This window comes from Thioalkalivibrio sp. ALMg9, from assembly GCF_000380625.1.
Taxonomy (GTDB): domain Bacteria; phylum Pseudomonadota; class Gammaproteobacteria; order Ectothiorhodospirales; family Ectothiorhodospiraceae; genus Thioalkalivibrio; species Thioalkalivibrio versutus.
Genome location: NZ_AQYC01000009.1, coordinates 112018 through 167603 on the forward strand (window position 1 = coordinate 112018; position 55586 = coordinate 167603).

The 55586-nt window shown below is 67.2% G+C and carries 56 protein-coding genes and 1 pseudogene (2 of these 57 only partly in view); 32 read left to right on the forward strand and 25 right to left on the reverse strand.

Annotated elements, in window-relative coordinates; translation table 11 throughout:
* The 4 genes in view from F792_RS0109690 to kdsB are tightly spaced (at most 8 nt apart) and all read left to right on the forward strand, a layout consistent with a single transcriptional unit that may run on beyond the window.
* A protein-coding gene (locus tag F792_RS0109690; protein ID WP_018169422.1) for a glycosyltransferase N-terminal domain-containing protein crosses the window boundary here: on the forward strand, nt 1-1059 show its 3' portion. The gene continues 78 nt to the left of window position 1, outside the view; 1059 of the gene's 1137 nt are visible here — the last part of the coding sequence; its start codon lies off the left edge, out of view; it ends in the stop codon at nt 1057-1059.
* 2 nt (nt 1060-1061) lie between these two features.
* Nucleotides 1062-2084 carry a tetraacyldisaccharide 4'-kinase gene (lpxK, locus tag F792_RS0109695; RefSeq protein WP_018146079.1) on the forward strand — a complete coding sequence of 341 codons (1023 nt, stop codon included), beginning with the start codon at nt 1062-1064 and terminating at the stop codon, nt 2082-2084.
* Nucleotides 2085-2087: 3 nt separating this feature from the next.
* Complete coding sequence (locus tag F792_RS0109700) at nt 2088-2282, forward strand: Trm112 family protein (protein ID WP_018169424.1); 195 nt, start codon at nt 2088-2090, stop codon at nt 2280-2282.
* Nucleotides 2283-2290: 8 nt separating this feature from the next.
* Nucleotides 2291-3109 carry a 3-deoxy-manno-octulosonate cytidylyltransferase gene (kdsB, locus tag F792_RS0109705; protein WP_018169425.1) on the forward strand — a complete coding sequence of 273 codons (819 nt, stop codon included), beginning with the start codon at nt 2291-2293 and terminating at the stop codon, nt 3107-3109.
* 63 nt (nt 3110-3172) lie between these two features.
* On the opposite strand, the gene F792_RS0109710 is transcribed toward kdsB, so the two are convergent.
* The 4 genes from F792_RS0109710 to F792_RS0109730 form a co-directional block, all read right to left on the reverse strand.
* Nucleotides 3173-4033, reverse strand: coding sequence for a PA4780 family RIO1-like protein kinase (locus F792_RS0109710; protein ID WP_018169426.1), 861 nt, complete (start codon nt 4031-4033; stop codon nt 3173-3175).
* Between the two features lie 476 nt (nt 4034-4509).
* On the reverse strand, nt 4510-7962 hold the full coding sequence (locus F792_RS0109720; RefSeq protein ID WP_018169427.1) for an AAA family ATPase: 3453 nt from the start codon (nt 7960-7962) through the stop codon (nt 4510-4512).
* A gap of 7 nt (nt 7963-7969) precedes the next feature.
* On the reverse strand, nt 7970-9250 hold the full coding sequence (locus tag F792_RS0109725) for a metallophosphoesterase (protein WP_018169428.1): 1281 nt from the start codon (nt 9248-9250) through the stop codon (nt 7970-7972).
* 84 nt (nt 9251-9334) lie between these two features.
* Nucleotides 9335-10081, reverse strand: a complete 747-nt coding sequence (locus F792_RS0109730) for an HAD family hydrolase (protein WP_018169429.1) — start codon at nt 10079-10081, stop codon at nt 9335-9337.
* A 127-nt stretch (nt 10082-10208) separates the two neighbouring features.
* Between F792_RS0109730 and F792_RS0109735 the strand changes: the two genes are divergently transcribed.
* On the forward strand, nt 10209-10793 hold the full coding sequence (locus F792_RS0109735; RefSeq protein ID WP_018169430.1) for a cytochrome b: 585 nt from the start codon (nt 10209-10211) through the stop codon (nt 10791-10793).
* A gap of 13 nt (nt 10794-10806) precedes the next feature.
* Entirely contained in the window at nt 10807-12402 is a 1596-nt protein-coding gene (locus tag F792_RS0109740) for a hypothetical protein (protein WP_018169431.1), read from the forward strand.
* Nucleotides 12403-12638: 236 nt separating this feature from the next.
* On the opposite strand, the pseudogene F792_RS15110 reads toward F792_RS0109740, so the two are convergent.
* The 3 genes and pseudogenes from F792_RS15110 to F792_RS0109755 form a co-directional block, all read right to left on the reverse strand.
* Nucleotides 12639-12844, reverse strand: a pseudogene (locus tag F792_RS15110) (hypothetical protein).
* 446 nt (nt 12845-13290) lie between these two features.
* Nucleotides 13291-13803 carry a 3-hydroxyacyl-[acyl-carrier-protein] dehydratase FabA gene (gene fabA, locus F792_RS0109750; RefSeq protein WP_018146069.1) on the reverse strand — a complete coding sequence of 171 codons (513 nt, stop codon included), beginning with the start codon at nt 13801-13803 and terminating at the stop codon, nt 13291-13293.
* Between the two features lie 92 nt (nt 13804-13895).
* Complete coding sequence (locus tag F792_RS0109755; RefSeq protein WP_018146068.1) at nt 13896-14210, reverse strand: hypothetical protein; 315 nt, start codon at nt 14208-14210, stop codon at nt 13896-13898.
* A 200-nt stretch (nt 14211-14410) separates the two neighbouring features.
* Here F792_RS0109755 and F792_RS0109760 point away from each other — a divergent pair, with 200 nt between their 5' ends.
* From F792_RS0109760 to mnhG, 9 genes are all read left to right on the forward strand, one after another.
* A complete protein-coding gene (locus F792_RS0109760; protein ID WP_018169433.1) occupies nt 14411-15745 on the forward strand; it encodes a hypothetical protein in 1335 nt (444 codons plus the stop codon).
* Nucleotides 15746-15855: 110 nt separating this feature from the next.
* Nucleotides 15856-16557, forward strand: a complete 702-nt coding sequence (locus tag F792_RS0109765) for a TIGR04211 family SH3 domain-containing protein (RefSeq protein WP_018169434.1) — start codon at nt 15856-15858, stop codon at nt 16555-16557.
* Nucleotides 16558-16812: 255 nt separating this feature from the next.
* Complete coding sequence (locus F792_RS0109770; protein WP_018169435.1) at nt 16813-19113, forward strand: putative monovalent cation/H+ antiporter subunit A; 2301 nt, start codon at nt 16813-16815, stop codon at nt 19111-19113.
* Nucleotides 19110-19535: a Na+/H+ antiporter subunit B gene (locus F792_RS0109775; protein WP_018146064.1), complete on the forward strand. Its 426-nt coding sequence runs from the start codon at nt 19110-19112 to the stop codon at nt 19533-19535. The genes F792_RS0109770 and F792_RS0109775 overlap by 4 nt, the downstream gene beginning before the upstream one ends.
* Complete coding sequence (locus F792_RS0109780) at nt 19535-19882, forward strand: Na+/H+ antiporter subunit C (RefSeq protein WP_018146063.1); 348 nt, start codon at nt 19535-19537, stop codon at nt 19880-19882. The genes F792_RS0109775 and F792_RS0109780 overlap by 1 nt, the downstream gene beginning before the upstream one ends.
* Nucleotides 19879-21384, forward strand: a complete 1506-nt coding sequence (locus tag F792_RS0109785) for a Na+/H+ antiporter subunit D (RefSeq protein ID WP_018146062.1) — start codon at nt 19879-19881, stop codon at nt 21382-21384. Before F792_RS0109780 ends, F792_RS0109785 begins: the two co-directional genes overlap by 4 nt.
* Nucleotides 21381-21854, forward strand: a complete 474-nt coding sequence (locus tag F792_RS0109790; protein ID WP_018169436.1) for a Na+/H+ antiporter subunit E — start codon at nt 21381-21383, stop codon at nt 21852-21854. The genes F792_RS0109785 and F792_RS0109790 overlap by 4 nt, the downstream gene beginning before the upstream one ends.
* Before the next feature lie 281 nt (nt 21855-22135).
* Entirely contained in the window at nt 22136-22411 is a 276-nt protein-coding gene (locus F792_RS0109795) for a cation:proton antiporter (protein WP_018146060.1), read from the forward strand.
* Nucleotides 22404-22802 carry a monovalent cation/H(+) antiporter subunit G gene (mnhG, locus tag F792_RS0109800; protein WP_018169437.1) on the forward strand — a complete coding sequence of 133 codons (399 nt, stop codon included), beginning with the start codon at nt 22404-22406 and terminating at the stop codon, nt 22800-22802. Before F792_RS0109795 ends, mnhG begins: the two co-directional genes overlap by 8 nt.
* Before the next feature lie 139 nt (nt 22803-22941).
* On the opposite strand, the gene F792_RS0109805 is transcribed toward mnhG, so the two are convergent.
* A complete protein-coding gene (locus F792_RS0109805) occupies nt 22942-23391 on the reverse strand; it encodes a hypothetical protein (RefSeq protein ID WP_018146058.1) in 450 nt (149 codons plus the stop codon).
* A 252-nt stretch (nt 23392-23643) separates the two neighbouring features.
* Between F792_RS0109805 and F792_RS0109810 the strand changes: the two genes are divergently transcribed.
* Genes F792_RS0109810 through F792_RS0109820 form a run of 3 tightly spaced genes read left to right on the forward strand, consistent with a single transcriptional unit; the run spans nt 23644 to nt 26442 of the window.
* The gene (locus tag F792_RS0109810) at nt 23644-24327 is read left to right on the forward strand and encodes a metalloregulator ArsR/SmtB family transcription factor (RefSeq protein ID WP_018146057.1); all 684 of its coding nucleotides are present in this window, start codon (nt 23644-23646) and stop codon (nt 24325-24327) included.
* A gap of 38 nt (nt 24328-24365) precedes the next feature.
* Nucleotides 24366-25100 carry an MBL fold metallo-hydrolase gene (locus tag F792_RS0109815; protein ID WP_018169438.1) on the forward strand — a complete coding sequence of 245 codons (735 nt, stop codon included), beginning with the start codon at nt 24366-24368 and terminating at the stop codon, nt 25098-25100.
* 22 nt (nt 25101-25122) lie between these two features.
* Nucleotides 25123-26442, forward strand: coding sequence for an MFS transporter (locus tag F792_RS0109820; protein ID WP_018169439.1), 1320 nt, complete (start codon nt 25123-25125; stop codon nt 26440-26442).
* Nucleotides 26443-26471: 29 nt separating this feature from the next.
* Here F792_RS0109820 and F792_RS0109825 read toward each other — a convergent pair whose 3' ends face one another.
* The gene (locus F792_RS0109825) at nt 26472-26930 is read right to left on the reverse strand and encodes a DUF6231 family protein (protein ID WP_018169440.1); all 459 of its coding nucleotides are present in this window, start codon (nt 26928-26930) and stop codon (nt 26472-26474) included.
* Nucleotides 26931-27035: 105 nt separating this feature from the next.
* Here F792_RS0109825 and F792_RS0109830 point away from each other — a divergent pair, with 105 nt between their 5' ends.
* From F792_RS0109830 to F792_RS0109850, 5 genes are all read left to right on the forward strand, one after another.
* The gene (locus tag F792_RS0109830) at nt 27036-27518 is read left to right on the forward strand and encodes a Crp/Fnr family transcriptional regulator (RefSeq protein ID WP_018146053.1); all 483 of its coding nucleotides are present in this window, start codon (nt 27036-27038) and stop codon (nt 27516-27518) included.
* Between the two features lie 24 nt (nt 27519-27542).
* On the forward strand, nt 27543-28334 hold the full coding sequence (locus tag F792_RS0109835) for a YdcF family protein (RefSeq protein ID WP_018169441.1): 792 nt from the start codon (nt 27543-27545) through the stop codon (nt 28332-28334).
* A complete protein-coding gene (locus tag F792_RS0109840) occupies nt 28334-30412 on the forward strand; it encodes a hypothetical protein (protein ID WP_018169442.1) in 2079 nt (692 codons plus the stop codon). The genes F792_RS0109835 and F792_RS0109840 overlap by 1 nt, the downstream gene beginning before the upstream one ends.
* Before the next feature lie 88 nt (nt 30413-30500).
* Nucleotides 30501-31130 carry a YdbL family protein gene (locus F792_RS0109845; RefSeq protein WP_038084712.1) on the forward strand — a complete coding sequence of 210 codons (630 nt, stop codon included), beginning with the start codon at nt 30501-30503 and terminating at the stop codon, nt 31128-31130.
* 38 nt (nt 31131-31168) lie between these two features.
* Entirely contained in the window at nt 31169-32536 is a 1368-nt protein-coding gene (locus tag F792_RS0109850) for a YihY/virulence factor BrkB family protein (protein WP_018169444.1), read from the forward strand.
* A 19-nt stretch (nt 32537-32555) separates the two neighbouring features.
* Here F792_RS0109850 and F792_RS0109855 read toward each other — a convergent pair whose 3' ends face one another.
* Nucleotides 32556-32987 carry an SRPBCC family protein gene (locus F792_RS0109855; RefSeq protein WP_018169445.1) on the reverse strand — a complete coding sequence of 144 codons (432 nt, stop codon included), beginning with the start codon at nt 32985-32987 and terminating at the stop codon, nt 32556-32558.
* A gap of 157 nt (nt 32988-33144) precedes the next feature.
* On the opposite strand from F792_RS0109855, the gene F792_RS0109860 reads away from it, so the two are divergent.
* The 3 genes from F792_RS0109860 to F792_RS0109870 are packed head-to-tail and all read left to right on the forward strand — an operon-like array spanning nt 33145 to nt 37949.
* Nucleotides 33145-33603 carry a hypothetical protein gene (locus F792_RS0109860; RefSeq protein ID WP_018169446.1) on the forward strand — a complete coding sequence of 153 codons (459 nt, stop codon included), beginning with the start codon at nt 33145-33147 and terminating at the stop codon, nt 33601-33603.
* 54 nt (nt 33604-33657) lie between these two features.
* A complete protein-coding gene (locus tag F792_RS0109865) occupies nt 33658-34785 on the forward strand; it encodes an efflux RND transporter periplasmic adaptor subunit (RefSeq protein ID WP_018169447.1) in 1128 nt (375 codons plus the stop codon).
* A complete protein-coding gene (locus tag F792_RS0109870) occupies nt 34782-37949 on the forward strand; it encodes an efflux RND transporter permease subunit (RefSeq protein WP_018169448.1) in 3168 nt (1055 codons plus the stop codon). Before F792_RS0109865 ends, F792_RS0109870 begins: the two co-directional genes overlap by 4 nt.
* On the opposite strand, the gene F792_RS0109875 is transcribed toward F792_RS0109870, so the two are convergent.
* From F792_RS0109875 to metG, 12 genes are all read right to left on the reverse strand, one after another.
* On the reverse strand, nt 37927-38352 hold the full coding sequence (locus F792_RS0109875; RefSeq protein ID WP_018169449.1) for a DUF1841 family protein: 426 nt from the start codon (nt 38350-38352) through the stop codon (nt 37927-37929). The two genes, F792_RS0109870 and F792_RS0109875, sit on opposite strands and share 23 nt — an antisense overlap.
* Nucleotides 38353-38379: 27 nt before the next feature.
* Nucleotides 38380-39030 carry an endonuclease III gene (gene nth, locus F792_RS0109880; protein WP_018169450.1) on the reverse strand — a complete coding sequence of 217 codons (651 nt, stop codon included), beginning with the start codon at nt 39028-39030 and terminating at the stop codon, nt 38380-38382.
* A 66-nt stretch (nt 39031-39096) separates the two neighbouring features.
* Nucleotides 39097-39534 carry a hypothetical protein gene (locus F792_RS0109885; RefSeq protein WP_018169451.1) on the reverse strand — a complete coding sequence of 146 codons (438 nt, stop codon included), beginning with the start codon at nt 39532-39534 and terminating at the stop codon, nt 39097-39099.
* 107 nt (nt 39535-39641) lie between these two features.
* Nucleotides 39642-40343 (reverse strand): electron transport complex subunit E, encoded by a 702-nt coding sequence (locus F792_RS0109890; RefSeq protein WP_018146041.1) that lies wholly within the window; start codon nt 40341-40343, stop codon nt 39642-39644.
* Nucleotides 40340-41035: an electron transport complex subunit RsxG gene (gene rsxG / locus F792_RS0109895; RefSeq protein ID WP_018169452.1), complete on the reverse strand. Its 696-nt coding sequence runs from the start codon at nt 41033-41035 to the stop codon at nt 40340-40342. The genes F792_RS0109890 and rsxG overlap by 4 nt, the downstream gene beginning before the upstream one ends.
* Nucleotides 41028-42089, reverse strand: coding sequence for an electron transport complex subunit RsxD (rsxD, locus tag F792_RS0109900; RefSeq protein ID WP_018169453.1), 1062 nt, complete (start codon nt 42087-42089; stop codon nt 41028-41030). The genes rsxG and rsxD overlap by 8 nt, the downstream gene beginning before the upstream one ends.
* Nucleotides 42089-43759 (reverse strand): electron transport complex subunit RsxC, encoded by a 1671-nt coding sequence (rsxC, locus tag F792_RS0109905; RefSeq protein WP_018169454.1) that lies wholly within the window; start codon nt 43757-43759, stop codon nt 42089-42091. The genes rsxD and rsxC overlap by 1 nt, the downstream gene beginning before the upstream one ends.
* Before the next feature lie 32 nt (nt 43760-43791).
* Entirely contained in the window at nt 43792-44376 is a 585-nt protein-coding gene (gene rsxB, locus F792_RS0109910; protein ID WP_018169455.1) for an electron transport complex subunit RsxB, read from the reverse strand.
* Entirely contained in the window at nt 44373-44951 is a 579-nt protein-coding gene (gene rsxA / locus F792_RS0109915) for an electron transport complex subunit RsxA (protein ID WP_018146036.1), read from the reverse strand. Before rsxA ends, rsxB begins: the two co-directional genes overlap by 4 nt.
* A gap of 165 nt (nt 44952-45116) precedes the next feature.
* A complete protein-coding gene (locus F792_RS0109920) occupies nt 45117-45824 on the reverse strand; it encodes a hypothetical protein (protein ID WP_018169456.1) in 708 nt (235 codons plus the stop codon).
* Nucleotides 45824-46444, reverse strand: a complete 621-nt coding sequence (mtnB, locus tag F792_RS0109925; RefSeq protein WP_018169457.1) for a methylthioribulose 1-phosphate dehydratase — start codon at nt 46442-46444, stop codon at nt 45824-45826. Before mtnB ends, F792_RS0109920 begins: the two co-directional genes overlap by 1 nt.
* Nucleotides 46445-46545: 101 nt before the next feature.
* Nucleotides 46546-48585 carry a methionine--tRNA ligase gene (metG, locus tag F792_RS0109930; RefSeq protein ID WP_018169458.1) on the reverse strand — a complete coding sequence of 680 codons (2040 nt, stop codon included), beginning with the start codon at nt 48583-48585 and terminating at the stop codon, nt 46546-46548.
* A gap of 454 nt (nt 48586-49039) precedes the next feature.
* On the opposite strand from metG, the gene apbC reads away from it, so the two are divergent.
* From apbC to F792_RS0109950, 4 genes are all read left to right on the forward strand, one after another.
* Nucleotides 49040-50131, forward strand: a complete 1092-nt coding sequence (gene apbC / locus F792_RS0109935) for an iron-sulfur cluster carrier protein ApbC (RefSeq protein ID WP_018146032.1) — start codon at nt 49040-49042, stop codon at nt 50129-50131.
* A gap of 27 nt (nt 50132-50158) precedes the next feature.
* Entirely contained in the window at nt 50159-50725 is a 567-nt protein-coding gene (gene dcd / locus F792_RS0109940) for a dCTP deaminase (RefSeq protein ID WP_018169459.1), read from the forward strand.
* 31 nt (nt 50726-50756) lie between these two features.
* Complete coding sequence (locus F792_RS0109945) at nt 50757-51662, forward strand: carbamate kinase (protein ID WP_018169460.1); 906 nt, start codon at nt 50757-50759, stop codon at nt 51660-51662.
* Nucleotides 51663-51757: 95 nt separating this feature from the next.
* Complete coding sequence (locus F792_RS0109950; protein WP_026287977.1) at nt 51758-51976, forward strand: hypothetical protein; 219 nt, start codon at nt 51758-51760, stop codon at nt 51974-51976.
* A 32-nt stretch (nt 51977-52008) separates the two neighbouring features.
* Here the strand turns inward: F792_RS0109950 and F792_RS0109955 are convergent, their stop codons facing one another.
* From F792_RS0109955 to fnr, 3 genes are all read right to left on the reverse strand, one after another.
* Nucleotides 52009-52578 carry a DUF2058 domain-containing protein gene (locus F792_RS0109955; RefSeq protein WP_018169462.1) on the reverse strand — a complete coding sequence of 190 codons (570 nt, stop codon included), beginning with the start codon at nt 52576-52578 and terminating at the stop codon, nt 52009-52011.
* Between the two features lie 72 nt (nt 52579-52650).
* Nucleotides 52651-53148 (reverse strand): DUF2390 domain-containing protein, encoded by a 498-nt coding sequence (locus tag F792_RS0109960; RefSeq protein ID WP_018169463.1) that lies wholly within the window; start codon nt 53146-53148, stop codon nt 52651-52653.
* Entirely contained in the window at nt 53141-53872 is a 732-nt protein-coding gene (fnr, locus tag F792_RS0109965; RefSeq protein ID WP_026313073.1) for a fumarate/nitrate reduction transcriptional regulator Fnr, read from the reverse strand. The genes F792_RS0109960 and fnr overlap by 8 nt, the downstream gene beginning before the upstream one ends.
* A gap of 291 nt (nt 53873-54163) precedes the next feature.
* Here fnr and F792_RS0109970 point away from each other — a divergent pair, with 291 nt between their 5' ends.
* Nucleotides 54164-55402: a cyclopropane-fatty-acyl-phospholipid synthase family protein gene (locus tag F792_RS0109970; RefSeq protein ID WP_018169465.1), complete on the forward strand. Its 1239-nt coding sequence runs from the start codon at nt 54164-54166 to the stop codon at nt 55400-55402.
* 137 nt (nt 55403-55539) lie between these two features.
* On the forward strand, nt 55540-55586 hold the beginning of the coding sequence (locus F792_RS0109975) for a hypothetical protein (protein WP_018169466.1). 1852 nt of this gene lie beyond the right edge of the window; only the first 47 of its 1899 coding nucleotides appear in the window; the start codon lies at nt 55540-55542; its stop codon lies beyond the right edge, outside the window.

A 55586-nucleotide genomic window follows, 5' to 3' on the forward strand; every position in this document is an offset into this window, starting at 1 on the left:
GAGGGGAACCGTGCGCGGGCCCGTCGGGGCTTCCTGACGCCACCCGACGAGCGGGGGCGGCTGGTCTGGATCAAGGCCGGCGGCACGCCCGAGGAGGTGCGCCTGGGGATCGAACTGCTCGGCGCGGTGCGCGACAAGCGCCAGGATGTACGCATCGTCCTGACCTTCGAGCAGGACTACCCGGAACTCTTTGAACGACACATGCAGCCGTTTCGCAAGGTGGGCGTGGGCTATGGCCCCTGTGACCGTCCGCGGGTGGTGCGCCGGGTGCTCGATCGTTTTCAGCCCCACGGCATCCTGCTGGCCGGCGGTCAGGCCCCGGTGAACCTCCTGCAGGCGGCCGAGGTCCCGGTGATCGCGGTCAATACCGAGCCGCCCGCCCGGGCAGTGCCTCCGGTCGTGCGCCACTGGCCGGTTGATCCGGCCGGGGCGGAGGCGTGGCCGGAGGCCGCGTTCGAAGCGGCCCTGGCGCCCGCCGACCCGCAGGCGCGATTTGTCGAGGCCCAGGCCGATGTGGTCCTGCGCGCATTGGTCGGGGGGAACGTGGAGCGCCTGTGGTGGTGGCACGGCACGTCGGAGCAGTGGCCCGCCTGGCGCACGGCCTGGCAGGCCTCTGGCCGGGGCCAGAGCGATATCCTGCTGGCGAGCCTGCGCGGGGATGCGACCGAGGCCGGGCTGCCCGGCGCGGATCTGGCGGTCTCGGCCTGGGATCGTTCGACGTTGGCGCCAGGGACTATCCTGCATCTGGATGACCGACGCTGGTTTGCCGCTGCGGCCAGTGCCGCCCATGCGGTGCATCTCGCGGCCTCGGATCGCCAGGCCTTGTGGCAGGGCCTGGCCGGCGGGGCGGCGGTGAGCCTGGGCGAGGCCCCGGCGGCGGCGTTGCCCTGCCCGGTTCTGGGCGAACCCACCGCGGTACTGGAGGCCTGGCAGCGGTTGAGCGCCGACCCGGCCGCGCGGCGTCAGCAGGGGGATGCGGCGCGGCGGCGCTTCTGGGACGAGCGGCGCCAGGTGGATGCCAATTTCGATGCTGTTCTGCAGCAGGTCTGGGACTGGTAGTCATGGGGTCGTTTCAGGCGTGGCTGAGCGCCCGGTTGTGGGATCAGTGGAGCCAGCGCGGGCCGTTCGCCGCGGCGATGTTCCCGTTGTCGTTGGCCTACGCCGGGCTTGCCGAGTGGAACCGTCAGCGGCAGGAGCAGGCGCGGCGCGATATCTCCATCCCGGCGCGCGCGGTGATCGTGGTGGGCAATCTGACCCTGGGTGGCAGCGGGAAGACACCGATGACGGTGTGGCTGGCCAAGCGCCTGCGCGCCGCTGGCTATCACCCCGGCATTGTCAGTCGCGGCTATGGCGGGCGTGGGGATGTGGCCGGGATCGCGGTGACGGCCGATTCCGATCCGGTGGTGGTGGGTGACGAGCCGTTGCTGATCGCCCGGCGCACGGGCGTCCCGGTGCAGGTGGATCGCGACCGGGTGCGCGGGGCGCGGGCGCTGACCGATCAGGGTGTGGACGTGGTGATCGCCGACGACGGCATGCAGCACCACCGCCTGCCGCGCGATATCACTATCCTGATGGTCGACGGGAGACGCCGCTTCGGCAATGGGCTTTGTCTGCCGGCGGGGCCGTTGCGGGAGCCGAAGCGGGCCCGAGAACGGGCCGATTTCGTGATCGTGACCGGTGGCGAGCCGGGTCCCGGCGAGATCCCGATGGAACTGGTCCCGTCCAGTCGGTTGCAGCGGGTGGACGGGGCGGAGGAGGCGCGCAAGCCCCACCGCTTTGCGCGGCGCGATGCCCACGCCATCGCCGGGATCGCGGATCCGGAGCGCTTCTTCCGCACCCTGGAAGCGGCGAAGATCGGTATCATCCGGCATCCGTTTCCGGATCACCATCGTTTCCTGCCGCATCAGATCCGCTTCGATGACGAATTGCCGGTTCTGATGACGGAGAAGGATGCCGTAAAATGCCGGTCGTTTGCGCAGGATAATCACTGGTACTGGCCGATCGCGGCCCGGTTGCCAACCACTTTCGAGCCGGCGCTACTCGCGCGTCTGGAGACGGTCAGTCGGCTCAAACACCTGGGGTAATGCATGGACAAGCGTCTGCTCGATATTCTGGTCTGCCCGGTTACCAAGGGTCCGCTCAAGTACGATCGCGAGAATCAGGAGCTGATCTCCGTCTCCGCCGGTCTCGCCTATCCGATCCGGGACGACATCCCGGTGATGCTGGAGGACGAGGCGCGCAGTCTCTCCGAAGACGAGAAGGAACGCTGGCGCGAGGCCTGAGCATCCGCATGACGGGCTTCGTTGTGGTGATCCCGGCACGCATGGCCTCCAGCCGTCTGCCGGACAAGCCGCTGGCTGCGGTGGCCGGGCGCCCACTGATTGCGCATGTGATCAGCCGTGCGCAGGAGAGCGCCGCCACTCGCGTGATCGTCGCCGCGGATGACGAACGCATCCTGGCGGTGGCGCGCCAGTGCGGGGTCGAGGCCTTCCTGACCGATCCCGCGCTCCCTTCCGGCACCGACCGCATCGCGGCTGTGGCCGCCGCCGAGGGCTGGGGCGACGAGTCCATCGTGGTCAACCTGCAGGGCGACGAACCGCTCACCCCGGGGGCGCTGCTGAATGACCTGGCGGCCCTGCTCGAACAGACCCCGCAAGCGGATATGGCCACCCTGGGCGTGCCGATCCGCTGCGCGGAGGATCTGGCCGACCCCAACCAGGTGAAGCTGGTGACCGACCGCAACGGCCGGGCCCTGTATTTCTCGCGCGCCCCGATCCCCTGGGACCGCGAGGCGCGCCGGGCGGGGCAGCCGCCCTCGGTCGACCATGCCATCCGGCACCTGGGGCTCTATGCCTACCGCGCCGGCTTCCTGCGGCGCATGAGTGCCGAGCCGCCCGCGCCGCTGGAACAATTGGAGCAGCTGGAACAGCTACGCGCGCTGGACATGGGGGCCTGGATCCAGGTCGGTCGCCGGGCCGAGGCGCACCCGCCTGGCGTGGATACCCCCGAGGACCTGGACCGCGTGGACGCCTTTTTTCGGGCACGGCCCGCGTGTAACGCGCAAGCGGGCTTCTACCGCCTGCCTGCGCGGAAGCCAGCTCGCAGGTGAAGGGATCGTTGCGGAGCTTCCGTTTCCGTCAGGACCCGGTTCGGGGATCGCGCACCCAGTCGCCTATTGGTTGTCGGGGTGGGTCGGGTCGAGGGCGGCCAGCAAGGCCTCGTGCTCCAGTCGCGCATCCTCGATCTCGTCGAGCACCCCATCCACGTCGGGGGTCTCTTCGCTGTGCACAAAGTGCCCCGTCAGGGGTGTTTCCGGCGTCAGGTCACCGTTGGCGAACAGGTCCCACATCTCGTGGGCGTACTGCGTCTCCAGCAGCGTGGGGTCCGCGCGGCCGAAGGTTGTGCGCATGTTGTTCACGTCCCGCTGCAGCATGCGGAATGCGCTGTTGTTGCCGGCGGCGTTGACGGCCTGGGGGAGGTCGATGATGACGGGTCCGTGCGCGTCCACCAGCACGTTGTACTCGGACAGGTCGCCATGGATCAGGCCGGCGCACAGCATGCGCTGGATCTGGCGGATCATGAATGCGAACCACTCGCGTGCTGTCTCGGGGTCCAGCTCGACTTCGTGCAGCTGGGGCGCGGTGTTGCCGTCGGCGTCCAGCACCAGTTCCATCAACAGGACGCGGTCGAATACGCCGTAGGGGACGGGCACTCGAACGCCCGCGTCGGCAAGGCGGTAGAGCGCCTCGACTTCCGCGTTCTTCCACTGCGTCTCCTCGACCTCGCGGCCGTGACGCCCACGTCGGGCCATGGCCCGCGCATCGCGGCTGCCGCGGACCTTGCGGCCTTCCTGATACTCGGCCAGTTTGTGGAAGCCGCGATGCTTGGCTTCCTTGTACGCCTTGGCACAGCGTGTCGCACCCCCGCTGCGGACGAGGTAGATGTTCGCCTCCTTGCCGCTTTGCAGCTGCCCGAGGACAGCATCAATGACGCCGTCTTCGATCAGCGGCTGGAGGATCTTGGGGATTTTCATAAGCGCGTACGGGGTTGGCGAAACGAAAGACGCCGACCTGGGGGAACCCCGGAGGCCGGCGTCGTGCGTTCCAAAACGGGTGGGTCAGGGCAGAAAGATCTTGGGTTTGCGCTTCTCCGCCTTGGCGGTGCGTTTCTCCATCAGTGTCTTTTCGGCCTTCTTCTTGCTGTCGCGCTTACGATCCATGGTCTTCATGGGGTGGGTCCTCTGGGGCGCCGGACGGGTCATCCGGCTGATTGCGTGCCCGTTTCTGCTGGCGTTTTTCTTCCTGCTTGGCGGCTTTCTTCAGCTCGCGCTGGCGCTTTTCGTATTGGTAGTTCGGTTTGGCCATAGGGCAGCAGGGTCTCCATTGGGGTGTCGCCAGCGAGGCGGGGTCACGAAGCGTTGTCTCTCCACAATAGCACCGAAACATCGCCGTGGGGGCGACCGCCCGAAGAAGGGCAAGGAGGTGCCTGGCGTTTTCGTCCCCGTGCGGTTCAGGCGGGCGGGTGCAAGCCGGCTTGCAGGGCGCGGGCCAGGGCCTGGCCTTCGCGGATGGCCCGCTCCGGTGTGGAATGGTGCGGTTTGAGGGTCGCGATCAGGCGGTGTTCGAGCTCGGTCTCGGTCAGGATTGTGTTCGGGTCGATATAGCCGTTGTCGGTGAGCCATTCGGACAGCCGTTCGCGGGCACTGCTCTGGAAGCGCTTGACCGTACCGTTCTCCAGTTCGCGCAGGAGCTGTTCGCCGTTGCCGTTCAGCTGCTTCGCCAGGTCGGAGACGGCGTCGATGAAGGTCGCACTGACCGCCTCGGAGGCCTCCAGGGCCTCGCGGTCTACCGGACGGCCGCGACCCTGGCGCCAGGCGCGAGTCCAGGCGCGGGCGGCCTCACTACGGGCCTGCAGCGTCTGGCATTCCGGGGGTTCCAGCAGGGAGTCGGCGGGGCCTTGTAGCAGGGATTCCAGCGCGCCCAGGCGATCCACCCCCAGCTCCAGCAGACGCTGCAACAGTTCCAGACGGTCCCGCAGCAGGTGAAACAGATGGATACCGGCCGGATCCTGCCAGGGGTCGATCAGGGGAATGCCCCCAATCCGCTGCGCGTAGTCCTCGGGCGCGTCGCTGCCGGGGGCGGGTACCGCTTCGGGTTCCGGAAGGCCCAGCTGCTCGTGGCTACCCAGCGCTTGCTGTCCCCAGCGGCGTGCGGCCAGGTCGATGATCTCGACGCTGGACTCCTGTGCCTGCCAGTAACGCGCGTCTTCGGGCTGGGCGGTCAGGTAGAAGACCTGGCGGCCGGCCTCGTGGGCCAGTGCCTGCAGGCTTTCGGCCACTGCCCGGAAGCGGTCCGGGTCCGCCGTGCCCAGCGCCTCGTCGAGGATGAGCGGGAGCGCGCTGCGCCCGCGTTCGGCCTCCAGCGCAAAGGCGATGCGTACGGCGAGCAGAAGCTGCATCCGCGTCCCGCTGGAGAGTTCGCTGAGCGACCGGGTGGCCCCGCTGGCGGTCTCGCGGGCGCTGAACCGGGCCGAGGCATGGGGCGAGAACTGAAGTTCGTAGTGATGCCGTGTGAAGCGCCGGAACCACTCGCGGGCCTGGCGCAGGGCGGCGGGCTGCACCGCCTGTTCGTGTTCCATCTCGACCTGGTCCAGCAGGAAGTTTCCGGCCGTGGCGAACAGGGCCTGGTCGAGTCGCTGGTTCAGGGCGTCGCGGGCGAGTTCGCGGCGGGCGCGGGCGGTTTCCAGCTGGCGTTCATGGCCGGCGCGGTCGATGGCCGCTTCGATGCGGGCGATCTCCTCGCTCAGCCGGTCGCGCTCCGCCGCCTGGTCACGCAGGGTCTGAAGTTGCGATTCCAGGGGTTCCGCGGCATCGGCCTCGACCGCCTCCAGTAGGTCCGGGCGGTCCTCGAGGTGGCGGCGGCGTTCGCGTTCACGTTCGCGCACATTACCCAGTTGCTCGCTTAGCTCCTGCCAGTCGGGCCACAGGCGTAGCCTCTCGCGCAGGGTCGATTCATCGTCATTCTCCAGGCCGGTCGCCGCGTACAGGGCGGCGATCTGCTCCCGAGTGCGGTTCGCGTCGGTTTGCAGGCGTTCGAGTTCGCGCTGGGCGGCCTTCTCCTCCCGCTGCGCGGTGTCCCGCGTCTGCAGCCGGGCCGCGAGACGGTCCAGCCGCTGGGCCAGGGCATCCGCCGAAGGCTCGGAGTCCGGAGGGGCCACGGCATATTGGGTGAGAAAGGCCATGACGGGTGCCCGGGTCGCCTCCAGCTCGGCTGTCAGGCGTTCCTGCTCCGCCCGGGCCGTGTTCACGGCCTGGCGGGCCCGGTCATGGTTCGCGGTCAGGTGGATCCAGCGCTGTAGCGAGGCATCCATGCAGGCGGGGTCGAAGCCGACCTGCCGGGCAATGTCCTTCAGACGCCCCTCTTCCCGGTCGCGGGCGGCGCGCCGCTCTTGCAGTTGCCGTTCGAGTCGGGCGCGGCGCTCCGCTGTTCGCCGCGCGCCCTCCGCGGTTTCCAGTTCACGCTCCAGGTGGGCCAGGCGCTCGCGGACCGCGTCGGCCGTCCAGTCCGTGGGCAGCGCCAGACCGGTATCGCGGAAGCGTGCCTTCGCAGCCTCGCGGGGTATGTTGTCGGTCGCCGGGCGAGCGGCGATGTAGGCGCCCCAGGCGACCGGGAGCGCGAGTACGGCGAAGGCGGGGTGTACCAGCAACGTCGCTGTGCCAATGGCGCCGCCCGCCGCGAGCAGGGCGATCCCGGCGGCGACCCGGCGCAGGCCGGTCCAGGGGGTGGGGCGCGGGGACATCAGCCAGTGCAGCAGCTCGTCGCGGCCGCGGCGCAGTGTGTCGGGGGTGGGCAGGGCGTCCTCTGTCGGAGGCAGGGAGGCGAGTTCGTCTTCCCGTTGCGCGATGCCGGCCTGCAGCCCACGCAGGGTCTCCAGGGACTGTTCCACCGAGTGGAGCGTGGCGGGGTCCAGGTCCGGAGCCGCCTCTGGCGTGCCCCCCAGTTCTTCGGTTGCCTGGTGCCGTGTCGCCTGGGCCGCGTGCAGCTCCCTTGTCGTCTGCTCCAGCCCCCTCTCCAGCTCCAGCAGCCTGCGGACCACGGGGCGTTGATCGTCCACGCAATCCGCATCCAGCTCGGGATCCGCCAGTCCGGCTTCCTCGCGGCGCTGGCGGGCGTCCTCCAGGCGTTCACGGGCCTGTTGTTGTTCGTGTTCCAGGCGCCGCAACTCGTCCTGGAGTGGGGCGAGGCGTTGCAGTTCGTCGCCGCGCAGCCGGTCCAGACCGGCAGGTAAGGCCGCCATCCGGGTCTCCAGCTCCCGGTGTTCGCGTCGGGCCCCCAGCAGGTCCAGGGCGCGTTCGTACTGATCGGCCTCGTGGGCAGCGCGCTGGGTCTGCTGGCGTTGCGCCTTCAGGTCGGTCAGGCGCTGTTCGTCGTGCTGCAGGCCGCGTTGCTGCTGACGGCGTTCGCGCAGTTCCTGTTCCGCGGCCGTCAGCGCCTGGGACTCGCTACGGGCGTGGGTCGTCTTCAGGGCCAACGCGGGATCGTCGCGCAGGGCGGGCAGGTCGTAGCCACCGGCCAGTTCGCGGGCCAGGCGCAGGCCGATCTCCTGCTCGGTGCCGTGGTCGGCGTTCAGCAGATCCTCGATGCGCAGGGTGTAGCAGTCGATGAAGCGATGATCCGGCAGTGGGGGCGCCTCGACGCGTTCGCCATTGCGGGACCAGGACAAGTCGGTCCCCAGCCGATGGGCCTGTAACGGGCCCTGGGCATCGACGAAGGTCGCCTCGATGTGGACTCCGGTCTGGCGCAGTTCCTGGGCATACAGGGCGGCTCGCAAGGCGCGCACCAGGCTCGATTTTCCGGACGCGTTGGGCCCGATGGCCACGTTCACGCCTGGCCCCAGGGCATCCAGGCGGAACCCCGGATGGATGCCCGGCAGACGGACGATATCCAGTGAGTCCAGTCTCATGCGGCCCTCACGCTTCGCTCTCGCGCTGGAGCAGCAGCCGGTCAAGGGCGTGCAGGGCGGCCGCTTCCAGGTGGCGGGCGATCGCCTCGTCATCCGGGACGTCGGGGGCGAGGGCGCGATAACGCGGGTCATGAATCACTTGGGCGAGCGGGTCGCGGGCCTTCTCCAGGAGTTCGCGGCGGGTCGCGTTGTCCGGGCCTTGCAGCAACTGCAGCTTGCGGGCCAGCAATGCGGCGGGGTCGCTGCCCGCGGCGAGTTCCGCCAGGTCCAGGGCGGGCAGGGCCTCCAGGCGCCAGTCATGGACGAAATACAAACGGCCGCCGAGGTCCTGCGGGGTGGCGCGCGGGTCGTCGGCGTACAGGCTGCGCTCCAGCGCATGGCGTTGATCGCTGCGTCCGGTCAAGCGCAGGCGGCAGCCGACGGCCGCAGGCCTGTGGCTCCAGGTCTCCAGCTCGGCATGGAGGGCTCCCAGTGCCTCGGTCACCCGGCGGTGGATATCGGCCGCTTGCTGCAGGCCATCCACGGCGATCTCGAGGGTATGCCAGGACAGCGGTGCCAATGGAATCTGTTCGATCGCGAGGTCGCCGCCCGGGGTGATTTCGAGACACCAGGGGCCATGGCGGCCGGGCTCGCCCGGATCCATGCCGGTCAGGGAGCCCAGATAGCCCATCGGTCGGGGCGCGGCGAGCGGATCGGGGCGGTGGATGTGGCCCAGTAGCCAGGCCTCAACCGGGGCGGCCTCCAGGTCGCTGCTGCGCACGGGGGCGTGCGGGCTGCGGGACTGGTCACGATCGCAGTGCAGCAGCCCGACGGTGGGGCAGTCTGTGGGGGCGGGAAAATCGCCTTCCAGCGGACTGGTGGTTACGCGCGCTTCGGGGAACGACCAGCCCGCAATCCGTACACGCTGATCATCATGGCCGCGCAGCTCGCGGGTGTCCCACTGCCCGCCGGCCCCCAGCAGCTCGAAGGCCGGCAGGGATTCGGCCAGCCGCGGCAGGACCTGGACGTCATGGTTGCCGGCGACGCCGAGTACCCGGATGCCCGCCTGGGTCAGGCGCTCGACACCCGCCCTCAGGTCGCGGTAAGCCTCGTAGAAGTCGTCCTCCTGTTCGACCACGTCGCCGGCCAGCAGCACTGCCTCGATGCCTTGTTCCACGGCATAGTCGACGCTGCGGCGCCACGCAGCGGCCGGGCCGAGGTTTGCGATGCCGAGCGCCTCGTCCACCGCGGGCGGGATGCGCGACGGCTGTCGGCCCAGATGGATGTCGCCCACGCACAGGAGCTTCATGGACGCGGGGAGGCGGTCGGGATCATGGGCGCAGTTTGGAAGAATCGCGGACCAAAGCCAATCCCGGACCGTGGCCGGGTTGGCTCAGGCTTCCATGCCGAGTTGCCGGGGCAGCTGGCCGAGGCGGCCGAGGGTCAGGCAGGGGCGGGGGTGACCGTGTTCCCAGGGGAGCGAGTCGGGGTTGAACCAGGCGGCGCGGAATCCGGCCTGTAGTGCTCCCAGGACGTCCGCGGTGCTGTCGTCCCCGACGTGCAGGATGGCGTCCGGCGTTACGCCCGCCTGTTCGCGGGCCTGGTGGAAGATGCGTGGATCGGGCTTGGCGGCCCCGGCCTCCCCGGCGGCGATGGCGAAATCAAAGTGTCGGCCCAGGGGTGTGCGAAAGACATCCGCGTTACCGTTACTGATCGCGCCCAGGCGGAAGTGGCGTGCCAGGGTTGCCAGCACATTCTGGGCCTCGGGATAGGGCGTGACCTCGTTGCGCGCCTCCCAGAACACCTGGAAGCCTTCACCCGACAGACGCTCCGGGCAGCAGCCACAGGTTTCGGCCAGTTCGCGCAGCCAGCGCTTGCGCAGGCGGGTCAGGTCGTGGCGCTCGTGGTCGGGGGCCGCGCGCATGAAGGCCGTGCGCGCCTGGATCAGGGCATCGGGACCGAAGCGCTCGCACACCTCGGGCGCCTGTTCACGAAGCCAGGCATAGAAGCGTGCCTCGGCGTGATGGATGACCGGCATCACCGGCCACAGCGTGTCGTCGAGGTCGAAGGTCAGGCAGCGGATACCGCCGGGTTCGAACGCTTGAGGTCGAAAAGGCGCGGGACGGGGTGTGTGGTTCATCCTTGCAAGGTTAGCGTGGAACCGTCACGACACGACCATTCGGATAACACCTTTGGGGGTACTCACGGCGTTCGGCCGTCGGAGTGGACTGCTACGCTGGGAAGGAAGCGACGAGGAGGTCTTCGACATGCAAACAACCAACGATTCCGGTGTCTGGCCGCGCTACAGTCGGGGCCAGCGGGTGGTGCACTGGCTGGTGGCGGTATTGGTGCTGGGCGCGCTGAGTCTCGGCGGGACGATTGGCTGGTTCGGTTTCGAGGGGTTGCAGGCGCGCTTCGGCGAGGATGCGACCAACACCATTTACACCTGGCACAAGAGCTTCGGGGTGCTGATTCTGGCACTGATGCTGGTGCGCATCGGGCTGCGGCTGCGTCATGGCAAGCCGCCCTACGCGGTGGCACTTGCCCGTTGGCAGCGGATTGGCTCGGAGGTGGTGCACGGGCTGCTCTATGTCCTGCTGATCGTGATGCCGGTGATCGGGTGGTGGGCGACCGCGGCCGGGGGCTATCCGGTCCAGCTGGGGCCGTTGATCCTGCCGGGCTTGTTCCCGGAAAACGAAGCCCTTTCGGAGATCCTGTTCGGCTGGCACCAGGCGCTGGGGATGGCCATCCTGATCCTGGCGCTCGGCCATATTGCGGTGGCGCTGTTCCACTGGCGCGTGCGTCGGGATGGCGTGATGCAGCGAATGACCTTCGGTTCGGCTCGGCGCTGATTCCGGGGCGCCGATGCTGCGATTGCTGCTGACCCTTGTTGCGCTGAATGCGGTGCTGCTGGGTCTGGAACTCCCGCGCTACGCGGGGCTTGCACCGTACTGGTTGGCCTGGGAGGCCGTGCTGCTGGTGGGCCTGTTCGCGCTTCTGCCGTCGGGCCGGCTGGCGCGGGGGTTGGCGTGGCTGGCGGGCGGGCTCCTGCTGGCGCTGGTGGTGTTGGCGTTGTTCGATGCCCTGACCCGGGCCAGTCTGAACCGGCCGCTCAACCTGATCCAGGACTGGATACTGCTGGATGCGGTGTACCAGTTGGTGACCGGGAATCTCGGCTGGGTGGCCACCGTGTTGTTGGGCATCGTCCTGATCGCCGGGCTGGTCGTGGTGATCTGGGGAGCGGCTCGGGGGCTGTATGCGCTGGGCAGCCGTGCCGCAGGCGCGCGGCGGGTGCCGCTGCCCCTTGCCGTTGGGCTGCTGGCGCTTGGCCTGGTGGGTACGGCCGCCGGCATGCGCGACGTGGCGCCCGCCGGAACGGTCGCGCCGGCGGCTGGGATGGTGCAGCAGCAGATCGCGGCGGGGCAGGCCGCCATCGCGGAGAACCGGGCCTTTCGTGCGCGGCTGCAGCAAAGCCGTGAGCAGGCCGGGGCACAACCGCTGCCGGGACTTGCCGGGGTCGACGTGATCCTGGGCCTGGTGGAGTCCTATGGCGTCTCCGCCGTTTTCGACGAGCGCTATGCGCCCGTGATCGTGCCGGGACTCGAGTCGATCGGCGACGATCTCGACGCCGCGGGCCTGCACGTGGTGACCGGCGTGCTGGAGGCGCCGATCGCCGGCGGGCAATCCTGGCTGGCGCAGGCCTCGCTGCTGTCGGGTCTGCAGGTGCGCTACGCCGGGCACTACGACGCGTTGCAGGCCGAGCCCCGCGATACCCTGGTGCAGGATTTCCAGACGACCGGCCACCGCACGGCCATGCTCGCGCCGGCGATCCAGCTTGACTGGCCGGAGGGCCGGTGGTTCGGCTGGGACCGGATGGTGGGCAAGCACGACTTCGACTACGCCGGGCCGCCATTCTTCTGGGTAACGATGCCGGACCAGTACACCTGGTCGTTCTTCGACCGCGAGGTGCGCGCGACGTCGGAAGACCCGGTGTTCGCGATGCTGGCGCTGGTCAGTTCGCATGCGCCCTGGACGCCGATCCTGCCGGTGCTGGAGGACTGGGATGCGATCGGGGATGGCGCGATCTTTGACCAGTGGGCCGACCAGGGGCCCGCGCCGGAGACGCTGTGGCGGGACTTTGGTCGCGTGCGCGAGTACTACGCGGAGTCGGTGCGCTACTCGCTGGAGGTGACCGGGGCCTACGCCGCCCGGTTTGCCGATGAGGAAACGCTGTTTTTCATGCTGGGCGATCACCCGGCGGCCGCGCTGATTACCGGTCAGGACGCCAGCTGGGCGGTACCGGTCCACGTGATCTCGGGCGATCCGGAATTACTGGAGCCGTTCCGGGCGCGCGGCTTCGTGTCGGGGATGCTGCCGCCGTTGGAGCAGGCGGAACATGGCTTCGATGCCCTGCGTGGCTGGCTGCGCGATGCATTTGGCGGGGCGCCCGGAAAGGACTGATCGAGTGGTGACTGTCGCGGTTTCTCGAGCCGAATGGCCGGGCCTGGTTAATCGTCTGGTGTTTACGGTGGCTTCTGTCCGGCCGCCTGCCACGCGCTCTCTCGCGAGCGCACCGCGAGGTACTTTCTTGCTTGCCCAAGAAAGTACCCAAAGAAGGGCACCCGGATTCCGCCCGGGAACCTTGCTCCAGGGCCCTCGGGCCGGCGGCGCTGAACTCGCTGCGCCTGCGGCTCCGCTCAGACATCCAGCGCCTTCTTCCGGCCCGAGAACCCTTCCGCAAGGGGCTCCATACGGGAGGGGAAGGTCAAAACCAACCGTATCCCACGCTTCTGCCTAACCATAGGCATCGCCGCCCGAAAGCCCCCGGCGCCCGCTTCGCGGGCGCGGCACGTCATGGCCAAAGGCCGAGCGTGCCGAAGATGCTCGAAGACCTAGCCATCATCCACTGGCAAGAACGCTGGGATAGTCCTTGTTTGGACCTGCCTCCCCGTTGTCGTCGCGCCGAGTGGAGAGGCTTTTCGCGGGACGATTCTAAATAGACACGGGGCGCTGGATGTCTGAGCGGAGCCGCAGGCGCAGCGAGTTCAGCGCCGCCCGCGAAAAGCCTCGGAGCGAGGGAAACCCCGGCCCGCGCAGCGGGCCGGGGTCGCGGCAGTCGGGCGTGTTTCTTGGGTACTTCTTTGCACGAGCAAAGAAGTACCTCGCGGTGCGCTGGCGAGTCAGCGCCTGGCAGGCGGCCGGACGAAGGCACGTAAACACCTAGCGCCGAACCATGGCCAGCCAGCAACCGGCAGGCGGCGGACCGGAGCCACCGAAAACACCAGCGACGAACCGGGGCCAGCCCGGGCCTAATGGCAGTAAGTAGGGGTCGGGCGGGTGCCGGTGGGGTTAGAAGTTTTCGGTGGAGGTGAACAGGCCGACGCGGAGGTCGTGGGCCTCGTAGATCGGGCGGCCGTCGACCTTGACGATGCCGTCGCCGATGCCGAGGACCAGCTTGCGCGAGATCACCCGTTTCATGTCGATGTGGTAGGTGACCTTCTTCGCGGTGGGCAGGACCTGGCCGGTGAACTTGACCTCGCCCACGCCGAGGGCGCGACCGCGGCCCGGGTTGCCGAGCCAGGCCAGGTAGAAGCCGACCAGCTGCCACATCGCGTCGAGCCCAAGGCAGCCGGGCATGACCGGGTCACCGGGGAAGTGGCAGGCGAAGAACCAGAGGTCGGGGTTGATATCCAGTTCGGCGATCATCTCGCCCTTGCCGTACTGGCCGCCGTCGCTGTTGATCTCCAGGACGCGGTCCATCATCAGCATGTTGGGGACCGGCAACTGGGCGTTGCCGGGGCCGAACATGTCGCCGTAGCCGCAGGCCAGGAGTTCGTCGCGATCGTACTGATTCTTCTGCATGGGAGCGCCGCTCGGGGAAAAGGCCGGTATTGGACCGAAACCCGCGCGCAAAAGCAATTGCGGCGGGCGTGGTGGCGCTGACGGGCCGGTCGTCAGGCGTCGGATGGATACCGTAGCAGTTCCGCGAGGGTGAAGAAGCGATCGCCGCGCAGGTAGCCGGCCTGGATGTCGGCGGTCAGGGCCGTCGGGCGCCCCTTGCCGTCGCGTTCGGAGACCCAGGGCGCGGGCACGGTATCCAGGATGTGCGTGCAGGCCAGGCGCCCGTCATCCAGATGGCTCGCATGGACCTCGCCGGTGCGGCGGTCGCGGAAGGCCGGGAGCCAGCCGGCGGTGAACCCGGCATCCAGCCAGGCGGGGTTCTCGGTGCGGGCCGGTGCGGGTGCCGGCAGGAGGTCGAGGCTGAGCATCGCGAAGTCTCCGGGGATTTAATCCGGATATCGGCGCCGGCGCCGCAAACTTGAGTACGGATCCCTCCGCGCGCCGGCAGGCGTGGAGGCGTTGCGACATAATCGGAGCGCGAAGGCGGAGGTCCGAGTTGCGCTGGAGGGTGCGGGCACCGACCATGCCGTAAAACAATAAGCAAGGGGTCGTCGTGGCGGTCACTGTAATGCTGTGGGTAGTGGGGGTTGTTGTCGCGATTATCGTGCTCGATCTGGCGCGACGGCCGCTGCGGCGATTGCTGGTGGGCCTGACGGGTGGGATTACGCGCCTGGTCTGTGCCCTGCGGCGCCAGGTGCTGCATCTGCGCGATGCGGCTCAGCGCTGGCACCAGGCGCATCTGGCGAGGCTGGAGGCGGAGCGCGTCCATGTCGCGGTGCATGCCCTGGAGCGACGCTACGCTCGGCTGGTGGGCCATGATCTGGCCGAGATCCCCGATCTGCGCCAGCAGGTCCACGAGACGCTGCGCCAGCTGGAGGACGCCTACGCCCGCGACGAGGGGCGCTTGTCCGCCGAGCCGGGCTGGGTCAGCCGGCTGGAGGCGTTGGTGAGCACGCCCGTCGGCGAGAGCCCGCAGGGGCAGCGTCTGGCGCAGGACATGCAGGAAACGGTGCTGCGCATCGCTCGCCTGGGTATGGAGGAGCACCGCCAGATGGCCCGTGGCCTGTTGTCGGCGCGCCGCCGCATGGAGGCCCCGTTGCACGAGCTGACCGGGCGCCTGGAGCAAGTTCACCGGCGACTGGCGGACCTGCAGCGCCAGGGCGAACGTCTCGACAATGGTCTGACTCGTTGCGAGAGCCGCGACCATCCGGCGCACCGACAGTGGCCGGCGTATGCCCAGGCGGGTAGCCAGTGGCTGCTGGGCGCAGCCGGACTGGCGCTGACGGCTGTGGCAGTGATCGTGTACCAGCGCCTGTTCGACCCGGCCCTGGGCTCGCAATTTCCGGCGTCCATGGAGGCCGGCGGCGTGGCCTTTCCGGATCTGGTGGTCGTGATCCTGTTGGGGGCGGCCGCGGTCTGTGGCTGGCTGCTGGCCGAGGCGCGCGGTGTCTCGCGGCTCTTGCCACAATCCCTGATGGACGGCAGCGAGGGCGTGCGCCGCGCCCTGGTGGTGGTGGCTGCGGTGGCATTGGCCGCACTGGCGCTGGTCTCCGGGTTTGGCGGTTTCCACCTGGAGTGGGTGGCTTATCGCCAGGAAATGGTCGATACCCTGCTGGCAGGGGGCGAGGCACCCCCGGTGACGCTGGATCTGTTCGAACAGTCGGTGGGGGCGATCCTGGGGCTGGTGATCCCGCTGATCGTGGCGCTGGCACCGATCTGGCTGGTGGGCGTCCTGCAGGCGACCCGAGTGATGCTGGGTGGACTTCTGAGCTTGCTGCTCGCCGTGCTGGCCGGGGTCCTGTACCTGCTGGCGGTGACGGCGGCGCAGATCCGCCGACTGGCGCCGATGGCGTTTGACCTGCTCACGTTTCCGTCGCGGGTAGTGCGGGAGCAGTTCTTGTAAGGCTCGCGGCAATCGTTATGTGAACTCGATCAACCCCTGGCGTGGCCTGGCACGCGCTGCGCGGATACCGCTGTAGAATGCAGCGCCGTTGATCCCTGACGAATCAAGAGATGGCAGAAGACATGACGACGAATGGGTGGCCGATGCGCGTGGTAGTGCTGGTTCTGGGCGGATTGCTGATGGTGGCCTGGGGCGGCGCGGCTGCGCAGCAGACCCGGTACGTCAGCGAGGAACTGGAGGTTGGCGCACGGGGTGGTCCGTCGAACCAGCACCGGATCGTGAGTGCCGTGCGCGCCGGCCAGCCCGTGGCCGTGATGGAGCAGTCCGGTGACGGCTGGAGTCGGGTGCGCCTGCCCAGTGGCAGCGAGGCCTGGATCCTGACCCGCTACCTGCAGGACGAGCCGCATTCGCGCGAGCGCCTGGCCGAAGTCGAGGCCGAGCTGGCCGAGATCCGCTCCGGGGCGGATGACCAGGAGGGCCGGATCGCGGAACTGCTGGATCGGCGCAATGCGTTGACCGCGGAACGTGACGAACTGCAGGCACAGCTCGCGGAGATGGAAACCGAGCTGGAAGAGCTGCGTGATATCGCCTCGCGGCCGCAGGAAATCCAGCGCGAGAATCGCCGCCTGGAAGAGAACCTGATCGATGCCCGCGACTCCGCCGACGAGTATCGCCGTCAGGTCGAGGTGATGCAGGCGGACAGTCAGCGCAAGTGGTTCATGACCGGAGCGCTGGTCACGGTGGGCTCGGTGATTCTCGGGATCGTGCTTACGCGGATTCCCGCCCGACGCCGTCGCAGTGAATGGAGCTGATACCGGGGGTCTTGATCGGCGCTTTCCTGAGACCGGTTCTTCTCGTCTGAAAAGGCCGCTGTCAGCGTGTCTTTCGGGGCTTGCGCGAGGAACGTCACGTTTCTTGCGCGGCCTCGGCCGAGTCGGTAGGCTTCCGCGACCGATTTGACCCTGGTGCGCCTTGATCGGCTCGCCCCGTCAGGATCGGAAGGACCCTCACATGCGCGGTCGCGGCCGCGTGCCTTGGCCCGGAACTGAAAGGACTGAGCTGACCGGATGCTGTACGCAATTCTGTCAACGTTCCTGGTGGCGGCGTTTGCGCCCACGATCCACCGCCTGACCGGCCGCACCAGTGGCTGGGTGCTGGGCCTGTTGCCGGCCGGGCTGTTCGTCTATTTCCTGAGTTTCCTGCCGGCGGTTTCCAGCGGCGAATCCATCGTGCTGGCCTGGCCCTGGCTGCCGGGGCTGGATATCCAGCTCTCGTTCCTGGTGGACGGCCTGTCACTGCTGTTTGCGTTACTGATCTCGGGCATCGGTTTCTTCATCGTCACCTACGCCGGGCGCTACCTCGAGAAGGATCGCGATCTCGGCCGTTTCTACGTGATTCTGCTGGCCTTCATGGGGTCCATGCTCGGGCTGGTGCTGGCGGATAACCTGATCGCGATGTTCGTGTTCTGGGAGCTGACCAGTATCACGTCCTACTTGCTGATCGGCTACAACCACGAGAACGCAGACGCCCGCAAGTACGCGCTCCAGGGTCTGTTCGTAACCGTCGGCGGCGGTCTGGCAATGCTCGCCGGCATCATCATGCTGGCGATGGCCGGCGGCTCCTACGAGATCTCCGAGATCCTCTCCAACGGCGATGTAGTGCGCGAGCATGCGCTGTATCTGCCGCTGTTGTTCCTGATCCTGCTCGGGGCCTTCACGAAGTCGGCACAGGTCCCGTTCCATTTCTGGCTACCGCGCGCGATGGCGGCGCCCACGCCGGTCTCCGCCTACCTGCACTCGGCCACCATGGTAAAGGCCGGCATCTACCTGCTGGCGCGCCTGAATCCCTCGCTGGGCGGCACGGATGTCTGGTTCACCACGCTGGTGTTGGTCGGCTCGGTGACCATGTTCACCGGTGTGTTCCTGGCCTACCGCTCCACGGGCGTGAAAAAGGTGCTGGCGTATTCCACGGTGATGGCGCTGGGCACCCTGACCATGTTGATCGGTATTGGCACCGAAACCGCTCTGATGGCGGCGATGGCCTTCCTGCTGGCGCATTCCCTGTACAAGGGCGCGCTTTTCATGGTCGCGGGCATCCTGGATCACGAGGCCGGGGCCAAGGACTTCCTGCAGACCGGCGGACTGCGCAGCACGCTGCCGGTGACGGCGGCATTCACGGTCCTCGCGGCACTGTCGCTGGGTGGCGTGATCCCGCTGTTCGGCTTTGTCGCCAAGGAGCTGATGCTGGAGTCGGTGCTTGGGGCCCCGGGGTTGGTCGGCATCCTGACCCTGCTGGCGGTGCTGACCGCGATCCTCGGGGTGGCGGTCGCCGCGATTGTCGGCATCCGGCCGTGGTTCGGGCCGAAGGTGGACACGCCCAAGACCCCGCAGCACGACGCCCCGGTGGCCATGCTGGCGGGCCCCGCGGTGCTCGCCAGCCTGGGCCTGATCTTCGGCCTGGGGCCGGGGCTGGCCGACGAGGGCCTGATCAACGCGGCGGCGGCCAGCGTGCAGGGCGCGCCGGTCGACGGCTATCTGTCGCTGTGGCACGGCCTGAACTGGCCGCTGGCGATCTCCGCCTTCAGCCTGGTGGCCGGTGGGGTTCTCTACTGGCGCTGGGACCAGGCGCGCCGCGCGCTGGCCTGGGTCGATCGCGTCGCCGAATTCGGCCCGGAGAACGGCTATTTCAAGATGATGGACGGCCTGGTGTGGCTGTCCGAATGGCAGACCCGAGTGCTGCAGAACGGCTATCTGCGCTATTACGTGATCGTGATCGTCGTGGTGACCGCGGGTCTGGTCGGGGTCACCGCCCAGCTGTTCGAGGTCGGCGTCGGGTCGCTGAATCTCGAGCGCCTGAAGGTCCACGAGATCGCCATCCTGGCGGTCCTGGTGGCCTCCACGCTGTTCGCGGTGCTGACCCGCTCGCGACTGGGCGCAGTGGCGGCCCTGGGCTCGCTGGGCTTCACCGTGGCGCTGGTCTACGTGCTCTACAGCGCGGCGGACGTCGGCATCACCCAGGTGCTGGTCGAGACCCTGACCGTGATCCTGCTGGTGCTGGTGCTGTTCCGGCTGCCGGGCTTCCTGAACCTGTCGTCCACCGCGCTGCGCCTGCGTGACGCCGGGATCGCGCTGGTGATGGGCGGCATGATCACGCTGCTGATCCTGAGCACCGTGGATGCGCGGCTGTTCGACTCCATCTCGCAGTACTTCATCGACGAGTCGGTGCCGTCCGGTTACGGCCGCAACATCGTTAACGTGGTGCTGGTCGACTTCCGTGCACTGGATACCCTGGGCGAAATCTTCGTGCTGGCGCTGGCGGCGATCGGGGTGTACGCGATGCTTCGTTTCCGCGCGGAGGACCGCCGATGAACATGCATTCCCTGATCCTGCGCACCGCGGGACATTTCCTGCTGCCGCTACTGCTGCTGTTTTCCGTGTTCCTGCTGTTGCGCGGGCACGACGAGCCGGGCGGCGGTTTCATTGGTGGGCTGGTCGCGGCGGCGGCGATCCTGCTGTACCTGTTTTCGATGGATACCGAGTCGGCACGCAAGGTGCTGCGGGTGGACCCTCGGGATCTTCTGGGTGCCGGCATGGTCCTGGCGGTGATCAGTGCCATTCCCGGCGTGTTTCGCGGGCAGGCCTTCTTTACCGCCCAGTGGTGGGAGTTCACTGCGCCGATCTTCGGCGAGATGAAGCTCTCGACCGTGCTGATCTTCGATATCGGGGTGTACCTGGTGGTCATCGGCTCGGTGCTGACCATCATGCTCAACCTCGCGGAGGCGGAGGACTAATGGAAGTCGTCATGGCCTTCGTGGTCGGCGGTCTCTATGCCGCGGCCATCTACATGATGCTGCGCCGCTCGATCGTGAAGCTGGTGATCGGCCTGGTGCTGCTGTCGAATGCCGCCAACCTGCTGATCTTTACCGTCGCCGGCATGACATCGGGCGCGCCGCCACTGATCTCCCCCGGAGATACGGTGCCCGAGGGGGTCGCGGCCGATCCCCTGGCGCAGGCCGTGGTGCTGACGGCGATCGTGATCGGTTTCGGGGTGCTGGCGTTTGCCGTGGTACTGATCCACCGCGCCTACGAAGTGGTGCAGGCCGATGACATGGACCAGATGAAGGACACCGATCGATGATGATGTCCGTGGCCCTCCCGATCATCGTGCCGCTGCTGGTCGGTGCGTTGTCGGTGATGTTGTGGCGTTCGCACTTCGCGCAGCGGGCCCTCGGCGTGCTCGGTACCGGGCTGATGCTGGCCGTCAGCGTGTGGCTGCTGGCGGATACCTGGGAGCACGGGCACGTGGTGATGGAGATGGGCTCCTGGCCCGCGCCATTCGGTATCGTGCTGGTGTCCGACATGCTGGCGGCGATCATGGTGGTGCTGACCGGTATCATCGGCTTCGCCACGGCGATCTATTCGCTCTCCGGCATTGGCAAGATGTCGGAGAAGTTCGGATATTACCCGCTGCTGCATCTGCTGCTGGCGGGGGTGAATGGCGCGTTCCTGACCGGCGACATCTTCAACCTCTACGTGTGGTTCGAGGTGATGCTGGTCGCCTCCTTCGCGCTGCTGATCCTGGGTGGCGAACGCGCGCAGATGGAAGGGGCGATCAAGTACGTCACCCTGAACCTGCTGTCGTCGATGATCTTCCTGACCGCGATCGGCCTGACCTACGGGCTGACCGGCACCCTGAACATGGCGGATATCGCCGACAAGCTGTCCACCGTCGAGGACACCGGTCTGGTGACCGTAATCGCGATGCTGTACCTGGTCGCGTTCGGGGTGAAGGCCGCGGCGTTCCCGTTCTTCTTCTGGCTGCCGGCGTCCTACCACACGCCGAAGGTGGCGGTCTCGGCGCTGTTCGCGGCGTTGCTGACCAAGGTCGGGGTCTACGCGCTGTACCGCGTGTTCACGCTGATCTTCAATCAGGAAGTTGACTACACCCACGAGATCCTGCTGTGGGTCGCAGCGGCGACCATGCTGACCGGCGTGCTCGGGGCGGCCGCGCATTACGAATTCCGGCGCATCCTGTCGTTTCACATCATCAGCCAGATCGGCTACATGATCATGGGTCTGGCGCTGTTCACGCCGCTGGCCCTGGTGGGCGGGGTGTTCTACATCATGCATCACATCATCGTGAAGGCGAATCTGTTCCTGATCAGCGGGATCACGTTCGTGATGAAGGGCACCCACGAGCTGAAGCTGATGGGCGGGATCTACCGTACGCATCCAATGCTGGGGGTGCTGTTTCTGATTCCGGCCTTGTCGCTGGCGGGGCTGCCGCCGCTGTCGGGTTTCTTTGCCAAGTTCATCATCATCCGCGCGGGCATCGAAGCCGAGGCCTACTGGGTGGTGGCGGTCGCGCTGGTGGTGGGTCTGCTGACGCTGTACTCGATGATCAAGATCTGGGCCGAGGTGTTCTGGAAGGCGCAGCCGGAAGGGGTCGAGGGCGAGACGCTTGACGTCACGTCCGGCCCGATGATCTGGATGTGGGTCCCGGTGATCATGCTGGCGCTGATGACCGTGGCCATCGGCCTGTACGGCGAGCCGATCTACCAGATGGCTTTGATGTCGGCCGAGCAGTTGCTGGATCCGTCGCAGTATATCGAGGCGGTACTCGGGGAGGCCCGCCAATGATCGCGCTGACCTGGAACATCGCGCTGGCCCTGATCTGGGTCTTTCTGACCGGGACGTTTACCACCGGCAATCTGCTGGTCGGATTTTTCCTGGGCTACGTGCTGCTGGCCTTTGCCCTGCGTGACAAGCCGGGGTTTGCCAGCTACGCGCGGCGGGTGCCGAAATTCATCGGGTTTATCGGGTTTTTCCTGTGGGAATTGTTCCTGTCGAACCTCAAGGTTGCCTACGACGTGATGACGCCGACTCACCACATGGTGCCGGGCGTGATTGCCTTCCCGCTGGATGCCAAGACCGATGGCGAGATCACCATCGTCGCCAACCTGATCTCGCTGACGCCGGGGACGCTGAGCCTGGACGTCTCCACCGACAAGAAGGTGCTGTACATCCACGTGATGTACCTCGAGGACCGGGATGCGGTGATCCGCTCGATCAAGTACCTGGAACACCGCGCGCTGGAGATCCTGCGCTAGTGGGCCATGCGGTTAATAAGGTAACGCTCAGAGCCACTGTGCTGGCGCGAATCAAGGCGCGTTTCGCAGGGAATGGCAGCGTCCTTGCCAAGAAACGCAACGCCGAGTCGCGCCAGCACAGTGGCTCCCGAAGGGCCGTCGCACAAGCGCCGTGGTCCGCGTTCCGCTCGCTTGAATGGGCGAAGGCCAGTCCTGCGCTTGCGCGCCTTGCCCACAACGCTTGTGCGACGGCTGAGCGTTACCTTATTAACCGCATGGCCCACTAGGCGCGGGGAGGTCCGATGTTCGATATCGCTATTATTGCTTCCAATGCGTTGCTGAGCCTGGCCCTGGTGCTGGGGTTCTGGCGGCTGTACCTGGGGCCGACGCTGCCGGATCGCGTGGTGGCACTGGAGTTGATTGCGTCGCTGACCATCGGTTTCATCGCGGTCTACGTGATCTCCAGTGGCCGCACCCCGTTCATCGACGTGGCCATGGTGCTGGCGTTGACCGCGTTCCTGGCCGCAGTGGGCTTTGCCCGTTACCTGGAGAAAGGGGGGCACCGGGACGATGACTGAGTTCTTGACGGGGTTGTTTCTGGTCGTCGGGGCCGCGTTCATGGTGGTCGCGGCGCTGGGTCTGGTGCGCATGCCCGACCTGCCGATGCGCCTGCATGCCACCACCAAGGCCGGTGTGCTGGGGGCGGGTCTGATGATGGTCGGCGTGGCGGTTTACTTTGGCGACGGCGGGGTCACCACCCGCGCGGTGGCGGTGATTGGCTTCCTGCTGCTCACCGCACCGGTGGCCGCGCACGCGATCGGGCGCGCCGGCTACTTTGTCGGGGTGCCGCTGTGGGAGCACAGCAAGACCGACGAGCTGAAGGGCCGCTACGACGAGAAGAATCACACCCTGGCCTCGCCCCCGGAGATACAGGACGCGAAGCAGGACGACGACGTCCCGCGCGCGTGAGCCCGCCGGCGCTCGTGCGCGGATAGCCGATCATCCGGGTAGGGGACATGACGGCGCGCCAGACACGAAAAAGCCGGGGCGCAAGGCCCCGGCCATGGGTACGGTCGTCGGAGAGACGATCGTGCCTGAATAGCGGCCCTCAGGCCGCGTGGGTTTCCTTCGCCTCGCGGGCGGCCCTCGCCTGTTCCGGATCGTAGGCTGCGCCGGACCAGAGCATCTCGTAGGCGATCTCCTCGTTTCCGTTCTCGCACAGTTCCAGTACCTGCTGGAACAGGGGCTGGAAGGTCTCGCTCTGGTGCGACGCTTCGTGTTCGTCGAAGCTATTCCAGAAGGTGATGATGAGGGCTTCCTTGTCCTTCATGGGGCTCTCGACCGCCTGGCCGATGGTGGAGCCTTCATTGGAGACGGAGCCGGAGTTCAGCGCGACAAAGCCGCCGACGAAGCCGGTATCCGAGTGATAGGTCTTTACGTTCTCGCACAGGACGGCCACACGTTCCTGCAGATCGTCGATGGTGTATTCCGGCTTGAGGATCACGCGGTTGATGGTGACGACACCGTCGGCCGGGAAGTTGTTGATCAGTTGGCTCATGACGTTCTCCTGTTGCAGGGGAAGTGTGCCCGAAGGCACGGGTTGCTCGTTAAGTTAGTAAGCAACTTCTAATTGAAGTTCCCGAGTAAACTACTCAGGAATAGGCGAGACCCCAAAATCACCCAGAAACCGGAGGGCCCGATCCAGCGCGCCCCTGGTGGTGGGAGGATTCCTCCGCGGCCAGATCCGGGTCATCACCGGACTTGCGTGCGATCCCTGGGTCATCTATCGTTCATTCCAATGAATATTGGAATGCACACTGTGTCCGGACGTGAACTCAAGGATCTGCTGTACGAACAGGTGGCCCGCATCGCGCGCGCCGCGGCCAGCCCGAAACGCCTGGAACTGATCGAGGTGCTGGTGCAGGGCGAAAAGAGCGTCGAGCAGCTGGCTGCGGATGCAGAGCTCAGCGTGAAGCTGACCAGTGCCCACCTGAAGGAGCTGCGCCAGGCGCGGCTGGTCGCGGCCCGGCGCGAAGGGCGCCATATGTTCTATCGCCTGGTGGATCAGCATGTCGCGGATTTCTGGGTAATGCTGCGCACCCTGGCGGAGGAGCGCCTGCTCGAATTGCAGGCCGCGACCCGCGAGATGGCCGAGGGCCCTGGCGAGCTGGCCCCGATGGCGGGCCCCGAACTGCTGGAACAGGCGCGTCGGGGCGATCTCATCGTTCTCGATGTCCGTCCCGGCATGGAATACGCGAACGCCCATCTGCCGTATGCCCGATCCATCCCGATCAGCGAGCTACGCAATCGGCTCGGCGAGCTGCCGACCGACCGACCGGTGGTGGCTTATTGCCGCGGTCCCTACTGCCTGATGGCCAGCGAGGCTGTAGAGATCCTGGCCGCGCACGGGTTCCAGGCGACCCGCTTCGAGGATGGCGTCGCCGAATGGCGCTATCAGGGTCTGCCCATTACCCAGGAATCGGAATCCAACTAACCCAGGGAGAGACCGGAAATCGGTCCAGGAGGCACGTCATGTTTTTCCATCAGCTGCCCACGCGGGAATCGTCGTTGTCCTATCTGTTCGGCTGTGGATCGCTAGGGAAGGCGATTGCCGTGGATGTGGTGGACGGCGATCAGGACTGGTTTCTGGAGCGGGCCCGCGAGGCGGGTGTCGCGATCACCCACGTGATCGATACGCATATCCATGCCGACCACTATTCCGGCGGCCGTGATCTGGCAAGGCGTGCCGGAGCCGAGTACTGCCTGCACGCGTCGGATCGCTCGGTGGTCGAGTTCGACTTCCACGCGCTGGAGGATGGCGAGCGGATCGCCGCCGGGAATGTCGAGGTCAAGGTGATCCATACTCCGGGCCATACCGAGGACAGCGTGTGCCTGCTGGTTACCGACAAGCGTCGCGGCGATCAGCCCTGGTTCGTGTTGACCGGCGATACACTTTTTATCGGAAGCATCGGGCGGCCCGACCTGGCCGGCCGCGAGCGCGAGATGGCAGGGCGCCTGTACGACAGCCTCCAGCAACGCCTGTTGGGTCTGCCGGACGAGCTGGAGATCTACCCGGGCCATTATGCCGGGAGCGTCTGTGGCGCAGGCCTGTCCGGCAAGCCCTCGTCCACCCTGGGCTTCGAAAAGCGCTTCAACCCGGGGCTTGGGATCCGCGACCGCGAGGCGTTCGTCGATTTCCTGACCCAGGACATCCCGCCGCGTCCTTCGGGGATGGATGCCTACGTTGCCGCGAACATCGCGGCCTGATCGGAAACAAGAGGGACTCGCCATGACGGACCATCACAAGGCCGCGGAGGCCTATGCCCACCTGACGCACGGGATCCGGGAGAACCTCGGGCAGTTCGGTCAGCAGCTGATCCAGGTTTTCTTCGTCGGCCTGACGATCGGGATGATGCGCACGGTCGTGCCGGCCCTGGCGGAGAGCGAATTCGGGGTGGCCGAGGGCTCGTTCATGCTGCTGACCGCGTTTGTGGTCGCCTTTGGCGTGGTGAAGGGGGCGCTCAATTTTGTTGCCGGTCGCCTGTCCGAACGGCTGGGCCGCAAGACCGTCCTGATGCTGGGCTGGGTGGCGGCGATCCCGATCCCGTTCATGATTCTCTACGCGCCGTCCTGGAGCTGGATCGTGGCCGCGACCGTGCTGTTGGGCGTGAACCAGGGCCTGGCCTGGTCGATGACCCAGACGGCCAAGATGGACATCACCCGTGCCGATGAACGCGGTTTCACCATGGGGATGAACGAGTTCTCCGGCTATGTCGGGGTCGCAGTGGCGGGGATCGTGACGGGCTACATGGCTGCAGCGTTCGGTCCGCGCATGGGGCTGTTGATTTTTGGCCTGGTAGTGATCGCGCTGGCGATCGTGCTGACGGTGCTGTTTGTGCGCGAGACCTTGGACTGGGCGAAGGCCGAGGGTGCGCGGCATGCCGCGGGGCAGTCCACTGGGCCCATCCCGCGGTATTCGAAGAATATCTCCGATACGCCCAGCACCTGGGAGGTGTTCACGCTGATGTCCTGGCGCGACCGGCGCATGGCCGCGTTCAGTCAGGCGGGGCTGGTCGAGAAGTTCGTGGATGCGCTGGTGTGGGTGTTCTATCCGGTGTTCCTCTACCAGCAGGGGCTCAGCCTCGCGGCGATCGGCTGGGTGGTCGGGATCTACGGGTTTGTCTGGGGCGGATCGCAGTTCCTCACCGGCCGCCTGTCGGACCATATTGGCCGCCGGCAGCCGATTATCTGGGGCATGTGGATCTGCGGCGGCGGGGTGGCCCTGACGCTGCTGGGCGAGGGCGTGCTGTGGTGGTCGTTCGCGGCGGCGGTGACCGGTCTCGGCATGGCGCTGCTGTATCCCAACCTGAGCGCGGCAGTGGCGGATATCGCGCACCCGAACTGGCGCGGTTCGGCGATCGGGACCTACCGCTTCTGGCGGGATCTTGGCTACGGAGTGGGGGCCTTCGGGTTGGGCATCGTGGCCCATATTGGCGGGTCGGTGGTCTGGGGCTTCTGGTTCGTGGTGATCGCGATGTTTGCCTCCGGCGCCGTGGTCTGGTGGTGGGGCGAGGAGACGCATCCGCGCCTGAACCCCGACGACGATTAGGCGTATGGCGTCTCGTCCGCCGGGCGCCGCTACCAGCGGCGCTTGTCCCACATCTCCGGGTTGGCCCAGAAACGGGCGTTCAGCCAGTCGGGGGTGAGCTTGTAGTCGTACAGGCTGGTGCGATAGACCGTGTGATCCGGCGCGGCCGCCTCGGCCTCCGGGTCGTGGCGGAAACCGAGGGCGAGGAAATCGTTCAGGCCCCAGCGTTCGTCGTCCCGCCGATGCAGGATCAGCACCTCGTCGGCCCAGCGGTCGCGCAACCCGCCCAGGAGCTGCTGGCCCGTCGTGACGTCCAGTGCGCTCAGCGTATCCGGCAGCAGGACCAGCGGCACGCGCGGCCCGGGCGGGTGCTCGAGAAATGCCGCGACGCTCTCCTGCTCCACGCCCGGAGGGCTTTCCTGGCTATCCGTGTCGGCCACGAGCAGGACGGTCCGGCCGTCGCGCAGGCGCCGCGGCAGGTGGCGGCGCAGGGCATCGATGTCGATCAAGCGGTACCTCCCCGGTGGTCTTGGTCGCCCCGTCCCGGGGTCGCGTTCGTTATACTCTAATGTACTCCCACTTCTACTGCGGACCCGTCAGAAGGAAGCCTCTCCATGTCCAAGGAACTGCTGACCGAATTCCTCTCCAAACACCCGATCTCGGCGTCGCTGACGCCGGCCGAGGTCGAGATCCTTCTCGAATACCTGGAGGTGCTGGAAACCCATCACAAGCAGGTGATCGCCGATATTGGCGAGGTCGGGGAGTCGTTGTTCTTCGTCGTCAGCGGGACCGCCGCGCTGTACCACGACGACGGCAACCAGGAGATCGAGGTCGGTCGCATGCAAACCGGCGAGCTGGCCGGGTCCATGTCGTTCTTTGACCGCGTGCCCCGCGGCGTGCGCATGCGCGCCCTGAGCGACAATACCCGCCTGCTGCGCCTGTCGCGCTCCATGTACGACCGCCTGCGCGTCGAGCAGCCGTACATCGCGGTGAACCTGCTGGAGTTCGCCATCATCAGCCTGGATCACCTGATCCGCCGGGTCTCCGAGGACGTGGCGACGTACGCCCACTACCTCTATTCCCCGGGCAAGAAGTAGGGCGGATCGCAGGCGGAGAGCGCCGTGCTCGCGTCCCTGCAGACGGTTGCCGAATACCTGTTGCTGCCCCCGGGGCTTGGGATCGCGCTGACCCTGGTCGGGGTCGCCTTCTGGCGCGCCGACTGGCGCGGGGGGCGGCCGTTATTGGCGATCGGTCTGCTGGCGCTGGTGCTGCCAAGCCTGAATGTTGTTGCCCAGCCACTGGCGCACGCCATCGAGCGCGAGCTGCGCGATGCCGTGGTGGCGGTGGGGCGGGCCGATGCCATCGTGGTGCTGGGCGGCGGACGCTGGCCCGGACGCGGCGAGGACGGCGGCCGCGACGCCCTGAACCCCCAGACCCACGAGCGTTTGCGCCATGCCGCCCGGCTGCACCGCGATACCGGGCTGCCGCTGCTGGTCTCGGGCGGGCGTCCGGGCGCGTTGCCCGGGCGGCGCTCCGAGGCCGAGCTGATGGCGGCCACCCTGCAAACCGATCTGGGGGTGCCGGTGCGCTGGCTGGAGAGCACCTCGCGCAACACCTGCGAGAACGCCACGCACACCCGCCAGCGCCTGCAGCAAAGCGACGTGCAACGGGTGCTGGTGGTGACCCAGGCCCTGCACATGCCGCGTGCCCTGGCCTGCTTCGAACGTGCCGGCCTGGCGGCCGACCCGGCACCGACCGGCTTTCGCGGCCCCATGAGCGATCCACGGCGGGTCGAGGACTTCCTGCCGACCCTCGAGGCCTTGGAGACGTCGCGCTTCGCGATGCGCGAATGGCTGGCCCGCCTGGCACGGCCGCTACGCGACCGTCTGCCGGAGCGGGGCGACCCGGCCTGATGCTCGCGCTGCGCCGTGCACCGGGCTTGTATGGCGCGGCGGCCGGGCTGGTGCTCTTTCTGCTGGCGGGTGTGGCCGTGGCCGCGGATGCGGAGGCGGAGTTCGATGGCGGCATCCAGCTGGATCTGCGGATCGAATCCCTGTTGCGCGACGATCTTGACGCGCATGGCCTGCGCACCCGTGTGCAATGGACGCGCGAAGGCCTGTCCCTGGCGATCCGCGCGGATCGCGTCGAACTCCCCGAGCCCATCGGAACCCTGCAAGACCTGCGCGTGGAATGCAGTGATCTGCAGGTAAGTCGTGCCGAGGTCCGCTGCGATACGGCGCGACTCTGGGGTGATGCCGGGGATCTGCACCTGCGGGGTGCCCCGGTAGGCCTGTATTGGGGGCGCGAGACGGGCGCGCTTGCGCTGGCGGGTGCCTGGCCCGGTTGGTTCGGGGCGCAGGGTGATTTCCACGTGCGGCTGGATCCCGCCCGCGGCTGGGATGTGCGGGCCGATCTCGCGGGGATCAACCTGGCGGCCCTGGCCGGGTCGGCGCGCCTGCCAATGGATTTGCCCGTGCATCTGGGGCAGGGCACGGCGGATCTCGCGCTGCACTGGCGTGAACGCGGGCGTTCCGAGGTCACGCTGACTGTGCATGATCTCGCATTTAGCGACGATCTGGGCCTGCAGGCTGGGGAAGAACTGGACGGCCGGCTGCGCCTCGCGGGCGATGCCGACGGCTGGGATGTTGATCTGGCACTGACAGCGGGTGTGGTGTTCGTCGATCCCTGGTTTGTCGATCTGGATGCCGAAGGTCCGCTGACCCTGGACGCCCGCGGGGTGGTGGTGGACGGCGAGAGCCGAGCGGTGCGAGCGGAGTCGCTGTCACTGGATTATGGCGAGGCGGCCTCGCTGCAGGGACAGGGCCTCGCCTTCGCGCCCGAACGTGGTCTGGATGGCCAGTTCCGGGGTGAGGTCGGGGCACTTGGCGTGATCTACGAGACCGTGCTGTCGCCGTGGCTGGTGGGGACAGCCCTGGGCGAACTGGATGCCGCAGGCCGTATGAGCGGCGAGGTCGAGGTGCAAGCCTCCGAGCCGCACTACGCCCGGCTCGAATGGTCCGGGGTCGAGGCTCAGGACCGGCGTGGGCGTTTTGGTGTGAGCGGTGCGCAGGGCGAGCTGGACTGGTCCGCCACCGTGCCGGGTGGCCCCGGCCGCATCGGCTTTGATGCCGCCCATCTGTACGGCCTGCCGTTCGACGGGTTTTCCGCCCGGGTGCGTGCGCGGCCACAGGGGCTGGAATTGCTGGAGGCGACCGAGATCCCGATCCTCGATGGGGGCCTGCGGGTCGGGGCCTTCAGCGTGCAGCAGACCGAGACCGGGCCGGACGTGCAGTTTCAGGGGGGGATTCGGGCGATCAGTCTGGAGTCGCTGACCGGGGTGTTAGGCTGGCCTCGCTTCTCCGGTCAGGTGGCCGGGATGATCCCGCGGGTGCGCCTGGAGGACGGTGATCTGAACGTGGATGGGCGGCTGCTGGTCCAGGTGTTCGATGGCGAGGTGGTGCTGCGCGATGTCTATATTCACGATCTGTTCGGGTACGCACCGGAGCTCGGGCTGTCCACGCAGATCCAGCGCCTGGACCTGGAACTGGTCACGCGGGCCTTCGATATCGGCCGGATCCAGGGACGGCTGTCGGGGCACGTGAACGACCTGGTGATGGTGGACTGGTCGCCGGTGCACATGGACCTGGAGCTGATGACGCCAATGGACGATCCGGGACGGCGGCGCATCAGCCAGCGGGCGGTGGAGAACATCACCGAGCTGGGTGGCGGCCTGCAGGCGGCGGCTTCGTCGATCTTCCTGCGCGTTTTCGAGAACTTCAGCTATCGCCGCCTGGGCTTTCGCTGCGAACTGCGCGGGGACGTGTGCACGGCCTCCGGGGTGGCAGATCGCCCGGACGGCGGGTTCGTGCTGGTACAGGGCGGTGGCCTGCCGCAGATCGAGGTGATCGGCTACAACCGCCGGGTGGACTGGCCGGAACTGATCGACCGCCTGGCGCAGATTCAGGGCGGCGAGGGGCCGGTCGTGCAATGAGTCAGCCGCGGTGTTTGGTTACGGTTCAGGATGATGGTGTAGATTGGGCACATGCGGGGTTCACCCGCCCGAACAAGGGATGACAGGCATGAAGGCTTTGTGGAGTGTTCCGGGACTGGCTCTGATGTTCGCGCTGCTCGCGGGCTGCGTGACCATCAATATCTACTTCCCCACCGCAGCGGCGGAGGAGGCGGCGCGCGCCATCGTGCGGGATGCGCTGCAGGTGCCCGAGGCCGAGCCGGCACCGGAGTCCGAGTCCGGTGTGCAGCTGCCGCCGTCGGAGCCGCGCCACACGGGCACGGCGAGCGCCGCGCCGGTGCTCGTGTGGGTGCTGGAACGCCTGGTGAGCCCGGCCGCCGCGCAGAGCCCGGACCTGCAGATCGAGACCCCGGCCATTAACCGCATCCGGGCCTCGCTGCGCGAGCGGGGGCCGCAGCTGGCACCGCATTTCCGCAGCGGTGCGATCGGTTTCGGTAACAACGCGGATGTGGTGATCCGCGATCTCTCCGAGGTTCCGCTGCGCGATCGCAGCACCGTGCAGCGACTGGTCAGCGAGGAGAACTCGGATCGGGATTCGCTCTACCGCGAGATCGCCCGGGCCAATGACCGTCCGGACTGGGAACGCCAGATCCGCGAGACCTTTGCCCGCGTCTGGGTGGAAGAGGCCCCCTCGGGTTACTGGTACCAGGACGGCAACGGCCAATGGCAGCAGAAGTAACGGCGCGTGAGGGAACCCCCCATCCACGGGAGTGATGCGTGGCCAGCATAGCCTGGGCCGAGCGCCTGGATGCCCGGCGCCGCCAGTTGACCGAGCTGGTCAATGACACGGATCTGTCGGCGTTGCCGCGCTGGAAGGCAGTCCCGCTCGGGATGGTACGCGGTGTCTTCGCGCTGGTGCGCGAGGTCTCCGAGGGGCAGCTGACGCTGCGCGCGATGAGCCTGGTGTTCACCACCCTGTTGTCGATGGTGCCGCTGCTGGCGCTGTCATTCTCGGTGCTCAAGGCCTTTGGTGCCCACAACGCGGTGGAACCATTCTTGCTGGGCGTGCTCGAGCCGCTGGGCGAGCAGGGGGTGGAGATTGCCCACAATGTGCTCGAGTTTGTCGACAATATGCGCGTGGGCGTGCTCGGCTTCGTGGGTCTGCTGTTCCTGGTCTACACGGTCATCGCACTGGTGCAGAAGATCGAGCTGGCCTTCAACGCCATCTGGCGGGTGGAGAACAACCGCAGCCTGGCCCAGCGCTTCTCCAACTACCTGTCGGTGATTCTGATCGGTCCGGTTCTGGTGGTCTCCGCACTGGGGGTGACCGCTACCGTGATGTCGTCGGCGGCGATGCAGACGGTCGCCGGGATCGGGCCCGTCGGCATGCTGATCACCGAGATCTCGCGGCTGGTGCCCTATCTCCTGATCATCGCCGCCTTTGCCTTTATCTATGTGTTTGTGCCGAACACCCGGGTGAAGGTGATCCCGGCGCTGCTGGGGGCCGTGGTGGCCGGGTTGCTGTGGCAGAGCGTTGGCTGGGTGTTCGCCAACATGGTGGCGGGTTCGACCCGCTATGCGGCGATCTACTCCAGCTTCGCGATCATGATCATGCTGCTGATCTGGCTCTATCTCGCCTGGCTGATCCTGCTGATCGGGGCGAACGTCGCCTTCTTCGTGCAGCACCCGGAATACATGAACGTGCGGGGTATCCGCCTGCGCTTGTCCGGCGCGGGGCGCGAGCGCATGGGCCTGCACCTGATGCAGCAGGTCGGACAGCGCTTCCATGACGGGCATCCGGCGCCGACGCTGGACGAGGTCGCCGCGGCGCTGGCCGTCCCGGGCAATGCCCTGGGAGGCTCCGCGCGCCGGCTGGAGGAGGCCGGGCTGTTGCTGAAGGCGGGCGAGGACGGGCAGCAGCTGGTCCCGGCGCGGGATCTCGACGCCATCCGTGTGGACGAGATCCTGGAGGCCCTGCGCGCGGACACCGACGACCGCGCGATCCGCCGCTTGCGTGGCAGTGCGGCGGTGGAGCGGACCCTGAAGGACGTCGATGTGGCGCGGCGGGAGCGTCTGGATGGACGCACCCTGCGCGATCTATTGAACGAGGCTGCCGGCGATTCCGGGGCGGTGGAAACCGCCTGACGGCTGGCCTGTAGGGCCGTCAGGCGCGTGGCGCCTGGGCGTCCAGGCGCTGCTGGGCGCGGTCCATCAGCTGCTCCGATACGCGCTCCACCAGCGATTGGGCCACGCGTCGCACGGCGGCATCCAGGATCGGATTCAGCTTGTACTCCAGTTCGAAGTCCACCCGCGTATGGCCCTCGCCATCAGGGGTCAGCCGGTAACTGCCGCGATTGTGAATCCCGCGGATGGAGCGCCAGGCGAAGTGTTCGGGGGCGATGGCGCTGCAGACTTCGACGTCGAAGCCCATGCGCATGCCGGCGGCGCGAATGGTCCAGCGGTAGCAGTCATCGCCCAGCCGCTCGATATGTTCCACGTGGTCGCACAGGTCCACGAAATTGGGGACGTGGCTCAGGAGCTCGAAGACCCGATCCGGCTCGGCGCGCAGGGAGGTGGAGTGGCTGATCGTTCGCATGGCGGATTCGTCTTCGATGGCGGCTCTTTGGACTAAGAGCCTGGCGCGGGTTCGGGGTTCCACGCAAGCGTGGGTCGGATCCGCTTCCACCGGCTTGTCGCATCCGGGGTGGGGGCCTACGATGTTTGCTTATGCTGGCGACCCCCGGATGCCCTTTATGTCCACCGCGCAACAATGTCCCGAACTCGACTTCCTGCAACGATTCGAGGCCGGGTCCACCGGCATCCTATACTGGGAGCAGCTGGACCAACTGTGGGAGCGTCTGCGCGAGCGCGCGGACGCCGGATGGTACGTCTATGCGGTGGGCGACGATGTCCCGGATCAGCCGGTGCCGGAGGAGACCTTCTGGCGTTTCGTCGACGAAGTCGACGCCCTCTTGCGGCGTGATCACGACGAGGATTACTGCGGGATCGTGTACGTCGATGACCGCGAGCATCCGGAGTTCGTGAAGATCTTCGATCCCAACAACCTCGGCTCCAGCTGCGGCTCCTCCGGGCTCCGGGTCCTGCCGGGCTGGGTCGTGTCGCGGGTGCCGCCGGTGGATCTCGAGGTCGCGGTGCCCCCCACCGGCAGTCGCCGGCGCTGGTGGCAGCGGCTGTTCGGTGGTGCACAGTGAGACCCGGGGCCGGGTTCTTGGTGCAGTTCGTCCGGGCGCGGCTGGAAGCGTAGCGTGAGCGGGTCTGTCTGGCAGGGCCTGCGCGCTCAGTCCCGGTTGTTCATCGCCCTGGGCATTATGGTGCTCGTGGTGGTCTGGATCGTCTCCGGGATGCTCGGGCGCGAGACGGAGGAGGCGCCGCGGGCAAGCGATCCCCAGCCCATGGCGGTGGCGGTAACGGAGCTCACGGCCGAGCCGGTAGAGCGTTTGCTGGTGCTGCAAGGGCGGGTGGAACCGGATCTGCGAGTAATGGTGCGGGCGGAGACCGAAGGCCAGGTCGCGGAATGGGCCGTGGCCCGCGGGGCGCGGGTGGATGTGGGGGATGAACTCGCGAACCTGCGCATGGATGATCGCGAGGCGCGGCGGCGGCAGGCGATTGCCCGGTTGCGCGGGGCGGAGAGCGAATACGAGGCGGCCCAGCGCCTGCACGACCAGGGCCATGTCTCGCGTACCCAACTGGAGGCCCGCGAGGCGGAGCGCGAGGCCGCACGGGCCGAGCTCGAGGCGATCGAGCTGGACATCCGCAACACGCGGATCGTCGCACCCGTCGCGGGCATCGTGAATCAGCGCCTGGCGGATCGCGGCGACTTCGTCAGTCGCGGCGACCCGGTGGCGGAGGTGGTCGACAACGACCCGCTCCTGGCGGTGGTGCATGTCCCCCAGCACCAGATCGGGCGGGTCGAGCCGGGCCAGCCGGCGCGGATCCGTTTCCTTGATCGACGGCGTGCCGAGGGCGAGGTGCGGTTCGTTTCGCGCGTGGCCGAATCGGGCACGCAGACCTTTCGCGTCGAGATTGCCGTGCCGAACCCGGACGAGGCACTGCCGTCGGGTATCAGTGCCGGCGTCGAGATCCCGACCGCCGTGGTGCAGGCGCACAAGCTGTCCCCGGCCTGGATGGGGCTGGATGACGCCGGGCGTGTGGGCGTGAAGACGGTCGACGCGGCGGATCGGGTGGTGTTCCACGCCGTGGAGGTGATCCGGGCCGCGGCCGATGGCGTTTGGGTGACCGGCCTGCCCGAACAGGCACGGGTGATCACCATCGGCCACGGTTTCGTAACGGATGGCGAGCCGGTGCGCCCGCAAGCGGCGCAGGTGGACCCCGGGGCGTCGGTGCCGGAATCGGTGGACGGGGCGGCGCCGTGAGGTCCCTGATCGCCTGGGCGGTGGCACATGCCCGGACGGTACTGCTTTTTCTTCTGTTGATCCTGGTGCTGGGGGCGACCGCCTACCACATCGTGCCCAAGGAGGCGGCACCGGAGATCGATGTCCCGATCTTCTTTGTCTCGGTGCCGTATCCCGGGGTCAGCCCGGAAGACGCCGAGCGCTTGATGCTGCGGCCGCTGGAGCGCGAGCTGCAGGCACTGCCCGGGGTGGACGAGATGCAGTCCTGGGCGGGCGAGGGCTTTGCCCTGGTGCGTCTGGACTTCGAGCCGGGCTGGGACAATCGCCAGGCGTTGTCGGACCTGCGCGAGGAGGTCGACCAGGTGCGCCCCGAGCTGCCGGCGGGTGCGGAGGAGCCGAGCGTCTCCGAGGTCGATCTGTCGCTGTTTCCGGTGCTGACGCTGAATCTCTCCGGGCCGCTGGACGAGCGGGCGCTGGTGCGCCTGGCGCGCGAGCTGCGCGACCGGGTCGAGGCGATCCCCGGGGTGCTGGAGGCGGATGTCGGCGGGGATCGCGAGGAGCAGATGGAGGTCCTGGTCGATCCGCTGGTGCTGGAGACCTATGAACTGTCCTTCAGCGAACTGACCCGCGCGATCGAGCGCAACAACCGGCTGGTGGCGGCCGGCGCGCTGGACACCGGGGCCGGACGTATTCCGCTGCGCGTGCCGGGCACCATTGATGATGTCGACGACGTGCTGGACACCGCGATCCGCGTGGAGGGCGATGCGGTGGTGCGGGTGCGCGATGTCGCGGAGGTGCGTCAGACCTACCGCGACCCCGAGGGTTTCACCCGCATCGATGGTCAGCCTTCGGTTTCGCTGGAGATCCGCAAGGCCTCGGAGGCTAATATCCTCGAGGTCGTGGCCGCTGCCCGGGCGACCATTGAGGCCGCCCGGGCCGACTGGCCGGAAGCGGTGGAGGTGACCTACCTGCAGGACATGGCGCGGGATGTAGGCGACCTGCTGGGGGACCTGGAGAACAGCGTGATAACCGCGATGCTGATCGTGGCGCTGGTGATCCTGGCGATGATGGGGGCGCGGGCGGCGCTGCTGGTGGGAATGGCGATTCCCGGGGCCTTCCTCGGCGGCATCCTGGTGATCTACCTGATGGGTTTCACACTGAACGTGGTGGTGCTGTTCGGCCTGATCCTGGTCGTGGGCATGCTGGTGGACGGTGCCGTGGTGGTCGTGGAGCTGGCGGATCGCTATGTGGCCGAGGGCATGGCGCGGGCGGATGCATTCCGCGCGGCCGCCCAGCGCATGGCCTGGCCCATCACAACGGCCATTGGGACCACGCTGGCGGTGTTCGCGCCCATGCTGCTGTGGCCCGGCATGGTCGGCGAGTTCATCGTCTACCTGCCGGCCACCGTGATCGTGACCCTGATCGCCTCGCTGGCGATGGCACTGGTCTTTATCCCGGCGCTGGGTGCCGTGATCGGGCAGAGCCGGCCGATCAACGCCGCGCAGACGCGCTACGTGCGCGCGGCGGAGGAGGGACGCTACGACGAACTGCAGGGGATTACGCGCGCCTATATCCACCTGCTGCAATCCCTAGTGCGGCATCCCGGCTGGACGCTGGCGGGGACGGTCGCGGTGGTCGTGGTGGCCTACGCGCTGTATGCCACGCAGGGCCGGGGCGTGGAGTTCTTCCCGCAGGTCGAGCCTGACTTCGTGCAGGTCCAGGTGCAGGCACGCGGCGATCTCTCGGTATGGGAGGCGGATGCCCTGGTCCGCCAGGTGGAGGGCACTCTGCACGGCGTACCCGAGATCCGCCACGTCTACGCGCGCACCATCGGGACCCAGCTAGGTCGTCTGCAGGGCGACTATGCCGAGGACGTGATCGGGGTCATTCAGCTGGAGCTGATTGGCTGGCGGCAGCGGCCACCGGCTTCGGCCATCATCGAAGACCTGCGCCGTCGGACCGCGGACCTGCCGGGGATTCGCCTGCAGTTCAGGGCCCAGGAACGTGGACCGAGCGAGGGTCGCCCGATCGTGGTCGAGGCCGCCAGTGCCGATCCCGACCGGATCCCACCCGTGATCCGGCAGCTGCGCGCCGAGGTGGACGCCCTCGGCGGGTTCGTGGACGTGACCGACGACCTGCCCCTGCCCGGGGTGGAGCTGGAGGTGCGCTTTGACCGTGAACAGGCGGCTCGCTTCGGGGTTGATGTCCCGCTGCTGGGCGAGGGCGTGCAACTGGTCACCAGCGGGATCTTGCTGGGAACCTACCGTCCGGACTACAGCGACGAGGAGGTTGATATCCGCTTGCGCTTGCCGGCCGCGCAGCGCCATCTTCAGCAGCTGGCGGGCCTGAACCTGCCGGGGGCCACCGGGCTGGTGCCGCTGGCCCATTTCGCCGAGTTGGTGCCGGTGCCGGCGACCGGCCTGATCAAGCGCCGCGATGGCCATCGTGCGTACACCCTGGAGGCGGATGCGGCCCCCGGCTATCTGGTAGACGAGCGCCAGCGTGCGCTCGAAGGCCGGATGGCCGACATGGAGCTGGACGCCGAGGTGCAGCTGCGCTTTCGCGGTCAGGCCGAGGAGCAGGCCGAGGCCACGAACTTCCTGCTGGGGGCGTTCGGACTGTCGCTGTTCCTGATGCTCGCGATGATGGTGACCCAGTTCAATCGCTTCTCCCAGGCCTTTCTGGTGCTCTCGGCCATCGTGTTTTCCACCGCCGGGGTGCTGCTGGCGTTGCTGCTGCGCGGGGAGCCCTTCGGCATCGTGATGAGCGGGATCGGTGTGCTGGCGCTGGCGGGGATCGTGGTGAACAACAACATCGTGCTGATCGATACCTACAACGAGCAGCGCAGGCTTGGGCTGGATGCGATGGAGGCGGCCCTGCGCGCGGCCGCGCAGCGGATGCGGCCGGTGCTGTTGACGGCGATCACGACCATCCTCGGCCTGTTGCCGATGGTGCTGGCGTGGACGGTGGACTTTTCCGGCAGGGACTTCTACGTCGGCGCGCCGGTCACAGGGTTCTGGGTCCAGCTGGCGACGGCCATCGCCGGAGGGCTGTTGTTTGCGACTCCGCTGACCCTGCTGTTCACGCCCGCCATGCTGGTATTGCTGGACCGGTGGGGTCTGGACCGACGGCCGGTATCGGTGGGCGGGTCGGGTTCCGCGGTCAGCGGCTCGCCAGGCGCTTGATGCACTCGAGGTAGGCATTCTCGTCCGGCGCGGCGTTGCTGCGCTGGGCTTCCCACAGGACCTGGCCCAGGCACTCCATCATCCGGTGCTCGGCATCCATGACGCCAAAGCGGGCGCAAAGCCCCTGGTGCAGCTGGCGGGTCCCGGCCGGGCGGTCGGTGCGCGCCTGGTCGCGCAGGCTCAGGTGCATGGCCATGTGCAGGAACGGGTTGGAGGTGCCGAGCTCCGGCGGGAACTCGCCGGTCAGCGCGGTCTCGCGGTCCTTCAGGTAGTCGTGGTACTCGGGGTGGTCCGAGATCACGTCCACCAGTTGCTGTTCCAGATCAGACAGGGCCTCGCCGGCCTGGGCCTTTTGCCAGGCGTCGACGAACTGGGTGCGGATCTGGTCGCGGTTGCCGTACATGGGGTGTCCTCGGGGTATTGGTGGTGGTCAGGCGCCACGGGTCGGGGGCGGCGTCTTCGCCTTGTATTCGCACAGATCCTCGATCGGGCAGCGCCAGCACTCCGGCTTGCGCGCCTTGCAGACGTAGCGCCCGTGCAGGATCAGCCAGTGGTGGGCGTCCTGCAAGTAGGCCTTCGGGGTCAGGCGCATCAGGCGCTTTTCCACCTCCAGCACGGTCTTGCCCGGGGCCAGGCCGGTGCGGTTGGCGACCCGGAAGATGTGGGTGTCCACCGCGATGGTGGGGACGCCGAAGGCGGTGTTGAGGATCACGTTCGCGGTCTTGCGACCAACCCCCGGTAGGGCTTCCAGCGATTCGCGATCACGCGGGACCTCGCCCCCGTGGCGCTCCACCAGCAGGCGGCAGGTCTTCATCACGTTCTCGGCCTTGGCGTTGTACAGGCCGATGGTCTTGATGTGTTCCTTGAGACCGTCCAGGCCCAGCTCGAGGATGGCCTCGGGGGTGTTCGCCACCGGGTAGAGACGGCGGGTGGCCTTGTTGACGCCGACATCCGTGGCCTGGGCCGACAGGATGACCGCGATCAAGAGTTCAAAGGGGGTGTCGTAGTCGAGCTCGGTCGTCGGCTCGGGGTTCGCCGCCTTCAGGCGTTCGAAGATGGCTTCTCGCTTCGCGGCGTTCATGGATGCGGGGGCTCCAAACAAACCGGCCCCGCTTCGCGGGGCCGGCAACTCGCGTAGTGGCGTTGCTCAGACGTGGCGGAAATGGCCAATATCCGGCGCGGCGTCGCGCGGGTTGGACTCGGCTTCCTTCTCCAGGTCCTTGATCAGCTTGGCGTGCTTCTCTTCGATGTCGTGCATCGCCTTTTCGTCCATCTTCGGGAAGATGACGTCACGGATGAACGAACCCAGCTCGTCCAGGCAGCTCGGCCAGTACTTGTCGTTCAAGTGGAACGCATGGTGGGCATGGGTGCCCATCGGGTAGCTGTCGAACTTGCGGATCATGGTGTAGGACAGGTCGCTGTCCTTCTCGACAAAGTCCTTGGCGAAGTCGTACCACCACTTGTAGTACTTCTCCTGGAGCTCGTCGTTGAACCCGTGGTTCTCGAAAAAGGCGGCGATCGTGCCGCGCGGGGCGAGGCCGTAGCGCGTGCCGCGCTTGCCAGCAAACGGGAAGTGTCCAGCCATGCCAATCTCCTGGGACGTTTGAATGTCCGGGGCGGTGGCCCCGGTAGAACGGATTCGTGGCGCCGGAAGTTTACCGGCTGACAGCCAGGAATCAAGGCCGGAGCCGATCAGGCGTTGTCGGGGCTCGCCTCGGTTGCGGTCGCGGTCTCGTCGCCGGTGGGGCTCGGTTCCGCTTCGAACTGGCTGTCGATCCAGTTCTTGGCGGCGATCAGCAGGCCCATGGCCATGAAGGCGCCGGGGGGCAGCAGGGCCAGCAGGAAGCCGTGCTCGGACGGGTAGAGCTGCAGGGTCATGCCGTGGCCCCAGTCGCCGAACAGCAGGTGGGCGTTGGCCATCAGGGTGCCCTGGCCGAGCACCTCGCGCAGGGCACCCAGGGCAATCAGCACGCCGGTGAAGCCCAGTCCCATCATCAGCCCGTCCAGCGCGGCGCGCGGAACCGAGTTGCGCGAGGCGAAGGCCTCGGCGCGGCCGATGATGGCGCAGTTGGTCACGATCAGCGGGATGAAGATGCCGAGGATCAGGTACAGCCCGTGAAACCAGGCGTTCATCGCCAGTTCGATGGCGGTGACGATGGAGGCGATGATCAGCACGTACACCGGGATGCGGATCTCCGGGCGCGCATGGTCACGGATCAGCGAGACCAGCACGTTCGACAGCAGCAGGGTCAGGGTGGTCGCGATGCCGAGGCCAATCGCGTTGACCATGGTGCCGGAGATCGCCAGCAGCGGGCACAGTCCCAGCAGCTGCACCAGCCCGGGGTTGTTGTGCCACAGGCCGTCGCGAATGATGTCGGTCAGGGTCGGGTTCATCGGCTTGCCTCGTCGTCCCCGTTGATCTCGCTGGTCGGGAGCGGTTCCGTGACGGAGCCGGTTTCCTCGGGCCGGGTCGCCAGCAATTCGTCACGGTGATGGTCGAAGTATTCCAGCGTGCGATAGACGGCGCGAACCACCGCACGCGGGGTAATGGTGGCCCCGGTGAACTGGTCGAAGACCCCGCCGTCCTTGCGCACGTGCCAGCCCTCGGCCGGTGGGTTGCCCAGTGAGCGCCCGTCGAAGCCGCGGATCCAGTCGGAGCGCTCGGCCTCGATGGCATCGCCCAGGCCCGGGGTCTCGCGGTGCGCGGAGACCCGCACGCCCTGGAGTTCGCCGTCGCGGTCGACGCCGATCAGCAGGTGGATATTGCCACTGTAGCCGTCCGGGGCGATCGCGGAGAAGACGATTCCAACCACCTCGTCCTCGGCATCGCGGGCGAACCAGACCGGCAGGGGGCCTCCACCCAGCAGCTCGTGGTGCAGATCGATGGTGTCGTGGACCGGGTCGTTGCGGTAGTCGAGTTCCCCGGTCAGCTCCGCGATGCGGTTGCGATTGACCGCCATGCGGTTCTCCGCGATGCGCGCCTCGGTGGAGTCCTGTACCAGGGCGACGATGCCGGCCCCGGCGGCGGCAAACCCAGCGAGCAGGGCGGTCGCCAGCAGGATGTCCCGTGGCTTCAGGTTACCCATGGCCGTCCCCCGGTGGCGGTCCGCGGCGCTCGCGCCCGAAGATGCGCGGGCGCGTCAGGTGGTCCAGGGTCGGGGCGACCATGTTCATCAACAGTACGGCGAAGGCGACCGCATCCGGGTAGCCGCCCCAGGTGCGGATGACGAAGATCAGCAGGCCGATGCCGGCCCCGTAGAGGATGCGCCCCAGCGGGGTGGTGGAGGCGGACACCGGGTCGGTGGCGATGAAGAAGGCGCCGATGATCACCGCGCCGCTGAATACATGGAAGGCCGGCGAGGCGAAGGAGTCCGGGTCCAGCATCCAGAAGAAGCCGGCCGGGATCGCCACGCCCAGGATCACCGCCACCGGGATGTGCCAGTGGATGATCCGCCGGAACAACAGGTACAGCCCGCCGAGCAGGAAGAAATTGCCGATCCACTCCCAGCTGGTTTCGCTGAAGGTGCCGAACAGCGGGCTGGTGGTGAGCTCGTTGACCGTGCGCCCGGCGCCCAGGCCCTCGCGCATCGCATCCAGCGGTGTGGCGCGGGTGATGGCATCCCAGTCCATGGCGGCCGGGAGGCTGCCGGTGAGGACCGTTTGCAGCGTCTGCCCGAGGCCCAGCGACATCTCGGACAGGGTGTCCGGGGCCGGCCACAGGGCCATTTCGCGCGGGAACGAGACCAGTACCACCACGTAGCCGACCATCGCCGGGTTGAACGGGTTGTAGCCCAGCCCGCCATACAGGTGCTTGGCGACGATGATGGCGAAGGCGATGCCGATCAGGGTGACCCAGACGGGTGTGAGCGGCGGTATCGCCAGCGCGAACAGCCAGCCGGTGACGATCGCCGAGTTGTCGCCCAGCGTGGGCATCACCGGGCGCTTGCGGGCGGCGACGATCGCGGCCTCGAAGGCCACCGCGAACAGCACCGCCAGGACCACATTGACCAGTACGCCCCAGCCGAAGAACCAGGCCATCGCGAGGGTGCCGGGCACCAGCGCCATCAGGACCTGCTGCATGACCCCGCCCACCGAGTGGGCCGGGATCATGTGCGGCGAGGATTCGGTGCGAAAGCGCATCAGCGGTCGCCCGTGTCCGTGGAATCGCGTTCGCCGGATTGGGAGGGTTCGGTGTGCGTCTCGGGGGTGGCGGCCGCCTTGTCCGCTTGCTCGGTCGCCGCGCCTTCGACGGCGTCCCCGGCCTTGGCGGCCTTGCGCGCTCGGGCGCGCTCGAGCGCGGCCTGGATGGCGGCCTGTTTGTCGCTGTTTTCGTTACTGGCGCCGTCGGCGCTGCTGTCTTTCTTCTTGAGCGCGGCCTTCTTCTTGGCCATGCGTTCGGCCTTTTCGCGTTCCTCGCGCTCGATGCGTTCCTGGCGGAACTCGTAGCGTTCGCGCGCGATATCCGACTTCTGGCGCTCCTTCTCGCGCGCCCAGATCTCGTTCTTGGCATAGCGGTAGTACTGCACCAGCGGGATGTTGCTGGGGCAGACATGCGCGCAGCAGCCACATTCGATGCAGTCGAACAGGCCGTACTCCTGGGTCGCGTCGAAGTCCTTGGCCCTGGCCTGCCAGTACAGCTGCTGCGGCAGCAGTTGCGCCGGGCAGACGGCCGCGCACTCGCCGCAGCGGATGCAGGGCATCAGCGGGCCGGGTGCGGGCGTGTCCTGCGGGCGGGTCGCCAGCAGGCAGTTGGTCCCCTTGATCACCGGGATGGCGTCGTCATGGACCGCGAAGCCCATCATCGGGCCGCCCATCACCAGGCGGTCCACGCCCTCGGCATAGCCACCGGCGGCGGCGATCACATCGGCGAACGGGGTCCCCAGCAGGGCCTCGACATTGCGCGGATGCTGCACGCCCGGCCCGGTGACGGTGACGATGCGCGACAATAGCGGGCGACCCTGGATCACCGCATCGCAGACCGCCTTGAAGGTACCCGGGTTGTTGCAGATCATCCCGATATCCGCCGGCAGGCCGCCGCTGGGGACCTCCTGGCCGGTGAGGACCTTGATCAGCTGGCGCTCGCCGCCGGTGGGATAGATGGATGGCACCGAGACCAACTGGACCCGTTCGCGCAGTTCGCCGGGGAGGGTCTCGGTCAGTGCCCGCATGGCCTCCGGCATGTTGTCTTCCACCGCGAACAGTACGCGCTCCACACCCAGCAGGTGGGCGACGATGCGGATGCCCTCGAATACCGCCTCGGGGGCGCTGCGCAGCAGCGAGTCGTCGGCGCTGATGTAGGGTTCGCACTCGGCCCCGTTCACGATCAGCGTGTGGATGCGCTGGCCGGCGCGCGGATTGAGCTTGACCGCAGTAGGAAAGGCGGCTCCGCCCAGTCCGACGATCCCGGCATCGCGAATGCGTTGGCGCAGCTTGCGCGGGTCGCGGGTGTCCCAGTCCAGCCAGGGCTCCATGCGGGTTTCGCCCCAGTCGTCGCGGCCATCGCTTTGGATGGTCATGCAGGGGGCGCTGAGGCCCGAAGGGTGGGGTACCGCGTGGTCGGCGATCTCCACCACCTCGCCGGAGGTGGGGGCATGCACGTGGGCTGCGATATAGCCCTTGGACTGGCCAATCCGCTGGCCCTTGGTCACACGGTCCCCGACTGCCACGCAGGGCTCCGCCGCCTCGCCGATATGCTGGCCCAGGGGGACGATCAGCCGGGACGGCACGCCCATCACCAGCACCGGGTCGCGGGTGCTGGCGTCGGTCTCTTCGGCCAGTTTCAGGCCCCCATGGAAGCGATGCAGCTGCATAAGCGTATTCTAACGGTTCGCGGGCATCCGGCTCAGCCGGGCTGCCGCGAACCGTCCGCGATGACGTGGATGGGCCGTTCGATCGGCGAAGGGTCCGGCTCCGACCAGCGCCATTCGGTGATGTCGGTGCCGACCGGGACCATGGTGATGCAGTCCACCGGGCAGGGCTCGATGCACAGCTCGCAGCCGGTGCATTCTTCCTCGATCACGGTGTGCATCTGCTTGGCAGCCCCGAGAATTGCGTCCACCGGGCAGGCCTGGATGCACAGGGTGCAGCCGATGCAGATGTTCTCGTCGATGATGGCGACGGCCTTTTCCTGTTCTTCTTCCTCCAGCGGTGTGGGCTCGCGGTCGAGCAGGTCCGCCAGGGCACGCACGGTCGCCTGGCCGCCGGGCGGACAGCGGTTGATGTCCGCCTCGCCCGCGGCGATGGCCTCGGCGTACGGGCGGCAGCCGGGATACGAGCACTGGCCGCACTGGGTCTGCGGCAGCAGGGCATCGATCTGATCGACGACTGGGTCCGCCTCCACGCGAAAGCGCTGCGCGGCGAAGCCCAGAATCACCCCGAATACGGCGGCCAGGCCGCCGATCGCGAGGATGGCGTACAGCACGCTCACAGCCGAACCAGCCCGGAGAAGCCCATGAACCCCAGCGACATCAGCCCGGCGGTGATCATGGCGATCGCGCTGCCGCGGAACATCACCGGCACGTCGGCCACCGCGATCCGCTCGCGGATGGCGGAGAACAGGATCAGGACCAGCGAGAAACCGACCGCGGCGCCGAAGCCGTACAGGGCCGACTCGACGAAGTTGTGCGCCTCCTGGACGTTCAGCAGGGCGACGCCCAGCACCGCGCAGTTGGTGGTGATCAGAGGCAGGAAGATGCCCAGCACGTTGTACAGCAGGGGCGAGGTCTTGCGCACCACCAGCTCGGTGAACTGCACCACGGCGGCGATCACCAGGATGAAGGCGATGGTGCGCAGGTACTCCAGCCCGAGCGGGAGCAGCAGGTACTCGTTGATCACGTAGGAGCTGACCGCGGACAACGTCAGCACGAAGGTCGTGGCCAGGCCCATGCCGGTGGCCGTCTCGACCTTGCGTGAGACCCCCATGAACGGGCACAGGCCCAGAAACTTCACCAGTACGAAGTTGTTCACGAGGATCGTACTGATGAGTATCAGGACGTATTCCACGTTAATTCCGAGTCGTCAGGTCAACAATACAGTATCCGGGAGTGGTACAGCGTACTCAACCCCGAGGGCTTCGTGGGTACCCGCTTTCTGCGGAGTGACCCCGTCTTTGGGCGGCTTCCAGGTGTGCGGCGGACAACCTTCTTGTCAGCGGTCCTGAGTAAGAGACTAGTTGCCCTGCGCGCCCGCGGGCATGAGCGAGGTCAAGGACCGTACCGGATGCGCGTCCTGCGCATTCGGGTCGGCCTCGGGCCGGGCGGTCATTAGCCAGGCCTGGTGCGCGCAATCGAGCTCGTCGCCACGCGCGGACAGGACCAGCACCGTCTCGGGCGTGCGGCCGATCTCTTCCGCCAGACGGCGGTAACTGCCGGCATCCCGCCGGCCCCCGATCCGGGTATCGAACAGCCCGTCCAGGCACTCTTCCACTTCCGGGTGCGGGCTGTGGCGCAGCCAGTCGCGCTGCACCGGGGCCGGGGTTGCGCCGAAACTGTAGAGGGCGACGCCGGCCGCGTGCAGGTGCACCAGGGCTTCGGCTGTGGCCGCGTCCAGTTGCGGCTGCAGCGCGCCGGCCTCCAGCGCGTCCGCCCAGACCATGCCCTGCAGTTGGCGCACCGGGGTAATGTCCTGGCCGCCGCGAATCCAGGCGCGGATCTGGGCGAGCAGGCCATCCGCGTCCAGCTCGCGCCCGGAGTAGGCGAGGATATCCGCCAGGGTGCGCTGTACCGCGGTGGACTCCGCGTGACGCTCGAGGAAGCCGGGCAGCGCCTCTTGGGCATGTGGCTCCAGCGTCTCGCGCAGCACGCCGGATGGGGCAAGGATCCCTTCGAAGGCCAGGATGATGGCCTGAGGCGCCGAATGCGCGGCAGAGGTGGCCATTACACGACGAGCTGGCGGGCCAGCGTCTCGCATTCGAACATGAACTCGAAGGCTTCGGTTCGCTGCATCGCCAGTTCTACGGTCTGACCCCAGGTGTAGAGGCCGTGCCCGTTGATCAGATACCCGGCGAGCTCCGGATTGCGCGTCATGGCGGCGTCGACCTGGGCGGCCAGCTGCTGCATGTCCGGGTGATTGGCAAACACCGGGATCTGGAGGCCGCGCGAGGGGTGTTCGCAACCCGGGAGTTCGCGCAGGGCCTCGTAGTCGCGCAGCAGCAGCGTCCCGGCGACCTGGCGCGAAAGCACCGTGCCGTGGACGCTGTGCGTGTGCAGCACGGCCCCCAGCTTGGGGTCGTGGCGGTACATGATGATGTGCAGGAAGGTCTCGGGGCCGGGGTCTCCGCTGCCGGAGATCAGGTGGCCTTCCAGATCGACGACCATGAAGTCGTGCGCATCCAGCAGATCCTTGCCGCGCCCGGGAGCGGTAATGACAATGTGCTGGTCATCCAGGCGCGCGGAGAAGTGCCCGGTGCGCGCGGGGAGCCAGCCGCGTTCCGCGAGCTCGCGTCCGGCGTCGGCCAGCAGGCGGATCTGTGCTTTGAATTCGGGGCTTTGTTCCATGCGTCCGGGGACCGAGAAAAGAGCGGCAGCTTACGCGAGCAACGGGCGCAAATCCATGGGCCGCGGGTGTTCTGCGTAAATCGCGCCGCCGGGGGCGGGCACTACTTGACGCGCATGCCGGGCCGGGCGCCGTCATCCGGATTCAGGATGTACAGCTCCGAGCCGCCCGGGCCGGCGGCCAGCACCATGCCCTCGGAGACGCCGAAGCGCATCTTGCGCGGGGCCAGGTTGGCGACCATCACGGTATGCCGACCGATCAAGTCCTCCGGCGCGTAGGCGGACTTGATGCCGGCGAATACCTGGCGCGTCTCGTCGCCGATGTCCAGGGTCAGCTTCAGCAGCTTGTCCGCGCCCTCGACGTGTTCGGCGTTGGCGATGCGCGCGATGCGCAGATCCACCTGGGCGAAGGTGTCGAAGTCGATGGTCGCGGCGATCGGATCCACGGTCGCCTCCGGGGCGGCGTTGTCGGTGGCGCTGGATGCCTCGGTCGCGGCCAGGGTGGCCTTCGACGCCTCCAGCAGCTTGTCGATGGTCTCCGCTTCGATGCGGGTCATCAGCGGCTTGAACTTCTGGATGCTGCGTCCGACCAGCGGCTCGCGGCTGGCCCAGCGGGTGTCTTCCAGGTTCAGGAACTCGGCGGCGTCGGCGGCGAGCTTTGGCAGCACCGGGGCGAGATAGACGATCAGGATCCGGAACAGGTCCAGCCCCTGGGTGTTGATCGCCTGGACCTCGGCCTCGCGGCCCTCCTGCTTCGCCAGGACCCAGGGTTGGGCCTCGTCGATGTACTGGTTGGCCTGGTCGGCCAGGGCCATGATGCGGCGCATCGCCTGGGCGAATTCGCGCTTCTCGAACGCCTCGGCAATCGCCTCGCCCTCGGCAACGAAGGCCTCGTGCAGGTCCGGGCGCGGGAGTTCCGCGGCCAGTTCGCCGTTGGAGCGCTTGTTGATGAAGCCGGCGCAACGGCTGGCGATGTTGACCACCTTGCCGACCAGGTCCGAGTTCACGCGCTGCACGAAGTCTTCGAAATTCAGGTCCAGGTCGTCGACGCTGTCGCCCAGCTTGGCGGCCAGGTAGTAGCGCAGGGATTCCGGGTTCAGGTGCTCCAGGTAGTCGCGGGCGCGGATGAAGGTGCCGCGCGACTTGGACATCTTCTGCCCGTTGACGGTCAGGAAGCCGTGGCAGAACACCGCCGAGGGGGTGCGATAGCCCGCACCGTGCAGCATGGCCGGCCAGAACAGGGTGTGGAAGTAGGCGATGTCCTTGCCGATGAAGTGATACAGCTCGGCGTCGGAGTCCGCCCCCCACCAGGCGTCGAAGTCCAGCCCCTGCTGCGCGGCGTAGGCGCGAAAGCTCGCCATGTAGCCGATCGGTGCGTCCAGCCAGACGTAGAAGTACTTGCCCGGCGCATCGGGGATCTCGAAGCCGAAGTAGGGTTTGTCGCGGGAGATGTCCCAGTCGCTGAGACCGGTGTCGAACCACTCGTCCAGCTTGTTGCGGATCGCGTCCTGCAGGCGTCCGGAGCGGGTCCATTCGCGCAGGAAGGCCTCGAAGTCGCCGAGCTTGAAGAAGTAGTGTTCGGAGGCGCGCGACTCCGGGCGCGCACCGCTGATCGCGGAGACCGGGTCCTTCAGGTCCAGCGGGCTGTAGGTCGCGCCGCAGGCCTCGCAGGAATCGCCGTACTGTTCCGCGGCGCCGCATTTGGGGCAGGTGCCCTTGATGAAGCGATCGGGCAGGAACATCCCGGCCTCGGGGTCATAGGCCTGGTCGATGGTGCGGGTCTCGATATGTCCGGCATCGCGCAGCGCGGTGTAGATCTGCCCGGCCAGCTCGCGGTTCTCGTCCGAATGGGTGGAGTGGTAGTGGTCGAACCCGATGCGGAAGTCGGCGAAGTCGGCCTCGTGCTCCTGGCGCACGCGGGCGATCAGTTCTTCCGGCTCGATGCCCTCGGCGCGCGCCTTGAGCATGATCGGCGTGCCGTGGGCGTCGTCCGCGCAGACATAGATGACCTCGTGGCCGCGCGAACGCTGGAAGCGCACCCAGATATCGGTCTGGATGTATTCCACCAGGTGGCCCAGGTGGATCGGGCCGTTGGCGTAGGGCAGGGCGCTGGTGACGAGGATCTTGCGCGGGGTATCGGTCATTGCTTGGCTCGTTTGGGTGGCACCGGGCGCGGGTGCAGGGGCGCTATTGTCGGGTTTGGCTCGCGGGTTGTCGAGGCGTGCCAAGGGCTCCGGCATGTTGTCCACAGAAGTTGTGGATAACTCTGTGGGCAACCCGGTGGAATCGGTCGCCAGGCCTTGCCACACAAGGCCGCATGACAAATTGGTTAAAAAACGACCAACGCGTAGGAATGTAGGTAAAACAGTATCTTGAAGAACAATGGTGCAGCGACTTAGATGCTTGTGCGCCTATCTTGGCCGATGTTCCCTATCTTCAGGTCCTTTGTGCATAAAACCGTCGCAAGGGCCTTGACACCTGCCTTGATTCGCGCCTGGGGGGCTTCGGAAAGGACGGGTGGCTCGTGGTGCCATTGGCGTCGTGCACCGAGGCCAGTAGAATCGCGCGATCACTCCCAACATCGGATGCCACGTACCCATGGCCGAACTCGCGCGAGAGCAGATCGAAAACGCCCTGAAGACCGTTCAGGACAAGTACCTCGAGCAGGACCTGGTCGCCGCCGGCGAGGTCCGGGACATCCGCGTGGACGGTGCCCGTGCCGCGATCGATATCCAGATGGGGTATTCCGCTGCTGGGTACCACGACGAGCTGCGCGCCGCCATCCAGGGTGCCCTGGCGGGTGTGGCCGGGCTCGAGTCCTCCGAGGTCACCATCAGCACGAAGGTCACGACCCACGCGGTGCAGAAGAGCCTGAAGCCAATGGCGGGGATCAAGAACATCATCGCCGTGGCTTCCGGCAAGGGCGGGGTGGGCAAGTCCACGACCGCGGTCAACCTGGCGCTGGCCCTGGTCGCCGAGGGCGCGCAGGTCGGTATCCTGGATGCCGACATCTATGGCCCCAGCCAGCCGCGCATGCTGGGGATCAAGGACAAGCCGGAATCCAAGGACGGCAAGAGCATGGAGCCGCTGGAGCGCCACGGCGTGCAGGCGATGTCCATTGGTTTCCTGATCGACGAGGACACGCCAATGATCTGGCGTGGCCCGATGGTTACCCAGGCGCTGGAGCAGCTCCTGAACGAGACCAACTGGAAGGAGCTGGACTACCTGATCATCGACCTGCCGCCGGGCACCGGTGACATCCAGCTAACCCTGTCGCAGAAGATCCCGGTCTCCGGTTCGGTGATCGTGACCACGCCGCAGGACATCGCGTTGCTGGATGCGCGCAAGGGCCTGCGCATGTTCGAGAAGGTCGAGGTGCCGGTGCTCGGCATCATCGAGAACATGAGCATCCACATCTGCTCGAAGTGCGGCCACGAGGAATACATCTTCGGCCAGGGCGGCGCCGAGGGCATGGCGGAGGAATACGGCGTGGATCTGCTGGGCGCACTGCCGCTGGACATCCGCATCCGCGAGCAGGCGGACGGTGGCGAACCCACCGTGGTCGCCGACCCGGAGGGCCGCATCACGGAGATCTACCGCGAGATCGCACGGCGCACGGGTGCCAAGCTGGCTGAGCAGTCCAAGGACTACAGCAGCAAATTCCCCAACATCGTGATCCAGGACAACTGATCCGGTGCGCCACCAGGGACAGGCCCAATGAGCATCAAGGCGGACCGCTGGATTCGGGAGATGGCCGAGACGAAGGGCATGATCGAGCCCTTCGAGCCCGGCCAGATCCGCTACCGCGACGAGCAGCGGATCGTGTCCTACGGGACCTCGAGCTACGGCTATGACGTGCGCTGCTCCGATCACTTCAAGATCTTCACCAACATCAACTCCAGCGTTGTCGACCCCAAGGGCTTCGACGAGGGCAGTTTCGTGGACGTGCAGTCGGACTGCTGCATTATCCCGCCGAACTCCTTTGCCCTGGCGCATACGGTCGAGTACTTCCGCATCCCGCGCGATGTGCTGACCATCTGTCTGGGCAAGTCGACCTACGCGCGCTGCGGCATCATCGTGAACGTGACCCCACTGGAGCCCGAGTGGGAGGGCCACGTGACGCTGGAGTTCTCCAACACCACGCCGCTGCCCGCCAAGATCTACGCCAACGAGGGCGTGGCGCAGATGCTGTTCCTGCAGTCCGACGAGGTCTGCGAGACCTCCTACAAGGACCGCGGTGGCAAATACCAGGGCCAGCGCGGCGTCACGCTCCCGCGCACCTGACCCAACCCTTCAAGTACGGAGTAGGCCCGCCATGCGTATCGTGATCGCGCTGGGCGGTAACGCCCTGCTGCAACGCGGCGAGACCCCCTCGGCCGAGGCCCAGCAGCACAACGCCCAGTGTGCGGCGGCAGCCATCGCGGCCGTGGCGCGCGAGCACGAGGTGGTCGTCACCCACGGCAACGGGCCGCAGGTGGGGTTGCTCGCCAATCAGGCGGAATGCGATCGCATCGCCTGGCCGCTGGATGTGGTCGGGGCCGAGAGCCACGGCATGATCGGCTACATCCTGGCGCGGGAGCTGCATAACGCGCTGGGCCATGACCGGGTGGCGAGTCTGCTCACCCAGACCGAGGTCGACCCGAACGACCCCGCCTTCGACCACCCGGAAAAGTTCATTGGCCCGACCTGGGACGCGGCCCGCGCCCGCGCGCTGGCCGACGAGCGCGGCTGGGACGTGGCACCAGACGGCGAGGGCTGGCGGCGGGTGGTGGCGTCGCCGGAGCCGCAACGCCTGCTGGGTATGGAGGCCGTCCGCAGTCTCGTGGATGGCGGGTCGGTGGCGATCTGTGCCGGGGGCGGCGGCGTACCGGTCGCGCGTGACGGCGACGGGCGTCTATACGGCATCGAGGCCGTGGTGGACAAGGACCTGACGGCCGCGCGCCTGGCCGCGCATGTCGGGGCGGACTGGTTGTTGATGCTGACCGATGTCGACGGCGTCTACATGGACTGGGGCACACCGGACGCCCGGCGCCTGAAGGCGCTTCTGGTTACGGCCGTGGAGCCGGCGGCGTACCCGGGCGGTTCCATGGGGCCGAAGATGGAGGCTGCACGGCGCGCTGCCCAGGGCGGCATTCGGGTCGGGATCGGTTCGCTGGAGGACGCCGCGGCTATCCTGGCCGGGCAGGCGGGGACCCGGATCCTGCCGGTGGGCGCCGCCTGAAGCCCTTGCCGGAACCCCCGCCTGTTACACTCGATGTTGCACGCCCGCCGCAGAGTTTGCAGGCTTCGAGTACACATGGATCAAGAGTGAAGATGATGCGAGAGATTCAGCGAGCCGCCCCCCTGGTGATCGGTCTGACGGCCGTGGGTCTGCTGGCGCTAGGCTGCGGCAGCGGCGAGCCGGAGGAGTCGGCCGGCCCCGCCCAGGGCCTGGAGCAGGGCGGCATCACGCCGCAGGACATGTCCAGTGACGAGGCGCGGCGCCCGCAGCAAAGCGGCATGCCCGCCGCGGACGTGAAGCGCGCAACCGACTGATTGGATCGGTGACTGCGGGGATTCCCCTGCAGTCACCACATGAGGTCGTCGGGTACGACGTAGTCCTTGTACGGGTCGTCCGGGGCGGGTTCCGATCCGGTTTCGTCCTCGGCGGGGATGACCAGTGGCCATTCCGGATCGCGCTCGCGGATGCGGTCGGCGGTCTCTCGCGGGATGACCCGGAACCCCTTTTCCGGGCGCACATCCAGGCCGGCAAGCGCGGCGCGGCCATCGGCCAGGCGCTTTTGCAGGTCGGCGGTCACCGGGAGGTGGCGGATCTGCCCGCCCTGCTGGAAGTGATAATCCAGCGCGGCATCGCCGGTGGGGATTGGCGCCAGGTGGGTGCTCACTAGTTCGCGGATCTGCGCGTGGCGCGCCCGGCGTTCGGCACGCTCCTGCTGTTCGCGGTTCTTCTGTCGCGAACGCTCGGCCTGCTCGGCCTTGCGCGCCTCGGCAACGCCTGGCTCCGGACCGGTATTGCGGTCCTTTTTCTTTTTCGCGTTGCCTTTCTGGGCCTTGTGCTTTTGCGACTTGGCCTGGCGAACCTGTTTTTCGTCCACCAGCCCCTTCTTCAGGAGCTGACTGCGCAGATCTTCCGACATGAATCCTGCCGTGTTCGGTCAATGTGCGGGGAGCATAGCCGGAATCTGCCCTCGCGTGCAGCACGGCGCCGGTCAGGCCGCGGCAAACGCGCGCACTCCGTCGCGGATCTCGGCATCCGGCAGATCGGGGAACAGGGTGCGCAGTCGGCGCTGGGGATCGATGGCGTTGGCCCCGGTGCTCTGTTCGGCCTGGCGTCGGGCCTCTGCGAGCAGTTGCAGGCCGCCGAGGCGCTCGCTTTGCAGCTCCAGCGCCAGTACGGCGCGGTAGAGCGTGTCGCGTTCGGGGGTGTGGAGTTGCCGACGCAGTACGCGGAGGCGTTCGGTGGAGGATGCCTGCCAGCGCCGGGCCGTTTCCCGTAGTGCCCGCCATTGCGGGGTGCTCAGGGGCTGCGGGTACCACAGGGCAAACAACGCCAGCATCACGTCCACGCCAAAATCGTCCTGCCAGCGCATCAGGCGCTCACGCGCGACGGGGTCGGCCCAGAGGCTGGCGGCGAATGCCCAGAACGGGGCGAAGTCTGTGGCCAGTGGGTCTTCCCCTGGCTCCGGCTTGGGTCCGGGTTCAGGCACTGCTCGCGGCGGAGGTGAAGGTGACCCCGGCCGTGTTGCGCAGGCCGTCGGGCTGGAGGATCTCCAGATCCCGGGTGTGCAGGTTGATCACACCCTGGTTGCGCAGCTGAGTAAACAGGCGGCTGATGGTCTCCTGGGTCAGGCCCAGGTGGTTGGCGATGTCTGCCCGTGACATGGGCAGGTAGAACCGCTCGGGGGACAGGCCGCGGGCGCGATGGCGTTCCGACAGGACGATCAGGAAGGTCGCCAGACGCTGCTCCGCGGTACGTTGGCCGAGCAGGGCGTGCAGGCTTTCGTCCTGGGCCAGTTCCTGACTCATCACGCTCATCATGTGCTGGCGGAAGGTCGGCAGGCGGCCGGCGAGGTCGTCGACATGGCCGTAGGGCACGGCGCAGACGCTGGTGGACTCCAGCGCAATGGCACTGACCGGGTGCTTGCCGGAGTGGATCGCGTCCAGCCCCAGGAGGTCGCCGGCCAGCGCGAAGCCGGTGATCTGTTCGGTCCCGTCATCGGAGATCAGCACCGTTTTCAGTGCCCCGGTGCGGACCGCGTACAGCGCTTCGAACTTGGTCCCCATGGTGAACAGGGGCGCACCCTTGGCGATCGGCCGGCGTTGCTGGACGATTTGGTCGAGTTGCCAGAGTTCATCCTGGGGCAGGCCCATGGGCAGGCAGAGCTGGCGCAGGGTGCAGTGCTGGCAGGCTTGGGTGGGTCGTAGCGTCATGGGTGCAGGGTAGCCGTTTTTTCGACGTTGGGGAAAGCGATCTTCGGGGTATGCCATCGGGGATGGGAATGCGGTACTGTCCCCATGAGTTGTAGGCGATTACAGAAGGGTTTGCTGTCGGTCAGCCGGGCCGCACATCGAGATGGCTCGATGTCTTCTCCCTCCGGCGGCTGCGTGGACAATGCGAGACATCGGTTATTAGACTGAGTCTAGAGTCTGCGGCACGGTCACGTTCGGCGTTACGCGTGGGGGCTGAGAGACCCGACCGCTAGAACAAGGACAGGGGTAGAGATGATCGAGCGGTTACTGGAGCAGTACATACGCTACGGGGCCTTCGTGCTGCGGCATCCGGATGGCCGTGAGCAGCGTTTCGGGAACGGCGCGCCGGAAATCACCATGCAGGTGCATGACAAGGCGGCGTTACGCAAGATTGGGCGCGACCCGGGCTTCCAGCTGGGCGAGACCTACATGGACGGCCTGTGGTCGCCCGGCCCCGAGGGCCTGCAGGTGTTCCTCGACGTGGCCATGCGCAACTTCGCGCCGATGTTCAAGCAGCGGGTCAACCCTGCAGTGCGCATGCTGCGGGCCCTGATCGAGCAGGGCAACAAGGTGGCGCGCTGTTACCAGAACATCGCCCATCACTACGACGTCGATGAGTGGCTTTATCGTCAGTTCCTGGACGAGGGCATGTTCTACAGCTGCGCCTATTTCGAGCGCCCGGATATGACGCTGGAAGAGGCGCAGCAGGCCAAGTGCGCGATGCTGCGGAAGAAGTTGATGCTGGAGCCGGGCATGCGGGTGCTCGACATCGGTTGCGGCTGGGGCGGTCTGGCCTTCCATCTCGCCGAGCATGCCGGTGTCCATGTCGATGGCGTGACGCTGTCGAAGGAGCAGTTGCGGGTTGCCCGTGACGAGGCCAAGCGTCGGGGGCTCGAGGATCGGGTGCGGTTCCTCTATCAGGACTACCGCGAACACGACGATCAGTACGACCGCATCGTCAGCGTCGGCATGTTCGAGCATGTGGGCACGCCCAACTACGAGACGTTCTTCCAGCGCGTGCATGATCTGCTGAAGCCGGAAGGCATTGCGGTGCTGCACACCATCGGGCGTCAGGAACCACCGAGTACCTCCAACCCCTGGCTGAGCAAGTACATCTTTCCGGGCGGGTATACGCCGGCCCTGTCCGAGGTGATGGGCGCGCTGGAGCCCACGCCGCTGTACACCACCGATATCGAGTTCTGGCGCCTGCATTACGCCGAGACGCTGGCCGAGTGGTATCGCCGCTTCCAGAAGGTGCGGCCCGAGGCCGTCGAACGCTTCGATGAGCGTTTCTGCCGCATGTGGGAGTTCTACCTGGCCAGCTGTGAGGCCACCTTCCGCTGGTGGGATCAGGTGGTCTTCCACGTGCAGATGGCCAAGCAGCAGGATGCGGTGCCGTTGACCCGCGATTACCTCTATCGTGACGATGCCCCCGAAGTGATCTCCACACCGCCCGGGAAGGCCCGGGCACAGCCCAGCGACGCCGCCTGAAGGCGAGGCGAGGGGAGCGATCCGGGGCCGATCCCGAAAGTACTGCAAAACTCGGGCGAACCGAACGCGCATTCCCTACACTAGTGGTCACGTTGCGGCCATGCCGGCGGTAACCACCCATTCCGGAGCAGGGGCGCGTGTTCGGTCGCTTTCGTAAACGCAGGGAGGCACAGGGCCAGGAAAG

Bases quoted from the DNA above. Each gene is read 5' to 3' on its own strand.
- lpxK (WP_018146079.1), top strand. From the start codon at position 1,062: ATGGGGTCGTTTCAGGCGTGGCTGAGCGCCCGGTTGTGGGATCAGTGG.
- F792_RS0109700 (WP_018169424.1), top strand. From the start codon at position 2,088: ATGGACAAGCGTCTGCTCGATATTCTGGTCTGCCCGGTTACCAAGGGT.
- kdsB (WP_018169425.1), top strand. From the start codon at position 2,291: ATGACGGGCTTCGTTGTGGTGATCCCGGCACGCATGGCCTCCAGCCGT.
- F792_RS0109710 (WP_018169426.1), bottom strand. From the start codon at position 4,033: ATGAAAATCCCCAAGATCCTCCAGCCGCTGATCGAAGACGGCGTCATT.
- F792_RS0109720 (WP_018169427.1), bottom strand. From the start codon at position 7,962: ATGAGACTGGACTCACTGGATATCGTCCGTCTGCCGGGCATCCATCCG.
- F792_RS0109725 (WP_018169428.1), bottom strand. From the start codon at position 9,250: ATGAAGCTCCTGTGCGTGGGCGACATCCATCTGGGCCGACAGCCGTCG.
- F792_RS0109730 (WP_018169429.1), bottom strand. From the start codon at position 10,081: ATGAACCACACACCCCGTCCCGCGCCTTTTCGACCTCAAGCGTTCGAA.
- F792_RS0109735 (WP_018169430.1), top strand. From the start codon at position 10,209: ATGCAAACAACCAACGATTCCGGTGTCTGGCCGCGCTACAGTCGGGGC.
- F792_RS0109740 (WP_018169431.1), top strand. From the start codon at position 10,807: ATGCTGCGATTGCTGCTGACCCTTGTTGCGCTGAATGCGGTGCTGCTG.
- fabA (WP_018146069.1), bottom strand. From the start codon at position 13,803: ATGCAGAAGAATCAGTACGATCGCGACGAACTCCTGGCCTGCGGCTAC.
- F792_RS0109755 (WP_018146068.1), bottom strand. From the start codon at position 14,210: ATGCTCAGCCTCGACCTCCTGCCGGCACCCGCACCGGCCCGCACCGAG.
- F792_RS0109760 (WP_018169433.1), top strand. From the start codon at position 14,411: ATGCTGTGGGTAGTGGGGGTTGTTGTCGCGATTATCGTGCTCGATCTG.
- F792_RS0109765 (WP_018169434.1), top strand. From the start codon at position 15,856: ATGGCAGAAGACATGACGACGAATGGGTGGCCGATGCGCGTGGTAGTG.
- F792_RS0109770 (WP_018169435.1), top strand. From the start codon at position 16,813: ATGCTGTACGCAATTCTGTCAACGTTCCTGGTGGCGGCGTTTGCGCCC.
- F792_RS0109775 (WP_018146064.1), top strand. From the start codon at position 19,110: ATGAACATGCATTCCCTGATCCTGCGCACCGCGGGACATTTCCTGCTG.
- F792_RS0109780 (WP_018146063.1), top strand. From the start codon at position 19,535: ATGGAAGTCGTCATGGCCTTCGTGGTCGGCGGTCTCTATGCCGCGGCC.
- F792_RS0109785 (WP_018146062.1), top strand. From the start codon at position 19,879: ATGATGATGTCCGTGGCCCTCCCGATCATCGTGCCGCTGCTGGTCGGT.
- F792_RS0109790 (WP_018169436.1), top strand. From the start codon at position 21,381: ATGATCGCGCTGACCTGGAACATCGCGCTGGCCCTGATCTGGGTCTTT.
- F792_RS0109795 (WP_018146060.1), top strand. From the start codon at position 22,136: ATGTTCGATATCGCTATTATTGCTTCCAATGCGTTGCTGAGCCTGGCC.
- mnhG (WP_018169437.1), top strand. From the start codon at position 22,404: ATGACTGAGTTCTTGACGGGGTTGTTTCTGGTCGTCGGGGCCGCGTTC.
- F792_RS0109805 (WP_018146058.1), bottom strand. From the start codon at position 23,391: ATGAGCCAACTGATCAACAACTTCCCGGCCGACGGTGTCGTCACCATC.
- F792_RS0109810 (WP_018146057.1), top strand. From the start codon at position 23,644: ATGCACACTGTGTCCGGACGTGAACTCAAGGATCTGCTGTACGAACAG.
- F792_RS0109815 (WP_018169438.1), top strand. From the start codon at position 24,366: ATGTTTTTCCATCAGCTGCCCACGCGGGAATCGTCGTTGTCCTATCTG.
- F792_RS0109820 (WP_018169439.1), top strand. From the start codon at position 25,123: ATGACGGACCATCACAAGGCCGCGGAGGCCTATGCCCACCTGACGCAC.
- F792_RS0109830 (WP_018146053.1), top strand. From the start codon at position 27,036: ATGTCCAAGGAACTGCTGACCGAATTCCTCTCCAAACACCCGATCTCG.
- F792_RS0109840 (WP_018169442.1), top strand. From the start codon at position 28,334: ATGCTCGCGCTGCGCCGTGCACCGGGCTTGTATGGCGCGGCGGCCGGG.
- F792_RS0109845 (WP_038084712.1), top strand. From the start codon at position 30,501: ATGAAGGCTTTGTGGAGTGTTCCGGGACTGGCTCTGATGTTCGCGCTG.
- F792_RS0109855 (WP_018169445.1), bottom strand. From the start codon at position 32,987: ATGCGAACGATCAGCCACTCCACCTCCCTGCGCGCCGAGCCGGATCGG.
- F792_RS0109860 (WP_018169446.1), top strand. From the start codon at position 33,145: ATGTCCACCGCGCAACAATGTCCCGAACTCGACTTCCTGCAACGATTC.
- F792_RS0109875 (WP_018169449.1), bottom strand. From the start codon at position 38,352: ATGTACGGCAACCGCGACCAGATCCGCACCCAGTTCGTCGACGCCTGG.
- nth (WP_018169450.1), bottom strand. From the start codon at position 39,030: ATGAACGCCGCGAAGCGAGAAGCCATCTTCGAACGCCTGAAGGCGGCG.
- F792_RS0109885 (WP_018169451.1), bottom strand. From the start codon at position 39,534: ATGGCTGGACACTTCCCGTTTGCTGGCAAGCGCGGCACGCGCTACGGC.
- F792_RS0109890 (WP_018146041.1), bottom strand. From the start codon at position 40,343: ATGAACCCGACCCTGACCGACATCATTCGCGACGGCCTGTGGCACAAC.
- rsxG (WP_018169452.1), bottom strand. From the start codon at position 41,035: ATGGGTAACCTGAAGCCACGGGACATCCTGCTGGCGACCGCCCTGCTC.
- rsxD (WP_018169453.1), bottom strand. From the start codon at position 42,089: ATGCGCTTTCGCACCGAATCCTCGCCGCACATGATCCCGGCCCACTCG.
- rsxC (WP_018169454.1), bottom strand. From the start codon at position 43,759: ATGCAGCTGCATCGCTTCCATGGGGGCCTGAAACTGGCCGAAGAGACC.
- F792_RS0109920 (WP_018169456.1), bottom strand. From the start codon at position 45,824: ATGGCCACCTCTGCCGCGCATTCGGCGCCTCAGGCCATCATCCTGGCC.
- mtnB (WP_018169457.1), bottom strand. From the start codon at position 46,444: ATGGAACAAAGCCCCGAATTCAAAGCACAGATCCGCCTGCTGGCCGAC.
- metG (WP_018169458.1), bottom strand. From the start codon at position 48,585: ATGACCGATACCCCGCGCAAGATCCTCGTCACCAGCGCCCTGCCCTAC.
- apbC (WP_018146032.1), top strand. From the start codon at position 49,040: ATGGCCGAACTCGCGCGAGAGCAGATCGAAAACGCCCTGAAGACCGTT.
- dcd (WP_018169459.1), top strand. From the start codon at position 50,159: ATGAGCATCAAGGCGGACCGCTGGATTCGGGAGATGGCCGAGACGAAG.
- F792_RS0109945 (WP_018169460.1), top strand. From the start codon at position 50,757: ATGCGTATCGTGATCGCGCTGGGCGGTAACGCCCTGCTGCAACGCGGC.
- F792_RS0109950 (WP_026287977.1), top strand. From the start codon at position 51,758: ATGCGAGAGATTCAGCGAGCCGCCCCCCTGGTGATCGGTCTGACGGCC.
- F792_RS0109955 (WP_018169462.1), bottom strand. From the start codon at position 52,578: ATGTCGGAAGATCTGCGCAGTCAGCTCCTGAAGAAGGGGCTGGTGGAC.
- fnr (WP_026313073.1), bottom strand. From the start codon at position 53,872: ATGACGCTACGACCCACCCAAGCCTGCCAGCACTGCACCCTGCGCCAG.
- F792_RS0109970 (WP_018169465.1), top strand. From the start codon at position 54,164: ATGATCGAGCGGTTACTGGAGCAGTACATACGCTACGGGGCCTTCGTG.